Here is a 57671-nt window from a genome sequence, read left to right as displayed (position 1 = left end):
CCTGCGACGTGCCGAGGGCGCCGACCAGTGGGACGCGCGCAATGCCCGCGTCCTGCGCAGCGCCACCGCCGACGCCGACGAGGTGTACTTCTGGATCAACCGAATCCCGGACGGCCTCAACGTCTCCGCCCGGTTCACCGCCGGTCCGCAGGGCGCTGCGGTCGAGGCGTTCCTCTCGACGTTCCACGCCATACTGCGCTCGGTGATCGCCGACGGCGACTGCCCGGTCGTCCTCGCCGATACCTCCGCACTGACCGGCCGGCGCCGGTGACGGTGCGGTTCTCACCACCCGGTGAGCTCGGACCGCTTCTGCGCGAGGCGTTTCCGGGTGGGTCCGTCGTGGAGTGGACCATGCGCTCCCCGGATCGGGCCAGACTCGGCTCGTCTCCCTCGGGTGCGGGAACCTTCCTGCAGTCCGATCACCTCGCGACCGCGGTCGCCGCTCGTCTACGCGGCGAACCGCATCGGGCGATCATCGGCTCCCTCACGCGTTTCGACGAGCCGCTCGACGCCGAGGCCATGGCGCAGGCGCTCACCGACTTCGTGCGGCGCCACGAGGAACTACGTGCGCACTACGTGGTCGACGAATCGGGGATCACCCGCGTGGTCGCACCACCGGATTCGGTGGAGATGGTCACCACCGTGCCGGACCCCGACCTCGTCCTCGACGAGGCGTCGGTCGGCGAGTATGCGGCGCAACGCATCACCTCGCTGACCGACTTCGATTCGGTACCCGCCATGGCATTCGGGGCGGCGGCGGGTGAGCGGGGTTTCACGTTCTATCTGGGCGCCGACCATGTCCACGGAGACGGATACTCGGTGTGGCTCGCGCTCGCCGAGATCGTCGCGCTCTACCGGGCACGGGTGCACGGCGAGCCCGCGGATCTGCTGTCGGTCGGCAAGTACGCGGATTTCATCCGGGCCGAGGCGATGTCGGCCGCGGCGGTCGCCGCCGACGCCGACAGCGTCCACACCTGGCGGGCGGCACTGCGGGCCAAGGGCGGGGTTCCGACCTCGCCGCTCGATCTCGGGCTCGACGGTGACACCGCCGTACCGGCGGTCCGTGCCCGTCGCGATCTGATCGACGCCGATGACGCCGCCCGGATCGACGAGCGGCTCGCCGGGACCGGCTGCACCTTCACCGGGTGTCTGTACGCGGCAATGGCATCGGCGCAGTTCGCGGTGACCGGTGATCGCCTGTTCTGTACGACGACCGCCCTGGCGACGCGTCCCCCCGGGCACGAACGCACCCAGGGCTGGTTGTGCAACTTTGCGCCGATCTGTTTCGAGGTGGACCCCGACGCCGACTTCGTGTCGCTGATCGGGGCGGCCACCGACGCCGTCCGCGACGCCCGCTCCGCCGCAGCCGCGCCGGTGGGTGCGGTACTCGGGGTGTTGGCGCAGACCGGTGAGTTGCCGCCGATCACGGGTTCGCCGCAGATGGTGACCTACCTCGATCATCGTCGGCTGCCGGGGGTCGAGGACCCGACGGTGCGGACGACGGTCGGTTTCCCCGGTGTCGGAAAGACCAAGAACGCCAACCTCTGGGTGAGCCGGATGACCGACTGCGTGACGGTCGAGACCCAGATCCCCGACAACGCGACCGCCCGGCGGAACATCGGTAACTACCTCGACGCGATCGCCGATATCCTGCACGACTTCGCCGCGGGTGCCGAGCGGCCCGCACCGCACACCGGCGCGACCGGGGCAGCGGTATGAAACTGGCGAGCCTGGAACACTATTCGGTGCAACCCGGCCGCTTCGTGCAGTGGGTGCCGGAGTGCGCAGCGGCGAACTCGTCGGCTGTGACGGTCATGGCGGTCTCGGAGAACGAGCGTTTCCATCTCGACTCGGTGCAGGAGGGTCACCTGGGCTGGATGACCCTCGTCATCGATATTCCCCGATCGGTGCCCCGGGAACTGCTGCGCCGCATGGCATCGGAGCTGATGTCGCGTCATGACGCATTGCGCAGCCATTTCGTCGCCGGCGATGACTATGTGCGCCATCATCATCAGGATGTCCCGGCGATGGTCGACGACGAGATCGATGCGCGCGACTGGGACGCGCAGGCACTCACCGACGAAGTACTGCGACGAACGGCATCGGCGTGTAATCCACTCCGATCCGGTGGGCACTTCTTGTCCGCCGTCTGCCGGCCGGACTCGACGACGGTGACCTGTGCCTTCGACCACGCCTACGTCGACGCCCGGTCGTTGACGGTGATCGCCGCCGACATCACCGATGTTCTCGCCGAACGCCCGTTACGGCCCGCGGCATCGGGTCTCGACGAGGTGCGCGCCCACATCCGTCTTCCGGACGTGCCCGCCGACGACCCGCGGCTGGCCGGCTGGGAACGCTTTCTCGAACAATCCGACTGGCAGATACCGGATTTCCCCTTGGATCTCGGCGTCGGCCCGGGGGAGCGCAAGCCGATGCGCACCGCGATGCGCACACTGGTGGCCGCCGACGACGCCCCCGAACTCAGTTCCGGTATCCGACGCCACGGCGGCCGTACGCTCTCGGCATTGCTGACCGCCATCGGAGTGGCCGTCCATCGGTCCGGAGGCCCGGAGGAGATGTCGACGATCATCCCGGCCGGACCCCAGACGGACCGACGCTTCGTGGGTTGGGTGGTCGACAACATCCCGATGCGCGTCGCATGTAGTGGTGATCCGTTGGAGCTCAGCCGGATCAACGCACGACGGGTGGCCGAGGCGACACCGCTGGCCGAGATCGGATTGACCCCGGTCTATCAGACCTTCGGAGATCGGTTGCGCCGCAGCCGAGACGACGTGTTCATGCTATCCTATGTGGACTACACCCGTTGGTACACACCGGCCGACGGCGTCGAGGTCCGTCAACTCTCCGGCGATCACGACACCGACAACGCGCAGTGGTGGCTGTGGCGCGACGAGAGCGGCATCCATGTGCGGGTTCGCTATCCCGATACCGATCAGGCCGAGAAGATCATCGACGCCGTTCTGTCCGAGACGGTTTCGGTGATCGGTGAGATCGTCGATCGCGTCACGATGCCTGCTGCGCAGGCACACGGTATGGCATGAGATCTCATACCGGCGTCACTGCTCAGCGGATGTCGATCGCCTGACCCGTCGACTCCGCGAGGTCGGCTCGTCCGCCCCGATGGTCGGCGGCGTACCACGCCGAGTTCCCACGAATGCCCAGATGCCGTACACGTCGCTGAGAGGTGCGGACGATGGCACGGGGTGCGAGGGCCACCGCGGACTTCGGTGCGACCTTGCGTACACGCTGTTGCAACTCCCAGTCGTCGGAAACCTGCTCGAGAGGCAGCCGCGGATACCCGCCTGCGGTCAGGTAGACCTCGGTGTCGAACGCGCAGTTCGGGCCGACAACCCCGAAAGTCCGCTGCGCATACGGGGGTTCGTGTCGGGTTCGCCACTTCTGTTGCAGGTGTCCGACTCGCCACAGCAGGCCGAGCAGGTCGTAGGGAACCGGCGAGTACGGTTCGTCGTGGCGTGCCCGTAATCGGCCGCCGACGAGTCGCCGGCCGGCCAGCAACGGCTGGAGCAGCTCGTGTAGCCACGTCGGATCGGGGACCGAATCCGAATCCGTCCGGGCGACGAACACCGCGCCGGTGTCGATGGCGTGCCGTACGCCGGTGTCGACGGCCGATCCGATGCCCTTCTGTGTCTCGGTGATCAGCTCGAACGGCCGGCGGGTGCCCTCGGCGATGAACTTCTCGACCACCTCCGCGGTGGTGTCGGTGCTGTTGTTGTCGATGACGATGACCCGAAAACCTTTCAGCAGTTGACGTTCGAGCACCGTGTCGAAACGTTGGGCGTCGAGGGCGCGCAGCGTCGAGGTGATCAGACGCTGCTCGTTGTAGGCCGGCACGATCACCGCCACGCGGGGCTCAGCGGACATCGGCGGCGAGGTCGGTGGAACTGCGGTCACCCGAATACCATTCGAGCAGGCCCTTGATCCCGAAGGCCTGTTGGCGGCGTTGCGAGGTGTAGACCAGGGCATTCTTCTGCAAGGCGATTCCCTTGGGGCCCACCAGCGACCGCACGCGACTCTGTAACACGGTGTCGTCGTCGACGTCCTCCATGCGCGTCCGCGGGAACCCGCCGGATTCCAGGTACATCTCGACGTCGATGGCCATGTTGTTGCCCACCACCGCATAACTGCGGCGGCCGGCGGCCGGTCCGCGGGCGGTCCGCAGGTACTCCACGGCGTGGCCGACCCGCCAGAGTTTGCCGACCGCGTTGAACAGGAACGGTGAGACGTCTTCGTCGTCACGGGCTTTCACCCGGCCGCCGACGAGCCGTTTCCCGGCGAACAGCGGGGTCAGCAGGGTGGCGAGCCAGTCCGGCGCCGGATGCGAGTCGGCGTCGGTGCGCGCGATGTAGCGAGCTCCGGAAGCGATGGCGTGACGCGCGCCGGTGTCGGCCGCACAGCCCGAACCCTTTTCGGTTTCGGAGATCAATTCGGTGGGGAACCGGGTTCCGGCCTCGATGAACTCGCGGACGAGGTCCGGGGTGCGATCGGTGCTGTTGTTGTCGACCACCACCACGCGGAATCCGTGCAGGACCTCACGATGCAGTGGGGCGTCGAACTCCTGATCCTGCAAGGCCTGCAGGGTGTCGACGATCAGGCGTTCCTCGTTGTATGCGGGGATGATCACCGCGACTGCGGGCGTCGATGGGCAGAGGTGGTCGGCTGTGGAATCGGATTCGTCGGCCATGGACGAAAGTCTATGTGCCCTTTCGCGTCGTGGCCACCGAGCGTCAGGGACCAGGCACCCGGGAGAGGGTGCCGTAGTCCACCGGGAGATCCTTGACCCCGTTGAGCCAGCCCGATCGGACCCGCCGCATCGGCCCGACCCGGGAGATGTCGGGCAGCACGTCGGCGATGGCGTTGAAGATGAGGTTCAGCTCGAGGCGGGCGAGGTTGGCCCCGATGCAGAAATGTGCCCCATTCCCGCCGAACGCGAGATGGGGATTGGGGTCACGAAGAATGTCGAAGGTGAATGGGTCGGAAAAGACGTCCTCGTCGTAATTGGCCGAGCTGTAGAACAGTCCGACCCGCTGCCCAGCGGTGATCGCGACGCCACCGAGTTCGGTGTCGGCGAGGGCGGTTCGCTGGAAGGCGTTGACCGGCGTCGACCAGCGCAGGATCTCATCGACCGTCGAACCGGGTCGTTCACGGCGAAACAGCTCCCACTGGGCGGGATGATCGAGAAACGCATTCATTCCGTGCGTGGTCGCATTTCGGGTGGTTTCATTCCCGGCGGTGATCAGCAGGATGACGAAGAAACCGAACTCCATCTCGTCGAGGGCCTCACCGTCGATGTCGGCCTGCACCAGGGTGGTGACGATGTCCTCACGCGGATTACGTCGCCGATCCTCGGCCATCTGGTATGCGTAACCCAGCAATTCGGCGTTCGCCGTGGTGGGATCGATCAGCTGATCCGGATCGTCGGAATTGATGATGGCGTCGACGAGTTCGTGAATTCTCGGACGATCGGCGGTGGGTACACCGATGAGGTCGAGGATCGCCTGCAGCGGGAGGTGGACGGCGACGTCGTCGACGAAGTTCCCGCTGCCGCGCGCCGCGGCCTCGGTCACCACCCGGCGTGCCGACTCCTGCAACGTGTCGGTCAGCGCACCAACGGATTTCGGCGTGAAGATGCGCGAGACGATCTTGCGTAGACGCGTGTGCGACGGCGGATCGTGGTTGATGAGAAGCGCTTTGGTGAACTCGATCTGATCGGCCGTCACGTACTCGGGGAGGCGGATGATCGCGCCGTTGGCATTGGTCGACCACAGCGCGTGATTGCGTGAGACCTCGCGGACGTGAGCATGCTTCGAGACCACCCAGAATCCGCCATCGTGGAATCCGCCGCCCTTGCCCTCCTCCTGGGCGTTCCACCACACCGGTGCCGACCGGCGCAGATGAGCGAACTCGACAAGGGGGATACCGCGTTCGAGGAGGTCGGGATCGGTGAAGTCGATGCCCGCGTCGAACGGACGGGCCGATGTGGTCTGCATCACCACACCATACACCAGAAGAATATCCGTATGGTCAAACGTCTCGGCCTCGTTCGCCGATTAGGGTGGATTCTCATGACGCGCGAGTGCCCGGTGAGGCCGATCGACCATGGGGCACGCTGATGCGGACGCACGGATGGGCCGGTGCGGTACCCGCCACCGATGAGGAGGCGGTCGCGCGCATTCTCGCGACCACCCGAGAGGTCATCGACGAACAGGGAGAGGCCACGCGTCTGACCGACGTGGCGCGACGACTCGGCGTGACCCGCCAGACGGTGTATCGCTACTTCCCGAGCACCGAGGCGTTGCTCTCGGCGACCGCCATCGACGCCGTCGGAGCGTTCCTCGACCGCATCGCCGGCCGCTTGGCGGGACTCACCGAGCCGGATGTGGCTGTGGTCGAGGGTGTTTCAGCGGTGCTGGAGGCGCTCGCCGACGACCGCTACATGGGCATCCTGCTGCTGCCCGGACATCAGAGCCTCCCGGTGATCGGACGGATCACCTCGGAGAACGCGCGCGTATTCGCGCGCAGCATGATCGAGCGGATGGATGTCGACTGGACCGCACGCGGTTACGGCGACCAGGACATCGAGATCCTCGTCGAGATCGTCTTGCGCACCCTGCAATCACTGATCATCGACCCCGGCCACGCGCACTCGGCTCCGGATCGCCGAGAGTTCCTCGACTGCTGGTTGGGATCGGCGATCCGTGCACTTCCGAGCGGAATTCGTTGAGCCGGCCCGGCCGAGGTCCGAGGAGGCGTCAGCCGGTGGCGGGTTCGCAGATCACCACCGGGATCTCGCGCTCGGTCCAGGCGTCGTAGGTGTCGAAGTCGGCATACACGTCGACCAGTTTGGGCCACAGGCGCGCGCGTTCGGCCTCATCGGCGGTGCGGGCCCGCAACTCGTGGCGATCGCGCCCGACCTCGATGGTCACCGCCGGGTTGGCGCGCAGGTTGAGATACCACGCCGGGTGATGCGCCAGTCCGCCCTGTGAGGCCACCACGACGAAGTTCTCGCCGTCGCGCAGATAGAGCAACGGTGCGGTGCGAGGCTTACCAGACTTGCGGCCGGTCGTGGTCAACAGGCACACCGGAACCGGCTTGTGCAGTGCCGCCCCGATTCGCCACGTGTTGCCCAGGCGGCCACCGGTGGCGCGGTAGACCACCGTGTTGAGCCGCGAGCCCACCTTGATCAGCCGCGCGACAACAGGCGAATCGAGTTGGGGTGGACGGTTGTTCGCATCCACCGGCTCAGATGCGTTCCAGTATCGTGCCAGTGGCCATCGCCCCGCCCGCACACATCGTGATCAGGGCGGTCTGTTTGTCGGTGCGTTCCAGTTCGTGCAGGGCGGTGGTGATCAACCGGGAACCGGTGCTACCCACCGGATGTCCGAGTGCGATCGCGCCGCCGTTGACGTTCACCTTGTCCATGTCGGCGCCGTGGACCTGGGCCCAACTGAGTACCACCGAGGCGAACGCCTCGTTGATCTCGACGAGGTCGATGTCCGACAACGACATTCCGGCCTTGCTCAGTACTCGTTCGGTGGCCTGGACCGGACCGTCGAGATGGTAGTGCGGCTCGGCACCGACGAGCGCCTGCGCGCGCAGCCGAGCCCGGGGGGTGAGGCCCAGTTCCCGTGCACGACCCTCGTCCATCAGCAGGATCGCCGCGGCGCCATCGGAGATCTGCGACGAGGTCCCGGCGGTGTGGATGCCGCCCTCGATCACCGGCTTGAGTCCGGCCAGCGACTCCGCGGTCGTCTCGCGCAGCCCCTGATCGCGGACGACGTCGAGGATGTTGCCGGTGAGTTCACCGTCCTTGGTGCGTTCCGGTGCTTTGAGCGCGAGTACCTCGCGGTCGAAGCGTCCTTCGTCCCAGGCGATTCGCGCACGCTGTTGGCTCCGCAGTCCGAGCGCCTCGATGTCGGCGCGGGTGATGCCGCGTCGGCGCGCGATGCGCTCGGCGGCCTCGAACTGGTTGGGCAGGTCGATGTGCCACGAATCGGCATGGTAGGGACCGGCATTCGTCCCGACGTTGGCGCCCAGTGGCACCTGCGTCATGGTCTCGACGCCGCAGGCGATGCCGACCTCGATGGTGTCGGTCGCGATCAGTCCGGCGATCAAATGATTGGCCTGCTGCGCAGACCCGCACTGACAGTCGATCGTGGTCGCGCCGGTGTGTTCGGGCAGACCCGCCGACAGCCAGGCCTTGCGGGTGATGTTGCCGGCCTGGGCGCCGGCCTGGGTGACACAGCCGCCGATCGCCTGCTCGACCAAGGCCGGGTCGATGCCCGCCCGTTCGATGAGGCCGCGCTGGGTCATCCCGAGGAGCTCTTCGGCATGCAGACCCGACAACCACCCGGCCCGCTTTCCGATCGGCGTCCGCACTGCTTCCACGATCACGGGAACACCCATGGTGGTTCCTCTCCTCCGAGGTTCTCTGCCGTCTGACGACCGGCACTGTCCTGCTCAAATTAGAACATGTTCTCGTTTGCGTCCAGCCTCGGGATCGATATGGCGATGGCGATGGGCAGAGGAAAGGGTGAAAGCTCCAGTTTCCTGGACAGAAGTCCAGAAAAGTCGAAGTGGGACGGTCGCCCAACACTGCGTTGGTGGGACAGACTGGGGCGACCGTCCAGAAAAAAGTAGAACAGGTTCTCGTGCTGCCGTGGTTTCTTGTGTACCGTGGATCACACAAGTGAGACCGAAGTCCGTTCTCATCTCACTACAGGTAACGACAGGTGGTGTGACAGTGGTCAAGACCGTCAACGTTTCCGCGGGGGAGTCGCCGAGCGGGGCGACGTCGTCAACGGAAGACCCGGGCAGCAGCCCGTTCATGACGCAGGAGGGCTGGGATTTCACCAGTCCCGATCTGCTCGAGCAGGGGCTCCCGGTCCAGGAGTTCGCAGCCCTGCGTTCGACGGCCCCGGTGTGGTGGAATGCGCAGCGCGAGGGCAAGGGCGGCGGATTTCATGACGGCGGCTATTGGGTGATCTCCAAGCACGCCCATGTCCGCGAGATCTCCAAGAACAACGCCGACTGGTCGACGGCGTCCAACGGGGTCATCATGCGTTTCGACGACGAGATGACCCAGGAGCAGCTCGACGTCACCAAGGCGCTGCTGATCAACCACGATCCGCCGGACCACACGCGGTTGCGCAAGCTGGTGTCGAAGGCCTTCACGCCGCGTGCGGTGCAGGCGCTCGAGGACAAGCTCGACGACGCGGCCCGGACGATCGTGACCCACGCGGCCGAACAAGGCACCGGAGACTTCGTCCACGATGTGGCCGTCGACCTGCCGTTGCTGGCCATCGCCGATCTGCTCGGTGTGCCCGAGGAAGACCGGGTCAAGCTCTTCACCTGGTCGAACAACATGATGAACTACGACGACCCGGAGTTCGGCGAGGACCCGGAGATGGCGTCGGCGGAGATCCTCGGCTACGGCTACAACATGGCCGAGGCACGTCGCAAGAATCCCGTTGACGACATCGTCAGCGTGTTGGTCAACGCCGATATCGAGGGCCAGTCGCTCGACGAGGCCGAGTTCGGCTTCTTCTTCATCCTGCTGACCGTCGCCGGCAACGAGACGACGCGCAACGCGATCAGCCATGGCATGAACGCCTTCCTCGAACACCCCGATCAGTGGGAGCTGTTCAAGCGGGAGCGGCCGGCCACAGCGGTCGACGAGATCGTCCGCTGGGCCACGCCGGTCAACTGTTTCCAGCGCACCGCCAAGCGCGACACGCAGGTCGGCGGCGTTGACATCGCCGAGGGCGAGCGCGTCGGGTTGTTCTACGGTTCGGCGAACTACGACGACGAGGTCTTCGAGAAACCCTACGAGTTCAACATCCTGCGGGATCCCAACCCGCACGTCGGTTTCGGCGGCAACGGTGCGCACTTCTGCGTCGGGGCGAACCTGGCGCGGATGGAGATCAACCTGATGTTCAACGCGCTGGCCGACCTGGTGCCCGACATCAGCCGGCTCGAGGCACCGCGTCGGCTGCGGCACGGCTGGATCAACGGGGTCAAGGAACTCCGGGTCGACTACGGGACGAAATGACCCACTCCGGAACCGCGCCGGCGTATCTGAACATCGATCGGGAGAACCATCCGGCGGTACTCGCCGGACGGCGCTCGCGTGAGTTCGTCGAGGCCCGGGACAAGCAGGCCTGGGTGGACAATTTCGCCGCCGACGCGAAGGTCGAGGACCCGGTGGGGCCGTCGATGTTCGATGCCGAAGGCATCGGATTCACCGGGCACCAACGGATCTCGGAGTTCTGGGATCTGTCGATAGCGACCACCGAGAGCATCGAGTTCGTCTTCGACGACGAGATCATCTGCGGCAACGAGGTCGCCTACATCGGTAAGATCGTCACCCACATCGCCGGTCACGTCTCCGAAGCCCACGGTGTGTTCACCTATCGCGCCGACGAGAACGGGAAACTCGCTGCGCTGCGGGCATTCTGGGAGGTCGAGAAGACGATCAACTCGGTGCGCCCGGCTTAGCAGACCCTCTCACCCGCTCGGAGCGCTCGACCCATGAAAAGTAGGGGAAGAATCTTCTTCCCCTACTTTCTCGTTCTTCCCCGCGAAATTTCCTGCGGAGGAACGGATTTCTTGCGGAAGAATCGCCAGGATCCCGGTGGAAAGGCGATTATCCACAGCTGTGGATGAGCTTGACCACGCCTGCTCGTTCTCGGGCATGCTCATCCCCATGAATTCCGACGACCGTCTGATCCTGCGACGTGATGCGATCAAGCGAGGTGCGACCGACGCCGAGATCGCACGTGGTCTACGCGACGGGACTCTTGCGCGTGTGGGGTGGGGTGGGTACGTCCCGGTGAAAGGCGACTGCGAGCTCGATGAGTTTGCGGTTCGCGAAGAGCGGTATCGCGATTCGGTCCTCGCGGCGGTTCGGATCGGCGGGGAACGGCGTTACCCGAGCCATCAGTCGGCGGCGGCGCTGCTGGGCATTCCGTTGCTGGACAGCGATACCTCGAAGGTTCATTTCACCTCGAAAGCCTCAGGCCGTACCACGCAGAGTCTGATCGTTCACCAAGCCCACATCACTCCGACCGATCTCGTCGAGGCCAACGGAGTTCTCGTGACGTCGATCGCACGTACCGTCTGTGACGTCGCGCGGGAAGGCACTTTCCGGCAAGCGTTGTGCGCTCTCGACTCCGGGCTCTACCAGGGCCGTAAGCGTGGTATTTCCGTCGACCTTGAAGGTGTCGCAGCGGGTATGCGGCGACAGCACGGAATTGCGTTACTGCGCAGCGCCCTGCCTTTGGCGGACGATCGATCCGAGAGCATCGGCGAGTCGCTGAGCCGCAGTGTCATGATGGAGTCGAAGTCGGTGCCGCGGCCCGAGCTCCAGGCGGAGGTCGTCGTCGCCGACGGCTCGGTGAAACGCTGCGATTTCGGGTGGCGTGACTCGCAGGGAAGTTTGCTGGTCGTCGGGGAGTTCGACGGCAGGTTCAAGTATCACCGTGCCTCGGCGGCCAGCGGGCATCGGCTTGCCGAGGACGTCATCTACGCGGAGAAGCTGCGCGAGGACGCGATCCGTGAGTGCGGGATCGTCGTGGTGCGGTGGACGTGGCAGGATCTGCGCGACCCCGACGCCTTCGTCCGCAAGATCCTCGGGGCTCTCCGCCGCGCAGGAATCGTTGGCTGACCTGTTCTTCCCCAAGAAACCCATTCCTCCCCTGACAATTTCCAGGGGAACAACGAAATCCTTGGGGAAGGATCCGAGACATACGTCAGTGCTGTGGCTTGTCGGACCCCACGAGCCACATCGAGAAGTATTGCGAACCACCGCCATACGCGTGGCCGAGGGCCTTGCGGGCGTCGGGCACCTGGTGTGCTCCGGCCTTGCCCATCACCTGGATCGCAGCCTCGGCGAAGCGGATCATGCCCGACGCGCCGATCGGATTCGACGACAACACGCCGCCGGAGGCGTTGAGTGGGATGCGTCCACCGATCTCGGTTTCGCCGGCCTCGGTCAGCTTCCAGCCCTGGTTTTCCGGCGCGAAACCCAGGTTTTCCAACCACATCGGCTCGAACCAGGAGAAGGGCACGTAGATCTCGGCGGCGTCGATCTCCTCGACGGGGTTGTCGATGCCGCCGGCCTTCCACAGTGCCGCGGCGGCATCCCGACCGGCCTGTGGGCTGACGACGTTGCGGTGCGCGAAGGCCAACGGCTCGGTACGCATCGCGGTCGCGTGAATCCATGCGACCGGAGTTCCCTGTGCCACAGCGTCATCGGCGATCTGCTCGTCGCCGATGACCACGGCGCACGCCCCGTCCGACGACGGGCACGTCTCGTCGTAGCGGATCGGGTCCCAGAGCATCTGCGACGCCATGACCGACTCGGTGGTGATGTCGGGCTGATGCAGGTGTGCCAGCGGATTGAGGGCGCCGTTGCGACGGTCCTTGGCCGCGACCATCGCACCGATGTGCTCGGGGGCGCCGGACTGCCGGATGTAGGCGCGCACGTGGGGCGCGAAGAATCCGCCCGCGCCTGCGCCCACCGGCTTGGTGAACGGCACCGGAATCGACAACGCCCACATGGCGTTCGACTCCGACTGCTTCTCCCACGCGACGGCCAGCACCCGACGGTGCACCCCGGCGAATACCAGTGACGCCGCGACGTTGGCGGTGGAACCACCGACCGAACCCGCGGTGTGTACCCGGATCAGTCGTTTGCCGACGGCGCCGAGCGCCTCCGCCATCGCCAGCTCGGGCATCATGGTGCCCTCGAAGAGATCCGGGGCCTTGCCGATGACGATGGCGTCGATGTCATCGATCGAGACCTTCGCGTCGGCCAGCGCCGCGTCGATCGCCTCCCGGCACATCCCGGCCATCGTCACGTCGTGCCGTTTGGCGACATAGTGTGTCTGGCCGGTGCCCAGAACCGCCGCCCGGTTGTTGTGTGCCATCAGTTCTCGTCTCCCGCGGTGTCGGCGCCCAAGGTGACCACCATGTTCTGTTGAAGCAGTGGACCGCTCGTCGCGTGCGCGAGCGCGGTCTGCGCGTTGCCGCCGAGGATCTCGTTCGCGGCGTAACCGATCCGTTGCAATCCCGCCGAGAACAGCGAGTTCCCGGCGAGGACACCGCCGGACGGATTGATGCGCACCGACTCCGGCAGGCGTAACGCGTTGCGCACGATCAGTTCTTGATGCGTGTAGGGTGCCGCGATCTCGGCGACGTCGACGGCGCGACTCCGGTCGCCGAACGCGGTATCGCCGGCCAGGGTCGTCGACGGCGACACCGTCAGGTCCCGCGCGCCGAAATTCGGGGTGTCGATGCGATGATCCCACCCGGTGATGAACGCGGGATTGGCCACCAGCTCACGCGCCCGACGCTCGGAGGCGATGATGACCGCCGCCGCGGCATCGGTGTAGGGCGCGATGTCGTGGGCGCGCAAGGGATTCGCGACGTAGTCGGCACCCAGGAGGTCGTCCACCGAGGCGCCGGTGGTACGGGCGGCCACCGCCGCCATGTCGGCCTCGGTCCACGTTCCGGCATCGAGTCCCGCGCGGGCCTGCAGTGCGGCGAGCGACCGGGCCTGTGGCCACAGCGGTGCCACCGTGTACGGGTCGGTCTGCAGCGCCAGGGTCAGATCCATGTCGCCGGCAGTCGATTTGCCGAAGCCGTAGGCCAGGGCCAGATCGACCTCGCCGGTGGCGATCTTCACCCAGGCCTCGTAGAGCGCCCACGCCGCGTCCATTTCGACGTGCGACTCGTTGATGGGCGGCATCGCACCGATCGAGTCGATGGCCGAGATGAACGAGAAAGCGCGTCCGGCAAGGTAATCCGACGATCCACTACACCAGAAGCCGATATCGGTCCGGCTGACGCCGAGATCGGCGTAGAGCTTGGAGAAACAGGGGATCAGCATTTCCACCCCATTGGTGGTGCCGTGGGTCCCGACGACATTCGGGCTGTGGGCGAACCCGACGATCGCGATCCGGGGGAGGGTCATGACGACATGTCCTTTGTGATGGGCGAGAAAGTGTTCGGGCTCAGAGGAATTCGCGGTAGGAGGCGTAGTCGGCGTCCGGCTCACCGGTCGGCCGGAAGTGGCTGATGCTGCCCAACGAGAGTTCACGCTCGTCCTCGGGGACCCACGCCGCCTGCACGCGCATCCCCATCCGGACCTCGTCTGCCGGGCAGTCGAGGATCAGATGCAGGAACGGGATGTCGGTGCCGTCGAGCAGCACGTAGGCGGCGACGTACGGCGGCTTGATGCGTTGTCCCTGAAAGGGGACGTTGACGATGCAGAAGGTGGTGACGATCCCGGTGTCGGCCAACTCGACCCGCTCCACCGCGGGTGCACCGTCGGACGGGCTGACCTTGCGCGGCGGGAAGTACACCCGACCGGCGTCGACGCCCGACCCGATCCGGGAGCCGTAGAGTTTGCCGGCCTTGAGCCCCTCCAGGTACCAGGACTCCTCCTCGGTGGCCGAGTGGGTGATCGTGGTGGTGATCGGGGTCGTGATGACGACGCGCTCGCCGGCGTCGACCTCGGCGGTATTCGGTTCGGCCGGCGTTGCGGTCTCACCCGGGGCGAAATGGCTGATGTCGTCGATTCGGCCGGTCCGTGCGGCGCGCCAGACGGCGTGCACGCGCAGCCCCGTCGTCACGTCGTCGGCCGAATCCACCAATAGGGCGTGCAAGAGAGCGGTGTCGGCGCCGTCGAGGCGGATCAACGCCCAGGCGAACGGCACGTCGAGCGGTTGGGGAGCGGCGGGTTGGTCGACCCACGTCCACGAGACGACGGTGCCGGTGGCGGCGACGTCGATGAGATCGGTGGTCGGGGTACCCGATCCGGGATCGAACTCGACCGGCGGCACCGAGACCGTGCCATCCGCGGCGCGTGAGCCGACGATCCGGCCGTCGCGCAGACCGAGCGCGAACTGCGACAGCACCGGACCCAGCGACCGGGTGTACCCGAAGGTGTTGGTCAGCGGTGCGGTGAGGACGGGGGTCTCGGGTTCGGGAACGACCGCCACCGGGTCTGGGACTCCGGGTCGGTCACTGGTTGCGATGCTGCTCACACAATCGAGTAGAACACGTTCTAGTATTGGGCACAAGACGCACGTCGGCACGCCGAGGATCGACAACCCCGAGAGGACGGCATCGACCGTGAAACTGGCTTTGCAACTGGGATATTGGGGAGCCGGTCCCATCGCCGGCGCGGCCGAGCTCATCGCGGCCGCCGAGACGAACGGCTTCGACGCCGTGTTCACCGCCGAATCGTGGGGTTCGGACACCTACACGCCGCTGGCATGGTGGGGATCGGCCACGTCCCGTGTCCGCCTGGGCACGGCGGTCTCCCAGCTGTCGGCGCGACCGCCGACCTCCCTGGCGATGGCCGCGCTCACCCTCGACCACCTCTCCGGCGGCCGCCACATCATCGGACTCGGGGTGTCGGGCCCGCAGGTGGTGGAGGGCTGGTATGGCGCGCCATTCGCCAAACCCCTTGCCCGGACCCGCGAATACGTCGAGATCGTCCGCGCGGTGCTGGCGCGCGAGACACCGGTGCGCAGCGACGGGCCGCACTACCCGCTGCCGTACCCGACAGACGCGCCCGGATCGACCGGCCTGGGCAAGTCACTCAAGCCGATCACCCATCCGCTGCGGGCCGACATCCCCATCTGGCTCGGCGCCGAGGGTCCGCGCAACGTGGCGCAGACCGCGGAGATCGCCGATGGCTGGCTCGCCATCTTCTACAGTCTCGCCCTGGCCGATCAGTACGAGCAGTGGTTGGCCGAGGGCTTCGCCCGCCCCGGGGCGCGACGAACGCGTGAGGAGTTCGAGGTGGCGGCGACCGTGCAGGTCGTCGTCACCGACGACGTCGCCTCCGCCGTCGACCGGTATCGTCCGTCGACGGCGCTGTACGTCGGCGGAATGGGCGCCGAGCAGAAGAACTTTCACGCCGAGCTCTACACACGGATGGGCTACGGCGACGCCGTCGAGGAGATCGGACGATTGTTTCGTGCGGGCCGCAGGGAGGAGGCGATCGCGGCGGTGCCCGACGAGATGGTCCGCGAAACCCTGATCGTCGGCACCGCCGACGAGGTACGCGCGCAGATCTCCTTGTGGGAGGCCGCCGGAGTCGACATGCTGATGGTCACCGCGCGTGACGTCGAGACCATCGAGACCCTGGCCGGGCTGGTGTGAACCACGCTCAACCCGCGGTCGCCGACACCCGGCGCTCGCTCAGCGACAAGTGAAAATCCTTGGGCACCATGGTGAGACGCTCGTCGACGGTCAGCTGGTAGTCGGGGTCGGCGCGCAGGTCGTATCGGTGTAGCAGGCTCGCGAGCACCAACACCGCCTCGTGCAGGGCGAACTGGCGTCCGATGCACGAGCGCACCCCGGTGCCGAACGGCTGGTAGGTGTGCGCGGGCCGCTTCTTGATGTTCGCCGAGAGAAACCGATCCGGGTCGTAGACGTCGGGGTCGGTCCACACCTGCGGATCGCGGTGCACCAGGCCCAGCAGCACGATCGCCCAGTCCTGGGTCCGCATCCGGTGGTGACCGCCGATCACGGTGTCCTCCCGCGGGCTGCGGGCGAAGGCGGGAACGGTCGGCCAGATCCGCAGCGCCTCATCGAGGCAGCGTCGGATGTAGCGGAACTTCGGCACCTGCTCGAACTCCGGCATCGCCGACGGATCCGTACCGAGGATCTCGTCGGCCTCGGCCTGGGCGCGCGCGAGGCACTCCGGGTTCTGGGAGAGGTAGTACAGGGTGAATGACAATGCCCCGGAGGTGGTTTCATGCCCCGCGACCAGAAAGGTGAGGATCTGGTAGCGGATGTTGAGCATCGAGAGCTTCTCGCCCGTCTCGGGATGGGCGACGTTGAGCATGATGCCGAGTAGATCGTCACGGTTCGGATCGCCTGCGCGGGCCGCGATCACCCCGTCGAGGAGTGAGTCGACGTACTCCTGGTGCTCGGCGTTGCGGCGGTCGAGATAGCGCATCAGGAATCGGCCACCCGGAGCGGTACCCAAGCCGCCCTTGCGTCGGCCGGTCTCGAGTGCGCGGATCATCGCACCGATGAACGGATGCGGCTGCGCAGAGGAGAACGAGCCGAAATCCTGACTGAAAGCGGTGCGCGTCAATGTCTCGAGGGTCAACTTGGTCATGTCCCGGGTGACATCGGTGTCGCCACCGCGACGGTCCCAATAGTCGAAGAGTTCACTCGCGGTGGAGATCATCGTCGGGTGGTAGGAGCGGATCGCCGACTTGGTGAATGCAGGGATCAACAACTCATGCGCCAGTTGCCAATTGGGTTCGTCGTTGCGCGCGGTGAACAAACCGTCGCCGGCGTACTGGCGCAGCGCGGTGATCGCCGGTGGCAACGCCTTGCAGAAACGGGTCTCATCGCAGAGTTCGGCGGAGAGCTCGGCCGACGCGACGAACACGAACTTCTGCCGGAAGATCTGCATCTCGAAGATCGGGCCGAGGCCCGGGCCCCACTCGAGGATGCTCAACACCGGATTACGCGGATCGGAGACCCCGAGGTCACCGATGACCGGGCGCCGGGTGCCGGCATGCGGGAATCGTTGGCCGGACCAGTCGTTTTTCAGCGGGCGTCGCAACACATCCTCGACGATGCTCGTCGTGGGCGGTGGTGTCAACGTCGCCCGACGTCACTCGCCGGTGAAGACCGGCTTTTCCTTGGCGGCGAATGCTTTCGGGCCGACCTTGGCGTCCTTGCTCTGGAACACCGAGATGCCGATCGGCGCCTCGATGGCGAAGGCGTCGAGTTCGTGCATCCCCTCGGTCTCGCGGATGGTCCGCAGGATCGCCTGCACGGCGAGGGGACCGTTGGCGCAGATCGCATCGGCGAGCTCGAGAGCCTTGTCGAGGGCGGCGCCGTCGTCGACGACGTGGCCGATCAAACCGTATTCCTTGGCCTCGTCGGCGGTGATGTGACGGCCCGTCAAGAGCATGTCACAGGCGACGGTGTAGGGGATCTGTCGCACCAGCCGTACTGCGCTGCCGCCGAGCGGGAAGAGTCCCCAACGTGCTTCGGATACACCGAATCTGGCACTTCGGCCGGCCACCCGGATGTCGGTGCCCTGCAGGATCTCGGTACCGCCGGCGATCGCCGGGCCCTCCACGGCGGCGATGAGCGGTTTGGTCAGTCGGCGGCCTTTGAGAAGCGCAGGCAGCGACGCCGGGTCCCAGGCGCCCTGTTTGACCGTGTCGCCGGGAGCGTTGCGCGACATGGCCTTGAGGTCCATGCCGGCGCAGAACGCGCCCCCCGCGCCGGTGAGGATCGCCGCCCGGATCTCGGGATCGGAGTCGACCCGGTCCCAGGCCTCGGTCATGATCGCCATCATCTCCGAGGACAGCGCGTTGCGGGCGGCGGGGCGGTTCATGGTGACGATCAGAACGTGTCCGCGTTGCTCGACCAGACAGTGTGGCGCCTCGTCGGTGGCGGATTCGGCATGCGACATCGTGGTCATCTCGACCCCCAGATCGGTGGAAGTGGCATGTGGGAGGAACGTGCTCTTGCCGGAAACGATAACACGTTCTAGTTTTGTGTCATGGCTTTCACCATCGGGGACCTCATCGAGCATGCGGTCGACCTCATGCCGGACCGCACCGCCGTCGAATCGGGCGACCGTTCGCGCACCTATGCCGAACTCGAGGCCCGCAGCAACGCCCTCGCGCACCACCTTCGTTCGCTGGGCGTTAAACCAGGTGACAGAGTGGGTCTGTACAGCCGAAACACGATCGAATCCATCGAGGCGATGGTCGCGATCTTCAAGGCGCGGGCGGTGATGGTCAACGTCAACTACCGCTACGTCGAGGCCGAACTCGACCACATCTTCTCCGACTCCGGGATGACCGTGCTCATCCACGAACGCCAGTATTCGACGCGGGTGTGCAACGTGTTGTCGAATCGCGACGCGGCCGGCGATGTGCGGCCGGTCGTCGCCCACCGCGTCGTCATCCCCGATGGCAGTGACGTCGAGATCGGGACGCTCGTCGCCCCGGTCCTCTACGACGACGCGATCGCAGGCGAATCGATCGAGCGTGACTTCGAGGAGCGCTCCGACGACGACCTGTACATTCTCTACACCGGCGGCACGACCGGCAAACCCAAGGGTGTCGTGTGGCGGCAGGCCGACGTCTGGCGGGTTCTCGGCGGCGGCATCGACTGGTACACCGGCGAGCCGGTCACCGACGAGTGGGAGCACGCGCGCACCGGCGCCGCGGGCGGACAACTCGTCCGATTCCCGATCCCGCCGTTCATCCACGGAGGCTCGCAGTGGGCGGTGTTCCAGGCGCTCTTCGGCGGCGGAAAAGCGGTGGTGTATCCCGATTTCGACGCGCACGCCGTCTGGGAGGCGGTCGGCCGGCACGGGGTGAACGTCATGTTCATTACCGGAGATGCCATGGGGCGACCGATGATCGAGGCGCTCGGTCAGCGCGACTACGACACCTCCACACTCGTTTCCGTGGCGTCGTCCGCGTGCCTGTTCTCGCCGAGCATCAAAGAGCAGTTCCTCGAACGCTTCCCGAACGCCGTCATCATCGACGCGATCGGATCGTCGGAGACCGGATTCGGCGGGATGGCCGCCGTCGTCAAGGGTGAGTCACACGTCGGGGCGCCACGGGTCAACGCCGACAAGCAAACCCACGTGCTGCGCGAGGACGGGACCCAGGTGGAGCCCGGCACCGGTGAGGTCGGGGTGCTCGCGCGCACCGGTCACATCCCGCTGCGCTATCACAACGATCCGGAGAAATCGGCCAAGACGTTCAAGGAATTCAACGGGATTCGCTACTCGATTCCGGGGGACTTCGCGCGGGTCGAGGCCGACGGCACCATCACCATGCTGGGCCGCGGATCGGTGTCGATCAACACCGGCGGCGAGAAGGTCTATCCCGAAGAGGTCGAGGCGGCACTCAAGGCACACCCCGACGTCTTCGACACCGTTGTCGTCGGGGTCGCCGACGACCGGTTCGGGCAGCGAGTCGCCGCGGTGATCGCCGCGCGTGACTCGGCGCGGCCGACGCTCGGAGAGCTCGCCGATGTGGTGCGCAAAGAACTGGCGGGCTACAAGACGCCGCGCAGCGTGTGGTTCGTCGATGAGATCAAGCGATCACCGGCGGGCAAGCCCGACTACCGGTGGGCGGCGTCGGTCACCGAGAGCCGCCCGGCCGATGAGACAGCAGACACAGAGATCAAAGGGGCCACTCGATGAAGACAGAACTGGCAACACGATTCGGGATCGACTACCCGATCTTCGGATTCACGCCGAGCCAACACGTGGCCGCGGCGATCAGCCGGGCCGGTGGCCTCGGCGTCCTGGGGTGTGTGCGGTTCAACGATCCGGAGGAACTCGACGAGGTCCTCGAGTGGATGCACGACAACACCGACGGCAAGCCGTTCGGCGTCGACATCGTGATGCCTGCGAAGATCCCGACCGAGGGCAGCCACACCGACCTCGACGCGATGATCCCGCCCGAGCATCGCACGTTCGTCGAACGCACGCTCGACGACCTCGGTGTGCCGCCGCTGCCCGACGGCGACCGGGTCAATGCCGGAGTACTCGGCTGGCTGCATTCGGTGGCGCGTTCGCATGTCGACGTCGCGATGACCCACGCCGACAAGTACGGCCAGATCAAGCTCATCGCCAATGCCCTCGGGTCACCCCCCGCCGACGTCATCGCCACCGCCCACGACCACGGTGTGTCGGTAGCCGCCCTGGCGGGCGCGAAAGATCATGCGCTGCATCACGTCGACGCCGGAGTCGACATCGTCATCGCCCAGGGATACGAGGGTGGCGGTCACACCGGTGAGGTGACGTCGATGATCCTGTGGCCCGAACTCGTCGACGCCGTCGGCGACCGGGCACCGGTGCTTGCGGCCGGCGGCGTCGGCAGCGGTCGACAGATCGCTGCCGCGATTGCGCTAGGCGCACAGGGTGTCTGGATGGGGACCTATTGGCTCACCGCCGCTGAGTACAAACTCGGGGTGCCCGAGGGGCAGGAGGGGCCGTCGACCGTGCAGCAGGCGCTGCTCGACGCGAGCTCGCGGGACACCGTGCGCCGCCGCATCTATTCCGGCAAGCCCGCTCGACTGCTCAAGACGAAGTGGACCGACGCGTGGGATGCCCAGGGCGCACCGGAGCCGCTGCCGATGCCGCTGCAGAACATCCTCGTCTCCGAGGCGCACGCCCGAATCTCCGCGTCCAGCGACCCCGGGGTCGTGGCGATGCCCGCCGGTCAGATCGTCGGACGCCTCAACGCGATCACCCCGGTCGCCGAGCTGATCGCCGACATGGTCGCCGAATACGAGGAATCCGTCGCCCGGATGCAGAAAACATTGGAGGGGTAGCGCTTCGGTACGAAACCAGCCTTGGCGCAGGTGGTCTCGAGGCTCGCCGCACGCGGCTCGCATCTCGACCATCGATCTGTGATGCTCCACCCTACCTGCCCGACGGCCGTCCCACTCCGATGGTCGAGGTGCCGAGGAGCGCTAGCGACGAGCCTCGAGACCCCTTGTGCCGAAGTCATTCCGGGTCACGGTGGCACGCGCACCTCGACCATCGGGTGGGAATTATCGCTATGGAGTTGTCAAACAACAGATGCGGTCCCGGCCGGGCCGGGTGCAAGGAATCAGGTAGTGGGGCAGGGTAGGTCAGGCTGCGGTGTCGTCGAGTCGCATGGTGCGTCGGTGATACGACGGAACCGGCCGGCGTTTCGGATCCACGCTGGCGGGTGGGATCAACCAGGGGTGCCGGTCGAAGCCCATGATGATGTCCCACCCGTGGTGATGCACATCATCGTGGCAGCTGGTGCACAGCAGGCATCCGTTGTCGAGGTCGGTGGGACCACCATCGGCCCAGTGGTGCAAATGGTGTCCTTGGCAGCGCCCAGCGTGCGCGCCGCATTTGATGCATCCGCGGTCACGCACGAGTAGGGCTTTGCGCTGGCCGGGGGTGAAGAAGCGTTTTTCTTCGCCGACGCTGAGGGGCACCCCGTTGGGGTCGAGGATGATTTTGGTGATGGTTGTGTCGCATTATCTCAACGGATCTCGAGGCTCGCCGCACGCGGCTCGCACCTCGACCATCGATCAGGAGGGTTTGCTCGGCCATCGGGGAACGCGGTACGCGGTGTCAGCGCTCAGGCGCGGCTCGTGCAAAGGCGGAGTCTACGAGTTCGGTGCGCGTTCAGGGCTGGGGTGGATGGATGTGGCTGGGAGGCTTGTTATCTCACCGGGTCTCGAGGCTCGCCGCACGCGGCTCGCACCTCGACCAGCGGGGGAAGATGCGATCGAAGGACGTTCGGCCTTCCCGTCCCGTGGCCCGTCTCATCCGATGCTCGTCCCACCCAGGTGGTCGAGGTGCCGAGGAGCGATAGCGACGAGCCTCGAGACCTTTTGTGCCGACTGTGTTCTCGACCGTCTCGGATGTCAGGGCCGCTGATAACGGCCGTCGATGCGGACCCAGGTCGGCGGCTCGGTGGATTCCCGCAGCCGGCGCTTGAGGGTTTTGAAGGTGGCCGTCTCCGGTAGGGCATCGACGACGCGAATCCGGTGCGGCCACTGCTTCGGCCCGAGATCGGTTTGTGCAGAGAGGAAATCGGTCATCTCGGCCGGGTCGAGATCGCCGTCGGTCACCAGTACCGCCTCGATGTGGTCGCCGATCTCGACGGGCACACCGAAGACGGCGGCCTGGCGGATGCTTCGATGGCGCAGCAGAATTCGCTCGATGGGTCCGGTTCCCAGGTTCTCGCCGTCGACGCGCATCCAGTCGCCGAGACGTCCGGCGAAGTGCAGGTAACCGGCGTCGTCGACCCAGGCCAGGTCGCCGGTGTGGTAGATGCCGCCGCGCATCCGCTCGGCGGTCGCGTCCGGGTCGTTGTAGTAGCCGCTGAACAGGCCTGGTCCCGAGGTGTTCACGATCTCCCCGATCTCTCCGGTGCGCGTCGGCGTACCGGTATCCGGGTTGACCACCGCGACCGGAGGGCGCAAGGGGCCCAGTGCATCCGGGGGAGTATCGGGGGTGCGGGTGATCGCAACGCCGCCCTCCGTGGAACCGAAACCGTCGACCACCCGGCAGCCGAAACGCGCGGCGAAGCGCTCACGATCGGCTGCCGATGCCTCGTTGCCGTACATGATGCGCAGACTCGACGACGCATCGTCGGGCGACTCCGGGGTGGCGAGGATGTAGTTGAGCGGCTTACCGACATAGTTGGCGTAGGTGACCCCGTGATGTCTCACGTCGGCAACGAATCCGCTCGCCGAGAACCTGCGGCGCAACACCATCGACGCACCGCCGGCCAGTGCCACCGACCATCCGGCGATCATCGCATTGGAATGGAACATCGGCATCGAGAGTCCGACGACGTCGTCTTGGCCGATCCCGAACCGTTCGGCGAGCATCACCCCGGCCGCGGCGAAGGTGCGTTGGGTGCACCGCACGGCCTTCGGGTCGCCGGTGGTACCCGAGGTGAAGATCAGCATCAGCAACTCGTCCGGGGATGCTTCTCGGGGAATCACCGGCGCCACCACGGAATCGGGCTCGATGTAGCGGCTCACCCGGTGTACCGGGACATCGAGCGGCACGTCGGCCAACAATGGTGCGGTGTGGTCGTCGACGAGCACGAACCGACAGTCGGCGCGGGCGATATCGGCGGCCAGCGCGGCACCGCGCCGCGTGGTGTTGAGACCGACGATCACCAGGCCGTCGAGCGCGGCCGCGGCCACCAGGATGCTGAACTCCACGACGTTGTCCAGCAGCACCCCGACATGGGGAGTCGCGTTGTCGCCCAACTGATCGCGCAGACGCCGCGCACAATTCGCGGACCGCCGCAGGTGCTCCGCATACGATAAGAAGCCGCCCTCGTGCTCGATGCCACGGTCGTCGACATCGGTCAGCGCGAGCAACAGGGAGGTGATCGTCGCGGTCGACGCCCCGAGGGCGACTGCGGCCGACGGCTCGGTCATCGGCCTGGTTCGGTCATCACGCCGGTGCCGCTGCCAACGCGTCCCCGATGGCGGCGAGCGTGACCGGTGCGGATCCGAGGGTGTACTCGTTCTGCTTGGCGCGCAGGAAGTACCGGTGGACCGGATGTGTGGTGTCCAGGCCGACTCCACCATGGACATGGACCGCGGTGTGTGCCACGCGATGTCCGGCGTCACATGCCCAGAACTTGGCGGTCTGTACCGCGACGTGCAGTCCACCGTCGTCGTTGTCCTCATCGGCGTCGGCGATCCGGGTGAACTGCCACGCCGCGGCGAGCGTGGTCAGCGACAGTCCCTGGGTGTCGATGTAGCCGTCGGCGAGTCGCTGGGCGACCGCCTGGAACGTTCCGATCGGCTTACCGAACTGCTCCCGCTCGACGGCATAGGCGGCGGTGAGTTCCAGTGCACGGGAGAGAGCTCCGGATTGATCGGCACACACCGCCAGGGTTGCGCGGTCAACGATGTCGGCGACGGTGTCCGCGCCACCATCCAACACGTGGTCGTCGTCGACGACCACGCCGTCGAAATCCACGACGAAGGTCGGCGTCTTCCCGGTGGCCGGAGTGGGGGTGAGTCCGATCCCCGCGGCGTCGGCGTCGACGACCACCGCGCGAACCCCGTCCGGTGACATCGCGTTGACCACGATCGCCGTGGCGGCACCGGCATAGGCGACGTTGACCTTGGATCCGGTCAGGGCCCAACCGTGTTCGGTGCGGCTCAGCAGGGTCTGCGGATGATCGGAGCCGGTTCCGAGGTCCTCCTCGAGGGCGACGGTGAGCACGGCCGTGCCGGTCGCGGCGTCGCCGACGAGGCGCCCCCGGAGGGCCACCGAACCGTGTGTGGCGATCGCGGGAAGTGCGGCGATGGCGTGCACTCCGTACGGCACCCGAGCGAGCCCGCGGCCCAATTGCTCGGCGACGGTGATCGATTCGAGGATCGACTGGCCGGCACCGGCGTCGCCCGCGACCTCCGGCCCCACCTCGAGGCCGAGGAGTCCGGCCGCACCGAGTTCGCGCCACAGCACATCGTCGAGTGCGGCGTCGTCGGCCTCGAGCCGCGCCACGCGGTCGTCGGTGCTCACCTTCTCGGTGATGTCACGGGCGAGTCCGCGCAGGTCCTCGGTCACTTCGGGGAGTGTGAAATCCATTGTGTTGCTCTCGCTTCAATGTGGGTGGGCGGCGATCAGCGTCGCTGATGGGGCAGGCCGAGGGCGGTCATCGCGATGATGTCGCGCTGGACCTCGTTGGTACCGCCACCGAAGGTGAGGATCAGCGAGGTGCGCTGGAAGCGTTCGAGGCGACCAAGGAGATGTGCTCGCGGGCTGCCCGCCCGAATGGTTGCGGCGGGACCGACGACCTCCATCAACAATCGGTAGGCCTCGGTGGCGAATTCGGTCCCGAAGACCTTGGTGGCCGAGGCGTCGGCGGGGCTCGGCGCGCCACCGGAGCTGGCCGCCGAGGCGATCTTCCAGTTGAGCAGTTTGAGGAACTCGACCTTGGCGTGCACCCGCGCCAGGTTCTGACGAACCCACTCGGTGTCGATGAGGCGTTGTCCGTCACCGGTTTTCGTCTGCTGCGCCCAGGCCAGCGTTTCCCGCAGCGCGGTCTGGATCGGGGCGGCGCTGCACAGTGCCACCCGTTCGTTGTTGAGCTGATTGGTGACCAGCGACCAGCCCCGGCCCTCCTCGCCGACCCGCGAACTCACCGGCACCCGGACGTCGGAGTAGTAGGTGGCGCTGGTGTCGACACCGGCCATGGTGTGCACCGGGGTGTAGGAGAACCCATCGGCGTCGGCGGGCACGATCAGCACCGAGATGCCGTGGTGGCGTTTGAGTCCACGGGCTCGCCCCTCGTCGGTGAGCGTCGCCGGGTCGGTGCGACACGCGAGCCAAATGTAGTCGGCGTAGGCGATCAACGACGTCCACATCTTCTGCCCGTTGATGACGTAGTCGTCACCGTCGCGCACTGCGGTGGTCCGCAGCCCGGCGAGGTCGGTGCCGGCGCCGGGCTCGGAATAGCCGATGGAGAAATGCAATTCGCCCGCGGCGATGCGCGGTAGGAAGAACGCCTTCTGCTCGTCGGTGCCATAGTGCATGATCGTCGGTGCCACCGAGTTGATCGTCAGGAAGGGCACCGGCGCGCCGGCGATCGCTGCCTCGTCGGTGAAGATCAGCTGATCCATCATCGAGCGGTTCTGGCCGCCGAACTCGGTCGGCCACCCCAGTGCCAGCCAGCCGTCGGCACCCATCTGACGCACCACGTCGCGGTAGGCGTCGCCCTCGCCGAGTTCACCGTCGCCGCCGGTGAGTGCCGCCCGCCGGTCCTCGGTCATCAGATCGGTGAAGTAGGCGCGCAACTCGCGCCGCAGCGCCGATTGCTCGTCGGTGTACGCAATGCGCATGGGTGGACTCCGTCGTGGATCGATCGGTGGGGGACTCGCCAATATCTGAAACACGTTCTAACCTGTTTGGCACAGCCCGTCAACCAGCGGGCACGCTGAGGAGGAGCGAGTCGATGCATATCAAGGCAGATTTCGACCTGTGCGAATCGAACGCGATCTGTGTCGGGATGGCACCCGACATCTTCGATCTCGATGACGACGACTACCTGGTCATTCTGAAAGACGAGGTACCCGAGGGTCGCGAGGAGGAACTGCGTCAGGTCGTCGCCAACTGCCCCAAGTCGGCGCTGTCGATCGAGGAGTGAATTTCGCCGAAACCGCCCCGGCTTGACGCCCCGACCGGGTAGCGTGTTAGAACAGGTTCTAGTTTTCGTTCACACCGCGTTCGGCTGGAGGGGTTGGCAGTGGCTGCTGGATCGTTGGAGGGGCGCGTCGCGGTGGTCACCGGCGCGGGTGCCGGATTGGGTCGCGCCGAGGCTCTCGGGCTCGCCGGACACGGTGCGACGGTCGTCGTCAACGACCTCGCGAACGCGCTCGACGCGAGCGATGTGATCGACGAGATCACCGCGTCCGGGGGCACCGCGGTACCGGTGCCCGGTGACATCTCGGACTCGGCCACCGCCGCCGAGATCATGCGCACGGCAACCGCCGAGCTCGGCGGGCTGCACATCGTGGTGAACAATGCCGGGGTCGTTCGCGACAAGATGCTCTTCAACCTCACCGACGACGACTGGGATCTGGTCATCCGGGTCCACCTGCGCGGCCACTTCTTGCTCACCCGCAACGCCGCCGCCCACTGGCGAGCCGAATCCAAGGCCGCCGGCGGTCCCGTCTATGGGCGCATCGTCAACACCTCCAGCGAGGCCGGATTGCTCGGACCGGAGGGCCAGGCGAACTACGGCGCGGCCAAGGCCGGCATCACCGCGCTGACCATGTCGGCGTCACGGGCGTTGGGCCGCTACGGGGTTCGCGCCAATGCGATCTGCCCGCGGGCGCGCACCGCGATGACCGCGGGGGTCTTCGGTGACGCACCCGGCGACGGTGTCGATCCGCTCTCGCCCGATCACGTCGTCCGGCTCGTCACCTACCTCGCCGGCCCGGACGCCGATTCGGTCACGGGGCAGGTATTCGTCGTGTACGGTCCCCGAGTCATCGTGATGGCCGCGCCCACTGTGGATGAGGTCTTCACCGCGGAGGGGGATGCATGGGACGACGGGGATCTCGCCAAGACGCTGAGCAGCTATTTCGCCGACCGCGACCCGCGTCGGACGTTCTCGGCCCGCGACCTGATGTCCTGACCGGTTGTTGTGGGTCAAGTGTCCTAGTATTGACCGAACCCAGTGATATGTTGCGCGTGAGTTCCAAGGCTTGAGGAGTGCTGTGCTGAGCAGGCTGGCGGGACCCCTCGATGGGGTGGGCGACTTCGTCGCACTCGGGGTCGACTCGGTCCGGGAACTGTTCCGCCGGCCATTCCAATGGCGGGAAACGGTCGAACAGTCCTGGGCCATCGCCCGTGTGTCGATGGTGCCGACGCTGCTCGTCGCGATCCCCTTCACCGTGCTGGTGAGCTTCACCCTCAACATCCTGCTGCGCGAGATCGGTGCCCAGGATCTCTCCGGCGCGGGCGCCGCCCTGGGCACGATCACCCAGATCGGCCCCATCGTCACGGTGCTCATCGTCGCCGGTGCCGGGGCGACGGCGATCTGCGCCGACCTCGGTGCCCGCACCATCCGCGAGGAGATCGACGCGATGAAGGTGCTCGGCATCAACCCGGTGCACCGCCTCGTCGTGCCCCGCATCATCGCCTCGACCGGTGTCGCCATCCTGCTCAACAGCCTGGTGTGCACCATCGGCATCGGCGGCGGGTTCGTCTTCTCGGTGTACCTGCAGGACGTCAATCCCGGTGCGTTCATCGCGAATCTGACGCTGCTCACCGGATTCGGCGAGCTGATGATCTCGATGGTCAAGGCGGCGCTGTTCGGCCTGTTCGCCGGCATGGTCGGGTGTTATCAGGGACTCAACGTCAAGGGCGGCGCGAAAGGTGTCGGCGACGCGGTCAACGAGACCGTCGTCTACTCCTTCATGGCGCTGTTCGTGGTGAACGTCGTGGTCACCGCGGTCGGGCTGAAGGCGACGGCGGGGTAGAGCGATGGTACTTCCGTTCACCACCCGGCTGCGCACCGCGCGCGTTGCGGTCAAGCGCGCAGGCGAGGACTGGAACCATATCGGCGATCAGGCGCTGTTCTACTGGGACAGCGTCGTGTCGATCCCGCGTGCGGTCCGCCTCTACAAGAAGGAGACGCTGCGGCTGATCGCCGAGATCTCCATGGGTACGGGCGCTCTCGCGATGATCGGCGGCACCGTCGTGGTCGTCGGCTTCCTCACCCTGTTCACCGGCGGCACCATCGCCGTGCAGGGCTACAGCTCGCTGGCCAACATCGGTGTCGAGGCGCTCACCGGCTTCTTCTCCGCGTTCATCAATGTGCGCATCGCGGTCCCGGTGATCTCCGGCATCGCCCTGGCCGCGACGATCGGGGCCGGTGCCACAGCACAATTGGGCGCGATGCGGGTCAGTGAGGAGATCGACGCCCTCGAGACCATGGCCATCGCCTCGATCCCGTACCTGGTGAGCACCCGCATCGTCGCCGGGATGATCGCGATCATCCCGCTGTACTCGCTGGCCTCGTTGGCCTCCTTCCTCGCCAGCCGGTTTGCGACGGTGTTCATCTACGGACAGTCACCCGGCGTCTACGACCACTACTTCGACACCTTCCTCATCCCGTCGGACATCCTGTGGTCGTTCGTGCAGGCCATCTGCATGGCGATCGCGGTCATGCTCATCCACACCTACTACGGCTACAACGCGACCGGCGGTCCCGTCGGCGTGGGCGTGGCGGTCGGCAACGCGGTGCGCGCGTCGCTGGTCGTGGTCGTCGTCATCACCCTGCTCACCTCGTTGGCCATCTACGGGTCCGACGGCAAGTTCAATCTGGCGGGCTGAGGGATGGCGAGTCGACAGGGACGCAGTAACTGGGTACGCAAGCTGGCCGCGGTCATCATGGTGGGCGGGCTGATCGCGATCATCGCCGCCGCCTCCGGGTCGTTCCTCGGTTGGTTCGCCTCCACCGAGCGGGTGACCCTGCAGGCGCCGCGTGCCGGCCTGGTGATGAGTCCCGACGCCAAGGTGCGCCTACGCGGGGTGCAGGTGGGCACGGTCAAATCGATCACCGAGACCGGTGACCACGCGGTGCTCGCCCTCGACATCAACTCCGATCAGATGTCGCAGATCCCCGGCAACGTGACCGCACAGATCAAGTCCAACACCGTGTTCGGGGCCAAGTCGGTGTACTTCGAGGTGCCGACGACGGGACCGAGCGGACAATTGCAGCCCGGCCAGAACATCGACGCCCAACACGTCGTCGTCGAACTCAACACTGTCTATCAGCAGTTGGTCGCGGTACTCGCCGACATCCAGCCCGACAAACTCAACGCCACCGTCGGCGTGGTCAACACGGCATTGTCCGGCCGTGGCGCCGACATCGGCAATTCGCTGGGCACGCTGTCGGGGCTGCTCGGCAAGACCAATCCGCATCTGCCCGAACTCGACGAGCTGATCCGCCAGACGGCCACGGTGACCAATGTCTACGGCGATGTGATGGGTGATCTCATGCGCACCATCGACAACGCGGTGTACACGGGGAACACGTTGCGCGACAACGCCTCCAACTTCGATGCGCTGTTGATCAACGTGACCGGCATGGCCAACACGATCAACAACGACGTCCTGGCCCCGTCGAAGGCCGACCTGATGGCGACGCTGTCCCAATTCGACCCGGTGTCACAGCTTCTCGGATACCAGTCACCGGGTATCTCGTGCTTCCTGCGCACCACGGCGATCGGTGCCGACATGGCCAAGCCCTACGAGGGCGGTGAGAACGGCATGTTGAAGCTCTACGCCGGATTGCTGCCGGGCAAGGAGCCCTACACCTATCCGAACAGTCTGCCGCGGGTCGACGCCCAGGGCTCTCCGACCTGCGCGGGCGGGCTGAGTAATCCCAACACGACCGAGCACTCGAAGTTCTACGTGACCGACAACGCGCCGGTGCCCTACCAGCCGCGGATGACGCCGAAGGTCAACCGGGAGAAGCTCTTCCAGCTCTTGTTCGGGGAGCCCGACCTTGGATAACCGCGCACGCGCGTTCCGCGCGACCGTCATCAAACTCGGCGCCTTCGCCATCGTGATGGTGCTGGTGTTCATCGGACTCGTCGTCGTGTTCAGCAACTACCGGTCCGGCAGCTCCGACGACTACCGGGCGCTGTTCACCAGCGCCTCGCAGATCAAGTCGGGCAGCAAGGTCAAGATCGCCGGCGTCGAGGTGGGCTCGGTCGACAACGTCTCGTTGACCCCTGACAACGAGGCGCTGGTGAAGTTCTCCGTCGACGACCAGTACAAGCTGCCCAAGTCGGTGCGCGCGCTGATCCGTTACGAAAACCTCACCGGCGACCGGTATCTCGAGTTGCAGCAGGGACCCGGCGACCCCGACGACACCCTCGCGCCATCGGATGAGATCCCGGCCTCGCAGACCGAACCCGCACTCGACCTCGACAAGCTCCTCGGCGGGTTCAAACCGTTGTTCCGCACCCTCGACGCCAACGAGGTCAACGAACTGTCGACCTCGCTGGTGGCCGTCTTCCAGGGGCAGGGTCCGGCGCTGAACAAACTGCTCGCCGACACCGCCTCGTTCACCAACGCCCTCGGTGACCGGGATCAGTTGATCGACAGCGTCATCGACAACCTGAATCAGATGCTCGGCACCCTCGACGGCGACCGCGGTGGCCTCGACACCAGCCTCGACCAGATGCAGATGCTCATCACCGGACTGTCGGCGCAGCGCGGCACCATCGGCAACTCGCTGACCCAGACCGCGCAGGTGACCGACGGACTCGCCGACCTGTTGTCGTCGACCCGCCCCGGACTCAAGTCCACCCTGACCAGCATCGGCGTCGCCTCGGACAATGTGCTTGCGGCCGAACCGTTCCTGCGGTCGCTGCTGCCGCGCCTGCCCAACGACTACAAGATGCTCTCGAATCTCGGTAGCTATGGCGCCTGGTTGCAGATCTACTTCTGCCGGATTCGCCTGCTGCTCAGTGGTCCGGACGGCAAACAGTATTTCTTCACCTCCAACGACGTCATGGGGGACACCACCAAGGCCGGGGGGAGGTGTTCGTCGCAATCATGAGTACGTCGGGAACGAGTAGGGGTCCGTTCGGGAATCTGTTCCGCAGCAATCGGTCCGGGTCGGATGAGGCCGATGTCGCCCGTGAGAACAAGCGTGGCGGGCGGACCCGCAGGCAGATCGGTCTGATCGGCATCGTGGTGACCGCGATGGTGGTCGTGGTGGCCCTTCAGATGGACAAGCTGCCGCTGATCTCGCCGATCAGCACCTACACCGCCTACTTCGACGACGCGGGCGGTCTGGTCACCGGCGACATCGTGACCGTCGCCGGGGTCGACGTGGGCACCGTGGAGGGTATCCGCCTGGCGTCGACCGACGCCGGAACCAAGGCCGCCGTCAGTTTCCGGATGAACGACACGGTCTCGATGGGTTCCGACACCCAGGCCGCGATCAAGACCGAAACCGTGCTGGGCCGACGGAATCTGACGATCCTGCCGCACGGGACCGGGCGGATCGAGCCGGGTGGGGAGATCCCCAACCGCAACACCGTCGCCCCGTACTCGCTGACCGACGCCCTCGACAATGCGACCGACACCCTCTCGCAGACCAACACCGCCGAACTCAACAAGGCGCTCGACACTCTGTCGGTGACGTTCTCGGCCACCCCGGACCAGGTCCAGGGCGCCGTCGACGGTGTCGCGAAGCTGTCCAAGGCGGTCGCCGACCGCGACAACGCGCTGCGTGAGCTGCTGGCCAAGGCCTCCGGTGTCACCCAGGTCATCGGTGACCGCAGCAAGCAGCTCAACCAACTGCTCCTCGACGCCAACATGTTGCTCGGCGAGCTTCAGTTCCGGCGTGCGGCGATCGCCCAGCTCATCAGCGGCACACGCGATGTCGCCGCGCAGATCAGCGGATTCATCAACGACAACAACGCCCAGCTGACGCCGGTGCTCGACAAGTTCAACAAGGTGCTCGACATCCTCAACGACAACGAGAACAACCTCAAGGAGACCGTCGACCGGCTCGGCCCGTTCGCCAACGCCCTCGGCGAATCGGTCGCCAACGGACCCAACTTCGACTCGCTGGTCGGCGTCAGCACCTTCGGTGACTACACCGCCACGTTCATGAAGGTGCTGCAGCAGAAGTACCCCGAAGTCGCGCAAGCCTTCTCGTATTCGGGATTCCCGTTGCTGCCCAACGCGTGGAGCCAGGCACCGGGCGCCAACCCCCCGCCCCGCACGCCGGTGCCCTCGCCGACGATTCCCACCCCGCCGCCCTCGACCCCGACGACCAGGCCAGGTGGTTGAGATGACCGGACGTCTCGGAATCGGCAAGCGCGCATGGCAGATCATCGCGTTGCTGGTGTTGCTCGTACTGCTCGTGGTGGCCGGGTACATCGGCTACAACCGGGTCACCAACACCCGGCTGACCGCCTACTTCGCCACGACCACCGGCCTCTACAACGGCGACCCGGTGCGGGTGCTCGGCGTCAACGTCGGTCACGTCACCTCGATCACCCCGCGCAGCGGTGACGTCAAGGTCGAGATGGATGTCGATCGCAGCGTCAAGATCCCCGCCGACGCACGTGCGGTCGTCGTCGCCCAGAGCCTGGTGTCGGGCCGCTTCATCCAGCTGACCCCGGTGTACTCGTCGGGCCCGCAGATGACCGACGGCACCGACATCCCGATGGAGCGGACCGCCGTCCCGATGGAGTGGGATCAGGTCAAACAGCAACTGCAGCGACTGACCGATGCGGTCGGCCCCAACGGCGCCGACCCGGGTGCCGCGGCGCGCGCCATCGACGTCGGCGCGCAAAACCTCGACGGCGCAGGGCAATCCATCAACAGCTCGATCACCCAGCTCTCCGACGTGATGGGAACGTTGGCGTCGGGGCGTGATGATCTGTTCACCACCATCCGCAACCTGCAGAAGTTGACCGATGCGCTTTCGTCGAGCCACGAGCAGATGGTGCAGTTCAACGGACGTATCGCATCGGTGACGAGCGTGCTCGCCGACAACACCGATCAACTCAACGGCGCTCTGCACAATCTGGATTCGGCGATGACCGACGTCCAGAACTTCATCAACACCAACCAGAACTCGTTGACCGGCGCGGTGTCGCGGCTGGCGCAGACCACCGGCATCCTGGCCGCCAAGGACGAACAGATGCGTGGGCTGCTGCATTCGGCGCCCAACCAGCTCGCCAACTTCTACAACATCTACAACCCGCTGACCGGATCGTTGTCCGGGGTGTTCGGACTCGGTATGGGCAACAACCTGATCACGCTGCTGTGCGGCACGATGGAGGCCAACAACCGGCCCGGCCAGAGCCAGGTCGACATCGACAAGTGCGTCGACACCCTGGCACCCGTACTGCAGTCCATCGTCGTCGCCTACCCACCGTTCATGTCCAACCCGGTCAACGGCATCAACGCGACACCCGGCCAGGTGACCTACCAGAACGCCGACGTGGCCGCGCGCGCCCAGCAGGGCATCCGAAACCAGGACGCGGCGACCCGGCGCGCCGACGGTGGCGGGCCGCTCGCCGACCTGCTCGTCCCGTGGGGCGGTGCGGGCTGATGCGCCGACTGCGGTGGCGTGACCTACGCCTGACCCTGCTCGTCGCCACGGTGACGGTGCTGGCCACGGCGTGCGGCTTCAACGGCGTCAACAGCCTGCCGGTACCCGGCGCGCAGGGCACCGGCGACGGTTCGTACAAGATCAGCGCCGTCATCCCGAGCGCTGCGGGCCTGACCAACAACGCGCCCGTGCTCATCGACGACGCCACCGTCGGCAGCATCGGGTCGATCAGCGTCGCACCCGGCTGGAACGCCAAGGTCGACATCCGGCTCAACCCGGGCGTGAAGGTGGCCGACGGATCGCACGTGATGGTCGGGATGACAAGCGTGCTCGGGTCGACCCACCTCGAGATCGTGGAGCCGACGGGTACCGCCACGGGCTACATGCAGCCCGGTGATCAGATCCCGCTGCCGAAATGCCCGAAGGTCGACAACATCGCCCAGCCGACCGAAACCGCTGTCGCCGATATCAATTCGGCCCAACAGGTGGCCGGCTGCAACTATCCGACCACCGAGCAGGTCCTCAGCGCGTTGTCGGTGGTGCTCAACGGTGGTGGGCTGTCGCAGTTCGGCGACATCGTCCACGAGATGAGCCAGATCTTCGACGGCCACGACCAGCAGATCCGGGCCCTGATCCCGCAGCTGACCACGCTCGTCGGCGACCTGAACAACCAGACCGACAACATCATTCGCGCCGGCGAGGGTCTCGACCGGCTCACCGTCGCGGTCAATCAGCAGACGCCGACGCTGCAGAAGGCGTTGCGCGACGGCCCGCAGATCCTCAAGCTCCTCAACGATCAACGCCAGCAGTTCGTCAACGCGCTCGACGCGGTCGGGCGTCTGTCGTCGACGACCAACGACGTCCTCGATGCGAATTCGCAGGACATCAAGACGATCGTGGCCAACATGGCCAAGGCCTTCCAGGGTCTGGCCGCCGCCGGTCCGGCGCTGCCGGGCTCGCTGCGCCTGCTTCTCACCTTCCCGTTCCTGGAGGAGGAGATCCCGACGATGGTCAAGGGCGACTACATCAACTCCGACCTCGTCCTCGACCTCACGATCCCCAAGCTGCAACGCAGCATCCTGCGGTCGGTCGGCGTCGTCGGCCCCGAGGGCGTCACCGGCCAGCCCGCCGGCGCAGCCGGACGCGGTCTCAACCCGTTCACCTCGCCGCTGCAGCCGGGTGACGAAACCCGCTCGGAGAACGCCCCTCCCATTCCGGCCACCCAGAACACCCCGGGATCGAACGGAGGCGGCAACTGATGAAGATCACACGTTTCGTCCGCATCCAGCTGATCATCTTCGCGATCGTCACCGTCATCGCGATCGTCGCGATGGCCCTGTTCTACGTGCGCATTCCGGCGATGTTCGGGGTCGGGCGGTATGCGGTGACCCTCCAGTTGCCCAACACCGGTGGGCTGTATGAGAACGCCAACGTGGCCTTCCGCGGCGTCAACGTCGGCAAGGTCAAGTCGGTGCGGCTCACCGAGAACGGGGTGGCGGCGACCCTGTCCATCGACAGTGGCACCAAGATCCCCACGAATTCCGCGGCGTCGGTGCACAGTGTGTCCGCGGTCGGTGAGCAGTATGTCGAATTCACCCCGCCCACCGGCGATTCCAGCTCCGACTACCTCGCCGACGGTGCAACGGTGTCGACAACCGATGTGCCGGTGGAGATCTCGTCGGTCCTCGACCAGGCGACCGCCCTGCTCAACCGCGTCGGCGACGCCAATCTGCGCTCACTCATCGACGAGGCCTTCGACGCGTTCAACGGCACCGCCGAGGATCTGCGGCGGCTGATGGACTCGATGATCCTGCTCGTCGACGACGCCGACAAGAACTCGGACGTGACCATCGATCTCGTCAAACAGGCGGGACCGTTGATGGCGACCCAGTCGGCCACCGCCGATCAGATCCGGGCGTGGACCGCCGACGCGGTCAAGGTGACAGATCAGTTGCGCGCCAACAACCCCGAGATCACCGACCTGCTTCAGAAGGGGCCCTCGGTGGCGTCGTCGGCGCAGAAGCTGTTCGCCTCGATGGACCAGTCGCTGCCCCTGTTGTTGGCCAATCTCAACACGGTGTCGAAGACGACGGCGGTGTATCTGCCGAACCTGCAACAGGTCCTGGTGATCTATCCGCGTCTGATCGACACCCTGCTGACCGCGTTGAACGCCGGCGACCCGCGGTACGGCCCGAGCGTCGAATTCTCGCTGGGTTTCCAGGATCCGCCGCCGTGCACCATCGGCTACCTGCCGCCGTCGCAGTGGCGCAGCCCCGCCGTGCAGACCGCGCGCGACCTTCCGCCGGGCATGTTGTGCCGAGTACCGCAGAACTCTCAGATCGCCGTGCGCGGCGCACGCAACTTTCCGTGTGCGGAGTTCCCCGGCCGGCGGGCCCCGACCCCCGAGGAATGCCGTACCGGGTACAAGCCGATCAGCAATCGGGTGGTGCCGTTCCCCAACGGCATTCCGGGCATCCTGCCCGCGCCCGCCGGATATGTCACCCAGGGGACGCCGACCGAGCAAGAGGACGGCCCCGCGGTCTACGGCGCCACGTACGATCCGGAGTCGGGTGACTTCATCGGACCCGACGGACGGACATACAACGCCGGCACCGGCACCGACAACAATCAGCAAGGACAAGGCAACACATGGCAGAGCCTGATCACCGGAGCGGTGGACGCCCAGTGACGCCGGCTTCGCAAGCCCGGACACCGGTCCGGTCGGCGCCGCTGCGCCGACGTCGTACGCCGACCAAGCCCGACGAGGCGCCACAGGTCGAGGCACCGCAAGTCGAGACACCACCGGTCGACACCGCGCCGGCCGAGGCCGCGCCGACTTCGCCCGCGACGCCCGAGCAGCCGTCGCCGGCGGTGAACCTGACCAAATCCGAGCGCACCGGCCCGGTGGCCGACCCGGACGAGTTGGTCTCCTCCCTGAGCTATCGCGAGCGGCGTCAACGCCGGATGGCTGCCGCCCCGGGTGGCGACGATGCCGCACCGGTCACCAAGGTCTCCGCGCTGCGGGCGCGATCGGATCGCTCGATCCTGGCGTGGGTCGCGACGGGACTCGCGGTGATCGTCATCGTCGGGTGCCTCGTCGCCTCGTCGGTGTTCGCGATCGCACTCGGACGCATCGACCATCAGCGGAATCTGCGCGCCGAGTACTCCTCGTTCGCCCAGTTGATGACGGTCACGATGACCAGTCTCAATCCGGGCAACGTCGACTCCGCGATGAAGACCATGGCGGACAAGACCAGCGGCACCGCCCAGCAACGACTCAACGAGTCCATGGGGCAAGCGGTCTCGCTCATCCGGGACCAGAAACTCGACGTGCAGTCCACCGTCATCAGCGACGCCGTCACCAAGGCCGACGATGACGAGGGCACGGTGATCGTCGTCTACGGCTGGCAGATGAAGCCGACGGATCCCAAGGAGCAGACCATCGTCCAGACCTTCCGGTGGCGGGTCGACATCACCCGGATCAACGGCGAGCTGAAGATGACCGATTTCGAGTGGGTGACGTGATGCGGCTCTCGGTTGCACAGGTTCTCGCGGGCGTCCTCGCGTTGCTGGTCGTGGCATCGGTGGCGCTCGCCGGGGTACTCGGCTACCGCTACCTCGACGCCCGATGGACCGAACAGGCCCGGGACTCGTCGCTGGATGCGGCCAAGTCGTACGCCACCACGATGTTCGGCTACGACCCGGGCAACGTCGAAGCCCACGTCAACAGTTCGAAGTCGGTGGTCACCGGCGCCGCGAAGTCCCAGTACGACAAGCTGATCACCAATCCCGTTCAGGGACAGAACATCGACTTCGTCGAGGGTGTGAAGAAGCAGCAGGTGGTCTCGCAGGCCGTCATCCAGGACGCCGGGGTGGTCACCAACACCCGCGACTCCTCGACGGTCCTGATCTTCATGAACCAGTCGGTCAGCCGTGGCGGCAAGGATCTGGTGCGCGTCGACCCGAGCCGGTTGACGTTTGCGATGGTCAAGCAGGACGGTCGCTGGATGATCCAGAACATCGACGTCATCACCGACGACTCGTTCCGCAGCCGGATTCAGCAGGTGTCGACCCCGCCGCCCGGAGCGGTACCGTTGCCTGGACCGAGTGATACGTCCACCCCGGAGTCCCCGGGCCCGGAATCCTCGGCTCCGGCATCCCCGGCACCCCCATCGAGTGCGCCCGCGCCATCGGTGGTGCCGACCCCGTAAACCCAGGGAGGCGACGCGATGAGCGATCACATTCTGACCGATGACCAGATCGCCGCCCTGATCTCTGAGGACCGCCGCGATCTGATCGTCCGTCTGGCCCGCCCGCTCGACGACGTGTTGCCGGATCCGGTCAAACGTAATCGGATTCGACGTGCCCGCATCGGGCTCATGGCCGGTGGTGCGATCGGCCTGATCCCGTGGATCGTCTTCCTCGGGTTGAGCCTTCCGGTCGACTACGTCGCCCACAACTGGTCGATCACCTGGGTCGGTTTCGACGTCCTGCTCGTCGCGATGATGGCCACCACCGCCGTCCTGGCGTGGCAGCGCCGGCAGATGCTGGTGCTCGCCGGCTTCGCCACCGGACTCCTGCTGATCTGCGATGCATGGTTCGACATCATGACCGCCGCACCGGCCGACCGCTGGATCTCGTTGCTGACCGCGGCCTTCGCGGAACTCCCGCTGGCGGCCCTGCTGATCGTCGGCACCATGCGATTGATCCGCCTGACCGGGGTGCGGCTCTGGCTCATCGAGCCGCACTCCCGGCTGTGGCATCTGCCGATGCTGTTCACCTGAGTTGCGCGCGGGCAACCCGGGCGTCACCGGCTACTGCGCGGGTTCGTACCCCATCGGCAGCATCGTCGACTTGTGCTCGACGAAGGACTCGAGTCCCTCCGGCCCGCATTCGCGACCGATACCGGAGTTCTTGTAGCCGCCGAACGGTGATCCGGGATCGATGGCGTAGAAGTTGATGCCGAAGGTTCCGGTGCGGATCCTGCCGGAGATCTCGATGCCGCGTTCGACGTTGGAGGTCCACACCGACCCGGCCAATCCGTAGTCGGAGTCGTTGGCGATCGCGATGGCCTCGTCGACGTCGTCGTAGTCGATCACCGAGAGCACCGGGCCGAAGATCTCCTCCTGGGCGATCGTCATGTCGTTGGTGACGCCGGTGAAGATGGTCGGTGTGATGAAGTGGCCGCCGTCCAGATCGGCGGGGCGGGTGCTCTCCAATGCCGGTGTGGCCCCGGCCTTCTTGCCGGCCGCGATGTATCCCTCGATGCGTTGCAGTTGGCGCTCGCTGATCACCGGGCCGAGCTGGACCTCCGGATCGGTCGGCAACCCGACCTTCATCGCCTTGGCCGCCTCGACCATCGCCGAGACGATCTCGTCGTGGCGACTGCGTGGCACCAGGACGCGAGTCTGCGCGACGCATGCCTGTCCGGTGTTGAACAGCCCCAGGAACACCAACATGCCGATGTTGGCGAGGTCGACGTCGTCGAGGACGATGGCCGCGGACTTGCCGCCGAGCTCGAGGGAGCAGCGCTTGAGGCTCTGCGCGCAGGCCGCTCCGATCGCCTTGCCCGCCGCGGTCGAACCGGTGAAGGTGATCTTGTCGACGTCGGGGTGATTCACCAGGGCTTCGCCGGTGGCGATCGCGCCGGGCACCACCGAGATGACGCCCTCGGGTATGCCGGCCTCGGTGAAGATCTCCGCGAGCAGGTTGGCCGTCATAGGTGTCTCCGGTGCCGGTTTGAGCACCACTGAGCAGCCGGCGGCCAGTGCTGCCCCGAACTTGTTGCACACCAAGAACAATGGGACGTTCCACGCGGTGATCGCACCGACCACGCCGACGGCTTCACGGGTGACCAGCGTGGTGCCGAACAATCCGGTGCGGTACTCCTGCCACGGGTACTTGCGCGCGGCGTCGGCGTAGGCCCGCAGCACACCGGTTCCGGGCAGCTTCTGCAGCATGTCGATGGCGCTCGGCGGGGCGCCCATCTCGGCGGAGACCACGGCGCCGATCTCGTCGAAGCGGGCGTCGATCAGGTCGGCGACGCGCTCGAGGACCTCGGCGCGCTCGGCGGCCGGTCGCGCCGACCACACACCCGAGTCGAATGCGGCGCGCGCCGTGCGTACGGCGGTGTCCACATCGGTCTCGTCGGCCAGCGGTACCGATCCGACGCGTTCGCCGGTGGCCGGGGAGTAGACCTCGAGAGTCTCGGTGGAATGCGGTGCGACCCAGGTGCCTCCCAGGTACAGGCTGGTCTGGTCGCCCCCGACGCGGGTGCCGGCCTCGACGGTCTCGGTCATGACAGATGCTCCCTCGGTCCTGCGGGCACTTCGCCGGACATGGCGAGGCGCGCGTGTGAAATGCCTTCACCACCGATACTAGAACACGTTCTAATTGTCTACGTTCTGATTGCCGCCGATGGTTTCGACGGACCAGCTCAGGCGCCGAAGCGGATCCGGGCTTCCATGGTCGCCACGGCCTCGTCGAACACGTGGCACCGGGTGGGATAGTCGGCAGCCTCGAGCAGTTCCTGGCGGTCGGCCGGCCCGATGGGTAGCCGCGCCGCCCAGCCGAAGACGCCGACGGTGGCCAGGTCGGCGGCGTCGAAGAGCGGGACGTCGTCGTCGAGGGGAACCCCGCGCGCGGCGAACGACTCCTCGACCAGTTGGCGCACGCGCGCGCCGATTCCGGTGAGTCGCCGCACCGACGCGTCGTCGAGCGACGGTTCGGACAGCGGGCGGATGACGGCTCGCGGATACGGGTCGTCGGAGAGCCAGTCGACGACCCGGAACCGCCAGGTCCCGGTACACGAGATCAGGGCCTGACCGTCGGGTTCGGTGACGGCGGTGTCGATGTCGGCGAAGGTGCCGACGTCATGCCGGACGTCGCCGCCACCGACCTCACGGCCGCGTGCGATCAGCACGACACCGAAACCGGACAGCGATGCGTCGCCGCCGAGACAGTCGTGCAGCATCTGCCGGTAGCGCGGCTCGAAGATGCGCAGCGGCAGGCTTTCTCCCGGGAGCAGCGCGGCCCCGAGCGGGAACATCGGCGCCGGGCGCGGTTGCGCGCCGGCGAAGTGTTCAGGTCCGGTGGGCGTCAGGAGCTCGGCTTGGCGTCGAGGACCACCTCGAACTCGAGGAGGTCGGCTCCGGAGGCGACGGGCTTGGCACGCTCCCCGGCGTGTGCCTCGCGAGCCGGCCCGGCCGCCCACGCCTGGAAGTCCTCCTCGGATTCCCACTGGGTGACCACGAAGTACCGGTCGTCACCCTTGACCGGGCGTAGCAACTGGAATCCGAGGAAGCCTTTCGAGCCGTCGACCGCGTGGGCTCGGTGGGCGAAACGCTTCTCGAGTTCGGGCCCGGCGCCCTCGGGGACGTGGATTGCATTGATCTTCACAACAGCCATGGCACAAAGCCTAGTCCCCGCAGCGAGTCCGAATCGCACGGCGAGCGCAGATCTTCGGCGCATCGGGCGCCGGAGGTAATCTCGTCGGTTGTGACGCGAGGTGTGGCCGGCCGGGGGCTGCTCGATCGGGGGTTGCTCGACTACGGGGGACTCGGCGCCGACGACCCGGCCCAGGGAGTGGGTCCGATCGTGCTCGTCCACGGTCTGATGGGCCGGGGCCGCACGTGGCGTCGGCAGGTGCCGTGGCTACGGCGCTACGGTCGGGTCTTCACCTTCGACGCGGCGTTTCACACCGGTGCCCCCGATGCCGTTCTCACCGATCCGGGCCAGGTGTCGACCGAGCGGTTTGCCGCCGACCTCGCCGAGATACTCACCTGGATCGACCTGGGTCCTGCTGTGCTGGTTGGTCATTCGATGGGCGCGCTGCACTCGTGGTGTGTGGCCGCCCGGTACCCGGAGTTGGTGTCGGCGCTCGTGGTGGAAGACATGGCCCCGGATTTCCGCGGCCGCACAACCGAGAACTGGACCCCGTGGTTCTCGTCCTGGCCGGAGCGGTTCGCCTCACCTGCCGAGGCGGTCGCGATGTTCGGTCCGGTCGCGGGTCGCTACTTCTATGAGGCCTTCGACGACGGACGGCTGCACGGCGACCTGGATACCTGGACCGCGATCGCCGACGAGTGGGGTCGGCGGGACTTCTGGGCGCAGTGGTGGAAAGTCGGCGTACCGAGTCTGGTGATGGAGGCCCAAGCCGGCGTCACCCCGCCCGGTCAGATGCGAAAGATGGCGTCGGGCAACGACTTCGCGACGTACCTACTCGCCACCGGGGCTGGTCATCTGATCCACGACGATGCACCCGACTTCTATCGTGGGGCGGTCGAGGCGTTCCTCTCGGGTTTGTCGTCGCGGTTGCAGTAGAGGGCCGCGCAACGCCGACGCCCGCCGCCACCGTGAGGTGACGACGGGCGTCGGTGCTTTATTGAGAGGGCGGTGCGGAGAGGGGCTTTCGCCTACACCGGCGCCGGAGCGACATAACCACCGGTCAGTCGGCGGTAGCAGTGCGCGTAGAACAGCTGCCCGAGCGGCCACGTCACGATCAGGCCGATGTAGCAGAGGATGGTGCCGATGTAGGAGAGCACGTAGGCAACCACGAGCGTCAACAGCGAGTTCGACACCGATGAGCGCGACAGGTTGGTCGATGCGCTCATCGCGGCACCGAGGCCGAGCTTCTTGTCGATGACGAAGAAGATCGAGAACTGCAGCAGGAAGATCGCGATCAGACCGGGGATGATGCAGAGCACCAGGCCGACCGCGGTGATCAGGCCGACGACGATGGCGGTGCCGACAACGGGGCCGAAGCGATCCGGCTTCAGGAAGGTCGCGACGGAAACCGGCTGACCGTCGGCCACGCGGAGCGCGCCGGTGATCATCGACGCCGACAGATACATGATTGCGACGAAAACGACCACATACAGCACGATTGCGAGGAGCAGGCCACCGGCCCCGAGGCTGCTGGTCGTCACCTGGTAGGTGCCACCGTAGCCATTGTCGTAGGTGGTGGTCGTTGAGGACACCGCGAGGATCACGAAATAGACCGCGGCGATGACGCCGCCAATGAGGAACATGATCAGTCCCGGCACGATCATCGGTCCGGGGTTGGCCTTGAACTGGGCCCACGCCCAGCTCAGCGCCTCACCGATGTTGACCTGCTGCGGAGCGCCCGTCGGTGCCCCGGGGGCTCCGGGTACCCCGGCACCGGGTGCACCGTACGGCGGGGGCGTGGCGCCCGGCGGCACCGCACCGTATCCGCCTGCCGGGGCACCGGATTCGGGTGCACCATAACCCGGCTGCTGTCCGTAGGGCGGAGGCTGCTGACCGTATCCGGGAGGCTGCTGTCCGTACGACGGGGGCTGCTGGCCGTAGCCCGGCGGCTGCTGCGGGGGTGGTGTCTGCCCGTACTGGGTGGAGCCGTAGGGATCGGGGGTTCCCGGGCCCTGCGGATTCGGCGGACCGTATCCGGGCTGTTGCGGCTTGCTGAAGTCAGGACCCTCGTTGGGCGGCTCTGTCATGGGGGACAAGTTAGCAGGTGAAAGCCGCAATCAGGTGAAGTTGCGCCCACGGTGTCATCCGGTCTGTAGAGATCTGTCCTCCGATGGGCGGAGATGGTTGCCGGCGTCGGAATCGGCCTCTCACGAGCCCTCACCCGCCAGGCAGTACCGACCGTCGGCGGTGAGTTCGACGAGGCCGTCGGTGAGCAATGAGTCCAGCGCGCGATCGCGCTGCGGGGTGTCGGTGGTCCACACCGCGTCGAGACGCGTCCGATCGACCGGAAAATCATTGTCGCGCAACACGTCCAGGAGCAGTCCGCGCACCTGGCGGTCGGTACCGGCGAACTTCTGCACCCGACGACGCGGTCCCACATGGGCGGGCCGGCCCAGCGTCACCCAGGCACAACCGGTGATGGGGCAGTCGTCGCAGCGCGGGTTGCGCGCGGTGCACACCAGCGCGCCCAACTCCATCAGCGCCGCCGAGTAACGGGGCGCGGTGCGGGCGAACGATCCACGCGGGGTCCGCGGGAGCAGTGCCTCCGCATCGGCGAGATCCGAGCGGGACGGATTACCCGGTTCGGCCCGGCCGTGCACCGCCCGCGCGATGACCCGTCGCACATTGGTGTCGACGACGGGCACCGCCTGTCCGTAGGCGAAGCAGGCGACCGCGCGTGCCGTGTAGTCGCCGATGCCCGGCAGGCTCAGCATGGTCGCGACGTCCTCGGGGACGCGGTCAGCGTGGTCGGCGGCCAGCACCTTGGCGCATTCGTGCAGACGCAGCGCACGGCGGGGATAGCCGAGCTTGCCCCAGGCGCGCAGCACGTCGGCCGGACTCGACGCCGCCATCGCCGACGGCTTGGGCCAGCGCTGTACCCATTCGGTCCACGGGCCGATCACCCGGGACACCGGGGTCTGCTGCAACATGATCTCGCTGATGAGGATCTGCCAGGCCGGAAGCCCGGGCGCACGCCAGGGCAGATCGCGTTCATGGCGATCGAACCATGCGAGAACGGTGGTAGGTGGCAGACTGGTTCCCATGATCGGACTCACCCCGAAACGTGCATGGCAGGTACTCCTGGAGGGCAACCGGCGTTTCGTCGCCGGAGAATCGCAACATCCCAGCCAGGGTATCGAGGACCGCCACCGCCTCGCCGCCGGGCAGAACCCGCACGTCGTGCTGTTCGGATGTGCGGATTCACGCCTGGCTGCCGAGATCATCTTCGATCAGGGCCTCGGCGACATGTTCGTCGTTCGCACCGCCGGTCACGTCCTCGACTCCGCGGTCCTCGGCTCGCTCGAGTACGCAGCGGAGGTCCTCGAGGTGCCGCTGATCGTGATCCTCGGTCACGACAGCTGCGGTGCGGTCAAGGCGACCCTCGACGCGCTCGACGACCTGCAGATCCCCGGCGGGTACATCCGCGACGTCGTCGAGCGGGTGACGCCCAGCATCCTGGCCGGCCGCAGCGAGGGCCTGACGCGTGTCGATGAGTTCGAGGCCCGGCACGTCGTGGAGACCGGTCAACTGCTGATGCAGCGCAGCCGGATCATCGCCGACCGTGTCGCCGCGGGAAAACTGGCCATCGTCGGGCTGACGTACGCCCTCAGCGAGGGCGCTGTTCAGCTGCGCGGGGTCTACGGCGACATCGGTGTGAGCGGTCAGGCCGTCCTGCCGGTGCAGCACACCGAACTCCCTGAAGCAGAATCGGCCTAGGCGCCCGCGGGCCGTGGTGCGCGCGTGATGCCCGTTACCTCACCGGCCCCGTTACCTCACCGGCCCCGCAAGTTTCATGCGACACGCCGACCGACCTCGCCGAGGGCGGTCGGCGGGGCCGTTAGCGTTGGGGCGTGATCGAACCGCAAGGGCCACTCCCACCCGAGATCTATTGGCGACGCCGCATCGTCGCCGGTGGTGTGCTGGTGGCTGTCCTCGCCCTGGTGGTCGGGTTGGTCGTGTGGGCGCAATCGGGTGGCGGTGACGACACGTCGAATACCGCATCCAAGGCGACTCCCTCATCGACGACACCGTCGACCGCGACGACCAATGCCTCGGTCGATCCGTCGCAGGCGCCGTCCGGTGGCGGCACCGGCGGTGGTGGCGGCGGTGCACCCGCCGACAGCAGTGCCAACCCGAGCGCGTCGCCGTCGGGCTCGGCGGCCCCACCGGCGCCGGGAGGCAATCCTGCGGCTGCCGACGCGAACATGCCGCTGTGCCCGGACAACTCGATCGCCGTCGTGCTCTACACCGACAAGCCGACCTACACCACCGGTAGCCAGCCGGTGTTCACCATCGTCGTGACCAATGCGGGACTCTCCGCATGTGCACGCGATGTCGGCAAGGCCGCCCAGAACGTGATCGTGCGCACCCTCGACGGCACCCGCACGCTGTGGACCGCGAGCGACTGCTCGCAGATCAACACCGTCAACAACCAGGTGTTGCAGCCGCAGCAGCAGGTCAAGGACACCATCACGTGGTCCGGCACCACCAGCAACCCGGGCTGCGACAAGCCGCGCACCCCGGTGCCCGCCGGCTCGTATCAGGCCATCGGAAAGCTCGGCGAGAAGGAGTCGGCGCCGATCACGTTCAATTTCGTGGCGCCGGCCCAGCCCTAACCGGTCCCGCGCACCATCAATTCGACGGGTAGGAGCACCGATTCGACGTCGCGCCCCTCGATGAGATCGAGCAGGCCACGAGCCGCGGTCTCACCGATCCGGCGCGCCGGGGACGCGACGGTCGTCAGTGGCACCGGCAGCTGGGCCGCGATGGGGATGTCGTTGTAGCCGACGAGCGCGAGGTCGGCCGGGATCTGCAGGCCGAGGTCGCGGGCCACGCCGAGCACACCGATGGCGATGGTGTCGGAGACGGTGAAGATCGCGCGTGGCCGATCGGGACCGTCGAGCAGTTGACGACCGGCCGCGATACCGCCGTCGACGTCGAAGGTCGACGTCACGATTCTGTTGGGCGGCAACTCGATTCTCACCTCACCGAGACCGTCGAGGAATCCGGCGAGCCGGTCGGTGGCGGTGGTCGCGTGTGCGGGTCCGCCGATGACGGCGAGGTCGGTGTACCCGCGATCGATGAGATGTCGTGCCGCGAGCCGGCCACCGCCCCGGTCGTCCCCGCCGACGAAGGGCAGGCCGGCGTCGGCATGCCGGGTGACCGTCAGCATCGGGACGTTCACCGTCAGTGACTCGATGAATTCGGCTGCCGGAGCGTGTAATCCGCCCAGGAGTAGGCCGTCGACCCGGCGGCCGACGAGCAACTCGATTGCGTCACGTTGGGCGTCGGCGTCATCAGGTGGGCTCGCCAACAGCACCGAATAGCCTGCGCGCGTGGCGGCTTCGTCGATGCCCTGATAGGTGGTGGCGACGACGCCATCGGTCAGGCGGGTCATCACGACCCCGAGAGTCGTCGTCTTGCGGGTTCGCAGGCTGGCCGCCCAGACGTTGCGCCGGTAGCCGAGTTCCTCAGCGGCGCGACGCACCCGCTGGGCCGAGGGCGACCAACCGTCGACCGGCTCGGGCTGCCGCAATACCCGCGACGCCGTCGACACGTGGACCCCGGCGTGCTCGGCGATCTCTTTGAGCGTCGGTGCCCGCAGGCCACGCGTCGGCCGGCCGTCTGACGACTGTCCTGGCATCGGCGGTGGTGGTCCTTCCTCGGGTCGGCGCGCGCTTGTTGACGGATGCGGCGATGCGCCATAGCCTACGTGATGCAAACGATCGTGCAAACGTTCTCCCAAACGATTGCACACGGTTCTCGCACTCGCCAGGAGGATGCCCATGCCCGCTCAGGACCTCACGCAACTGTTCGCCCTCGACTCGCTGCTCGACGCCGACGAGATCGCCATCCGCGACACCGTCCGCAAGTTCGGTCAGGAGCGGCTGCGGCCGCACATCGGCGACTGGTTCGAGAAGGGGGCGCTACCGGCCCGTGAGCTGGCGAAGGAACTCGGAGCGCTCGGCGCCCTCGGCATGCACCTGGAGGGATACGGCTGCCCGGGGACGAGTGCGACCGCCTACGGCCTGGCCTGCCTCGAACTCGAGGCCGTCGACTCGGGTATCCGCAGTCTGGTGTCGGTTCAGGGATCGCTGGCGATGTTCTCGATCCACCACTGGGGCAGCGAGGAACAGAAGCAGGAGTGGTTGCCGCGCATGGCCGCCGGCGAGGCCATCGGATGCTTCGGGCTGACTGAGCCGGACTTCGGGTCGAATCCCGCGGGGATGCGCACCAACGCCAAACGTGACGGCGACGACTGGGTACTGAACGGCACCAAGATGTGGATCACCAACGGGTCGATCGCCGATGTCGCGGTGGTGTGGGCGCAGACCGATCTCGAGGAATCCCCGCGCGGCATCCGGGGATTCGTCGTCCCGACCGACACCCCGGGGTTCTCGGCACCGGAGATCACGAAGAAGATGTCACTGCGGGCCTCGGTCACCTCCGAGTTGGTGCTCGACGACGTGCGGTTGCCGGCGTCGGCGATGCTGCCGGAGGCCGCCGGACTCCGCGGGCCGCTCACGAGCCTGGGCGAGGCGCGCTTCGGCATCATCTTCGGTGCGATCGGTGCCGCCCGCGACTGCCTGGAAACGGCCGTCGAATACGCGCAGTCACGCGCCGTGTTCGACAAACCGCTTGCGGCATATCAGATCACGCAGACCAAGATCGCCGACATGGCGCTCGAGGTCGGCAAGGGGCATCTGCTCGCCTATCACCTCGGCCGGCTCAAGGACCGTGGCGAACTGCGCCCCGAACAGGTCAGCACCGGCAAGCTCAACAATGTGCGTGAGGCGATCGCGATCGCTCGTGAGTGCCGAACCATTCTGGGCGCCAACGGGATCACCCTGGAATACCCGGTGATCCGGCACGCCAACAACCTCGAATCGGTACTCACCTACGAGGGCACCTCGGAGGTGCATCAACTGACCATCGGCAAAGCACTGACCGGGGAGGGCGCGTTCCGGTGACGGGCGCCCTGGACGGGCTGGTCATCGCCGACTTCGGTCGGGTCCTGGCCGGTCCGTACGCCACGATGCTGCTCGCCGACCTCGGTGCCGAGGTCATCAAGGTCGAGCGACCCGGCACCGGCGACGACACGCGCAGTTGGGGTCCGCCGTGGGTCGGTGAGGACTCGTCGTACTTCTTGTCGGTCAACCGCAACAAGGAGTCGGTGGCCCTCGACCTCGCCGATCCCGCCGGGCTGGCCGCCGCCCGCGAGCTGACCGATCGGGCCGACGTCGTCGTCGAGAACTTCCTGCCCGGCACCCTGGATCGCTTGGGTCTCGGATACGACGCTGTTGCGCAACGTAATCCGGATATCGTGTACTGCTCGGTCACCGGCTTCGGCGGCAACAATCAGTTGCCGGGCTATGATCTGCTGATTCAGGCGGTCGGAGGCCTGATGAGCATCACCGGACCCGACGCCGACACCCCGACCAAGGTCGGTGTCGCGATGGTCGACGTCATCACCGGTCTGCACGCCGCGGTGGGTATCCTTGCTGCGCTGCGTCATCGGGATGTGACCGGCCAGGGCCAGCGCATCGAGGTGAACCTGCTCTCGTCATTGCTTTCGGCCCTGGTCAACCAGTCGTCGGCGTATGTGGCCGCGGGTGTGGTGCCGCACGCCATGGGGAACAGGCACCCGAGCATCACGCCGTACGAGGTGTTCTCGACGGCCGACCGGCCACTGGTGCTCGCCGTCGGCAACGACCGGCAGTTCGCCGCGCTCGCCGATGTGCTGGGGCAGCCCGATCTGGCTGCCGACAAACGCTTTTCGACCAACAAGGCTCGGGTGGCACACCGCGATGACCTGGTCGGGCTGCTCAATGAGGCACTGTCACATGACACCGCCGACGCCTGGTTCACCGTGCTCACCAAGCGCGGGGTGCCATGCGGACCGCTCAACGACGTCGCCGATGCGATCGCACTCGCCGAGCGACTCGGGCTCGCGCCGGTCGTCGAGATCGATGATCCCCGGCGCGACGGCCCGATCACGCAGATCGCCAACCCCATTCGAATGAGCGCGACGCCACCCACCTACCGAACGGCGCCGCCGCGGTTGGGCGAGGACGACCGGTAGGCGAAGACCGGCGCCGGTTAGTCGTAGCGCTCGATGCTCGACTCGGCCAGCCGCGACAGGCCCTCGCGGATGTGTCGGGCCCAGATACTGCCGATGCCCTCGACGGCCTGCAGGTCGGCAGCCGAGGAGGCCAGCAGCGCCTGCAAGGTGCCGAAGCTGCGGACCAGCCGGTCGACGTGGGCGAACTGCAGCCGTGAGATCCGGGCCAGCATGCGGTAGCCGCGTGGGCTCATCGCGGTGTCCTGGGCCTCGATGGTGGTCGGGTAGCCGAAGGCACCGGCCAGCAGTGTGAGATCCAGGAGGTCGGCGTCGGAGAGCGCCTCGACCGTCTCCAGGGTGTGGTGCACCTCCTCGGTGGTCGCCGGCTCGGGGCTGGCGTAGTAGTCGCGGACCAGCAACTCGCGGACGGTGTCGTTCTCGGAGATCAACTCCTCGAGTTGCAGACTCACCTGTCGTCCGTTGGTGCCCAGTTCCAGGACGTATTCCTCGATCTCGACACCCACCCGGCGGACCATCTCCATCCGCTGTGCCGTCGACATCGCGTCACGCAGCAGGACGTAGTCCTCGATCTCGGCGCGGCCGAGCGCCGAGATCACCTCGTCGAGGCGAGCCTTGTAGCGCTCGAGTGTCGACAGCGCCACGTTGGCGCGCGAGAGGATCGGGTCGGGGCTCTCGACGACGCGTCGCACCCCTTCGGCGTAGACGCTGACGATCGACATCGACGCGCTCACCGAGATCACCGGATACCCGGTCTGGATGGCGGTGCGTTCGGCGGCGCGGTGGCGCGTTCCGGACTCCTCGGTGGGAATCGACGGATCGGGCACCAGTTGTACATTCGCGCGGACGATGCGTTTGCCGTCGGTGGAGAGCACCACCGCACCGTCCATCTTGGCGAGCTCCCGCAGACGCGTCGGGGCGAATTCGACGTCGAGCTGGAAGCCGCCGTCACAGATCTTCTCGACGTCGGAGTCGTGGCCGAGCACGATCAACGCTCCGGTACCGCCGCGCAGGATGCGTTCGAGACCGTCGCGCAGACCGGTGCCGGGTGCCACGCGGGCCAGCGTTTCCTTGATCAGTTCCGAGCGCCCGGCGTCGGTGCGCCCGTACTGGTCGGTTCTGGCTCCCTCGACCATCGTTGTCCCTTCCTGCGTCATCGCGTCCGATCACCTGACACGTGCGGGAATCGGCATGACTAGGGTAACGGGACGTGAGCACCCATTCTCGTCCCGATCGGCCCGGTGGATTCGTCGTGCCCGCCGACATCGAGGCCATGACGCGTCATCCGAAGGCCGCCGGACCGGGTGAGCCCATCCGAATGCACAACCCGATGTGCCTGGGATGTGGCGAGGACGCGCCCCGCGGGCTGCATCTGGTGGTCCGGGCGGGCGAAGGTTTCACCGTGGAGACCGAGATGGACGTCGAACCGTGGATGGAAGGTGGTCCCGGAGTGATCCACGGCGGTGTGCTCTCGACCGCGTTCGACGAGGTGATGGGTACCGCTCCGCTACTCGTCGGGCCGTCGGCGGTGACCGTGCACCTCGAGGTGGACTTCCTTGCGCCCGTCCCGGTCGGCTCGCGGCTGCAACTGAGCGCCCGGTTGCTCGGCCGTCAGCGACGCAAGATCTACGTCGAGGCGCTCGGTCACATCGGCGATCCGGAAAGGCCGGTCGCCGTTGGCCATTCGATCTTCGTGTCGATCAACGCGCGTGAGCACTTCGCCGACCACGTCGAGCGCAGTCAGATGCCCGACGAGTACAAGCAGCGGCTCTCGAGGCCGTGACGGGGCGCCCCGCTCAGCCGTTCTTGAACCAGCCCGCGTTGTAGATGTTCCAGATCGCCTGCTGCCAGTAGCCCCAGGCGTGGGTGCCGGTCAGCGGGAAGTCGGTGCGCAGCTTGACGCCGAAGGCCGGGGCGGCGAGGGCGAAGGTGCGGCTCTGTTCACCGGCAACCGATTCGATCGCCGTCGAGTTGAGGCCGGTGATGAAGAAGTCGGTGTTGTTGGCGCCCGGGGGCTGGTGGTCGCCCCACACGCCCGTACCCGCATACATCCACAGGTGCAGGCCGTTCATCGACGGCAGGTTCTCGGTCGGGGAATGCTGGAATGCCTGCAGATTCGGGAACCAGCCCCACATGTCGTTGAGGTCGTAGTGCCCGGCATCCCAGGCGGCGCCGCGCATCATCGTCTGCATGCCGGTGGCGACGATGTTCATGAACCCCGACATCGAGACCACCCGCGAGTACAGGTCGCGGCGCTCGTTGCCGATCATCACGGCCTGGCTCGCCGACATCGACAGCCCGACGAGGGTGCGGTTGTGGAAGCCGTGGGCGTCGAGGAATTGCGGCAGGCTGTTCTTGAGCACCGTCTCCCAGCGGTACGGGTGCACCTGGCCGGCCGTGGGGCTCGGGGCATTCCAGTCGGCGTAGAACGAGGACTGGCCACCGATCGGCATGACCACGTTGTAGCCACGCTGCGACAGGTAGGCGACGTTGGTTTCGCGTTCCCACCCGTTGTAGTCATTGGTGGCGCGCAGGCCGTCGAGGAAGATGATGGTCGGCGCCTTCGACGGCGCGGTGGTCTGGGACGGCCACGCCCGCACCCACACCGGGTGATCCATGCCGTAGTTGTTGATCGTCGCGTTGATGAAACCGCGGACCTGCGAGGCGGGCGGCCCCCATGCCGACGCGGTGGACGTGCCCGCGAGCAGGGCGCAGGCGGTGAGCAGGGCGGTCAGCAGAACCGACGCGATTCGCCTCGAGGACATTCACAACTCACTTCGACGAAGAGGGATGGAGCGTCACGAAATCACAGGTGTGACGATCCGACACGCTACCTGCACTGTTATGATCTTGTTACTCGTCCATATCCGGCAAAACACCCAAAACGCGGGACATGACCTGGTGATCAGGCATTTTCGGTGTCAATTCTCAGACAATTCTCAATGTGCATTTCGGTGCATTTGTCAAAAAGGTGCGTCGACGACACGCAGCGTCGCCGTGAATGCCGCCGCCGACGCATCGGCGAGTGTGGCGACGCGGGTGACCTTGATGCCGCCGGGGATCTTCTCGGTGGTGCCGGTGGGGATCAGTACGTGCTTGAATCCCAGTCTCTTGGCCTCCCCGACGCGGCGGGCCACGGCGGAGACGCGTCGTACCTCACCGGCCAGCCCGACCTCGCCGATGACGGCGGTGGTCCGGGGGATCGGTCGCTTGGTCATCGACGAGAACACCGCCAGCGCGATGGCGAGGTCGGCGGCGGGTTCGGTCACGCGCATCCCGCCGACGGTCGCCGCGTACACCTCACGTTCGTGGACGGGCACCTCGAGTGTGCTCTGCAGGACCGCGAGGATCATCGCGACGCGAGGCGAGTCTAGCCCGGAGACGGCGCGGCGTGGGGTGGCCATGTTCGTCGTCGTGGTCAGTGCCTGGATCTCGCCCGCGAGCGCCCGCTTGCCGTCCATGGTGACCAGGGTCGCCGACCCATTGACATCGGAATCGTGTTGGTGGACAAAGATTCCCGAGGGATCGCTGACCTGATGGATGCCGTCGTCACGTTGTTCGAAGCATCCGACCTCGTCGGAGGCGCCGAAGCGGTTCTTGATGCCGCGCACCATCCGCAGCGACGAGTGCCGGTCGCCCTCGAACGACAGGACCACGTCGACGAGGTGCTCGAGCGACCGCGGGCCCGCGACGGCGCCGTCCTTGGTGACGTGGCCGACCAGGATGATCGCCACACCGCGATTCTTGGCCAGCGACACCAGGGCCGTGGTGACCGCGCGGATCTGGGTGACACCACCGGTCACGCCGTCGGTGCCGGTGGCCACCACGGTCTGTACCGAGTCGATGATGACCAGGGACGGGGCGACGTCGTCGACGTGGCCGAGGATGGTGGCGAGGTCGGATTCGGCGGCGAGGTAGATGTTCTCGTGCACCGCGTCGGTCCGTTCGGCGCGCATGCGCACCTGTCCGGCGGATTCCTCGCCGGTGATGTAGAGCGCGCGCCGGCCACTGGCCGCCCAGTGTTTGACGGTCTCGAGCAGCAGCGTGGATTTGCCGACACCCGGCTCACCGGCGAGCAGGATCACCGAGCCGGGCACCACCCCGCGCCCGAGGACGCGGTCGAACTCGTCGATCCCGGTGGGGATCGCCGTTGACGTGGCGGCATCGACGGCGGTGATGGGTACGGCCGGGCTGGTCGGGGTGACCGTCGTGGTGGCCCCGCCGGGTGTACTGATGGTGGTGACCTCGTCGAAGGTGCCCCAGGCGTTGCATTCGGCGCAGCGTCCCACCCATTTGGGGACCTGATGACCGCACTCGCTGCAGCGGAAGCTCGACTTCGGTTTTGCCACGGAGGTCAGCCTACGGGCGGGGTCCGACAGAACCGGGGTCCGACAGAATCGGCGCGCCTCGCGGTCGTTGCGGACCGGTCGCAGGTCACCGGATCACCTCACGGTGGCCGGCGTCGAGACGACGGGTCCAGCCGCGCGCGTCGAGGTGTTCGAGCAGCGGTATCACCACGCGGCGGGTGGTGTGCAGCGCCTGACGGGCCTCGCTGGTGGTGAACGGCTGCGGCAGTCGTGCCAGGCTGCGCATGGCCAGGGCGGGTGCGGACGGCGCCAGCACCACACCCGATCCGAGGCGCAGAAGGCGGCCCGTACGATCCGCGGCGGCCAGCTCGCGGTCGCCGAGGGCGAGCGCGGCGAGGTCGTCGGCCTCAGGTGCGGCGAACGGATCGTCGGCGAGACGTCGTTCGACGGCCGAGATCGCCGGCTCGGCAGGGCCGAGATCGGTGCTCCGGTCGGGCATCGCCAGATAGCCGTGTGTCGTCTCGACGCCCGCCGCGGAGATCACCGCGTCGAGGAGTGCGGCGTCGTCGGGCAGGCCGAGCAGATCCGGCGCCGCGGCGCGGGAGACCCCCGCAGCCAGCGGGTCCTCGCGGTGCAGCGCCTGCACCGCCGTCCGTAGTCGGCGTGCGCGGGCGGCGAGGTCGTCGGCATCGACCCAGCGGTCACCGACGACGAGCACGCCCTCGGGTGGTGTGCCCGGTTCCGCGACCGGATCGAGCAGGCCGAGTCGGCGCAGGTGGGCGACGGTGACCGAGCCGCGTCGGGTGACCTCGGAGCGCAGGTCGTCGGTCGGTCGTCGGGCCGCGAGGCTCGCGGCGCGCCGGGCGGCGTCACCGCGGCGGCTCAGCGGTGGCGGCTCGGCGTCGACGACCTGTCCGCCGCCGACGATGCGGGTTCCGGGGTCGCGTAACACGATCCGGTCGCCGACGATCAACGGGAGTGGCCGGTCGAGGGTGAGTCGCCCGTGGTCGGTGCCGAGCGGGCGCAACCGTACCGGCAATGCGGCGCTGCCGATGTGGGCGGTGAGATGTGTTGGTGCATCGGTGAACTCGTCACCGCTGACGCGTCGGATGTCGACGACGTCGGTGCGCCGCCAGGTGTCGGTGGAGAGCAGCACGTCGCCGCGGGCGATCTCGTCGGAGTCGATGCCGCGGAGATTCAGTGCGACCCGGCTGACCGGCCCGATGGAGGGAAGGGTTCGCTCTTCGCTCTGGATGGTACGAACGGCGACGCGTCGGATGCGTTGCGCGGTCGGGAGATCGAGGGTGTCGCCGACCGTCACGGTCCCCGCAGAGAGCGTCCCGGTGACCACGGTGCCTGCGCCGGAGACGGTGAACGACCGGTCGATCCACAACCGGATCGGGGCATCGGTAGGTGCTGCCGGTGATCCGGCGAGAATCTCGTCGAGTGCGGCGCGCAGCTCGGTCAGCCCGGTGCCCCGCACGGCCGAGACGGTCACCGCGGGCGCGTCGGCGAGTCCGGTGTCGGCGAGTCCGGCGCGCGTCTCGGTCAGGGTTTTCGTGATCTGTTCGGGCGCAGCGAGATCCGACCTGGTGAGCACGACCAGACCTCGGGTGATGCCGAGTGCGGTGATCGCATCGCGATGGTCGTCGGATTGTGCCTGCCAGCCCGCGTCGGCGGCCACGACGAACAGCACGACCGGCGCGGGCCCGAGGCCGGCGAGCATGTTGCCCAGGAAACGCTCGTGGCCGGGGACGTCGACGAATGCGACGTCGCGACCGGAAGGCAGTGTGGTCCAGGCAAATCCGAGGTCGATGGTCAGGCCTCGGCGGCGTTCCTCGGCCCATCGGTCGGGTTCGATCCCGGTGAGCGCCCGGACCAGTGTGCTCTTGCCGTGGTCGACATGACCGGCGGTGGCGACGACGAACACCTGTGTGGCCTAAATGTTTCCGTCGGCATCGGCTGCACGGGTGGTGGCGGCATGCACGGCCGAGCGTACGGCGGTGAGGATGGCGTCGTCGTCAGCCTCGGGGATACACCGCAGGTCGATCAGGCAGGCGCCGTCGTGCACACGGGGCAGCACCGCCGGGTCGCCGGTCCGCAGGTGGAATGCGAGGTGTTCGGGTAGCCGGATCGCCCAACCTGGTAGCGCGACACCGGGGGCGCCACCCCCGCCAACCCGGCCGTCGTGGGCGACGACGGGTGCGTCGAGTTGTGCCGCAAGGTGTTCGGCGCGGCGGCGGAGGTCTTCCGGGTCGGCGTGCAGCGCGGTGGTGACGGGCGGGGTTGGCCCGTCGAGGGTGGCCTCGAGGGCGGCGAGGGTGAGCTTGTCGGTTCGGACCGCCCGCGCCAGCGGATGTCTGGAGAGTCGGGTGATGAGGTCGGCGTCACCGAGCATGATGCCGGCTTGCGGGCCGCCGAGAAGTTTGTCGCCGCTGGCGATCACGAGATCGGCGCCGGCCCGTAGCGCCGAGGTCGCGTCGGGTTCGTCGGGTAGCAGGGGATCGGGGTGCAGGAGTCCGGAGCCGAGGTCGGCGACCAGCGGCACGCCGCGCTCGGCGCAGATCTCGTGCAGCTGCGGCAGGCTCACCTCGCTGGTGAATCCCTCGACTCGGAAGTTGCTCGGATGCACCTTGAGCACGCAGCCGGTGTCGGGGCCGATGGCGTCGAGGTAGTCGCGCACATGGGTGCGATTGGTGGTGCCGATCTCGTGTAGACGCGCGCCGGTGGACGCCATCAGGTCGGTGAGCCGGAAGCCCGCGCCGATCTCGATCATCTCGCCGCGGCTCATCACCACCTCACGTCCGATCGCGAGCGCGGTGGTCGTCAGCACCAGTGCGGCGGCCCCGTTGTTGACGACGAGGGCGTCGCCGGCCGCCGGGCAGGCGCGGAGCAGGGCCTCGCGGGTGGCGGTGCCGCGTCGTGATCTGGCGCCGGTGGCCAGATCGAGTTCGACGTCGACGTACCCGGCGGATGCCGCCACCGCTTCTCGGGCCGCGGCCGATAGCGGCGCGCGCCCGAGGTTGGTGTGCACGATGACGCCGGTGGCGTTGAGGACCGGCCGTGCGCTCGACGGGCGACGTCGACGTAGGGACTCGATGAGTGAACCGGCAACATCTGTGGGTGCGATCTCGCCGCGGCGTGCAGCGTCCTGTGCTTCACGAATGGCCTCGCGAACAACTTTGTCGCCCAGACGAGTTCGGTCCTGCGCGATGTCCGGATCGGCGAGTAGGTGGTCGGTACGAGGGATGTGTCGACGAGGATCGGGTGCACCCATTGGACACCTCCTCGAGTCCGGTCGTTCGGTCGGCACGGTCGTTCGGTCGGCACGGTCGTTCGGTCGGCACGGCGGAGGCGGACGGGAATCGAACCCGCCAGACCGAGATACTCGATCTCACCGGTTTTGAAGACCGGGGGGCCCACCAGGAACCCATACGCCTCCGTGCCGTTCCGGCAGCCGCCGATCCGGATGCCGGTGTAACCAACCTAGAGCACCGTGGTCGCGCTGGGCGGGAAGGGCGGGCATCGCCACGGCGAACCGGGAGTCACCGCGGGTGGGTGACGATGATCTGCCCTGTGTGCCGGTTGCGCCATTCCACCCTCCGATCGGTGTAGAGCGTCGGCACCCACTCGGCGAGGTGTTTGCGTTGGTGATCG

The 57671-nt window shown here is 66.9% G+C and carries 53 protein-coding genes, 1 tRNA gene and 1 pseudogene (1 of these 55 running past the window's edge); 29 read left to right on the top strand and 26 right to left on the bottom strand.

Features of this window, described 5'->3' with window-relative positions; all coding sequences use genetic code 11:
- The 3 genes from P3L18_RS21225 to P3L18_RS21215 all read left to right on the top strand — a co-directional run.
- Positions 1-271, top strand: the 3' end of a protein-coding gene (locus P3L18_RS21225) for a condensation domain-containing protein (protein ID WP_276115156.1). It extends 1208 nt beyond the left edge of the window; 271 of the gene's 1479 nt are visible here — the last part of the coding sequence; the start codon falls outside the window, past its left edge; the stop codon is at positions 269-271.
- Between the two features lie 80 nt (positions 272-351).
- A complete protein-coding gene (locus P3L18_RS21220; protein WP_276115155.1) occupies positions 352-1719 on the top strand; it encodes a condensation domain-containing protein in 1368 nt (455 codons plus the stop codon).
- On the top strand, positions 1716-3062 hold the full coding sequence (locus P3L18_RS21215) for a condensation domain-containing protein (RefSeq protein WP_276115154.1): 1347 nt from the start codon (positions 1716-1718) through the stop codon (positions 3060-3062). Before P3L18_RS21220 ends, P3L18_RS21215 begins: the two co-directional genes overlap by 4 nt.
- Positions 3063-3084: 22 nt before the next feature.
- Here P3L18_RS21215 and P3L18_RS21210 read toward each other — a convergent pair whose 3' ends face one another.
- Genes P3L18_RS21210 through P3L18_RS21200 form a run of 3 tightly spaced genes read right to left on the bottom strand, consistent with a single transcriptional unit; the run spans position 3085 to position 6029 of the window.
- Positions 3085-3933, bottom strand: a complete 849-nt coding sequence (locus tag P3L18_RS21210; RefSeq protein ID WP_276115153.1) for a glycosyltransferase family 2 protein — start codon at positions 3931-3933, stop codon at positions 3085-3087.
- Positions 3893-4723 (bottom strand): glycosyltransferase family 2 protein, encoded by an 831-nt coding sequence (locus P3L18_RS21205; RefSeq protein WP_276115152.1) that lies wholly within the window; start codon positions 4721-4723, stop codon positions 3893-3895. The genes P3L18_RS21210 and P3L18_RS21205 overlap by 41 nt, the downstream gene beginning before the upstream one ends.
- A gap of 43 nt (positions 4724-4766) precedes the next feature.
- On the bottom strand, positions 4767-6029 hold the full coding sequence (locus P3L18_RS21200) for a cytochrome P450 (RefSeq protein ID WP_276115151.1): 1263 nt from the start codon (positions 6027-6029) through the stop codon (positions 4767-4769).
- A gap of 122 nt (positions 6030-6151) precedes the next feature.
- Between P3L18_RS21200 and P3L18_RS21195 the strand changes: the two genes are divergently transcribed.
- Positions 6152-6763, top strand: a complete 612-nt coding sequence (locus tag P3L18_RS21195; protein WP_276115150.1) for a TetR/AcrR family transcriptional regulator — start codon at positions 6152-6154, stop codon at positions 6761-6763.
- A gap of 28 nt (positions 6764-6791) precedes the next feature.
- Here P3L18_RS21195 and P3L18_RS21190 read toward each other — a convergent pair whose 3' ends face one another.
- Complete coding sequence (locus tag P3L18_RS21190) at positions 6792-7277, bottom strand: nitroreductase family deazaflavin-dependent oxidoreductase (protein ID WP_020170018.1); 486 nt, start codon at positions 7275-7277, stop codon at positions 6792-6794.
- 4 nt (positions 7278-7281) lie between these two features.
- On the bottom strand, positions 7282-8445 hold the full coding sequence (locus tag P3L18_RS21185) for a steroid 3-ketoacyl-CoA thiolase (RefSeq protein WP_006371977.1): 1164 nt from the start codon (positions 8443-8445) through the stop codon (positions 7282-7284).
- A 337-nt stretch (positions 8446-8782) separates the two neighbouring features.
- Here P3L18_RS21185 and P3L18_RS21180 point away from each other — a divergent pair, with 337 nt between their 5' ends.
- The 3 genes from P3L18_RS21180 (at position 8783) to P3L18_RS21170 (ending at position 11704) form a co-directional block, all read left to right on the top strand.
- A complete protein-coding gene (locus P3L18_RS21180; protein WP_079930809.1) occupies positions 8783-10090 on the top strand; it encodes a cytochrome P450 in 1308 nt (435 codons plus the stop codon).
- Positions 10087-10536 (top strand): nuclear transport factor 2 family protein, encoded by a 450-nt coding sequence (locus tag P3L18_RS21175; RefSeq protein ID WP_276115149.1) that lies wholly within the window; start codon positions 10087-10089, stop codon positions 10534-10536. Before P3L18_RS21180 ends, P3L18_RS21175 begins: the two co-directional genes overlap by 4 nt.
- 208 nt (positions 10537-10744) lie before the next feature.
- Entirely contained in the window at positions 10745-11704 is a 960-nt protein-coding gene (locus P3L18_RS21170; RefSeq protein WP_276115148.1) for a hypothetical protein, read from the top strand.
- Positions 11705-11789: 85 nt separating this feature from the next.
- Here the strand turns inward: P3L18_RS21170 and P3L18_RS21165 are convergent, their stop codons facing one another.
- From P3L18_RS21165 to P3L18_RS21155, 3 genes are read right to left on the bottom strand one after another with little or no spacing between them, the layout of a single operon-like run.
- Positions 11790-12968 (bottom strand): thiolase domain-containing protein, encoded by a 1179-nt coding sequence (locus tag P3L18_RS21165; RefSeq protein WP_006371981.1) that lies wholly within the window; start codon positions 12966-12968, stop codon positions 11790-11792.
- Positions 12968-14014, bottom strand: coding sequence for a thiolase domain-containing protein (locus P3L18_RS21160; RefSeq protein ID WP_276115147.1), 1047 nt, complete (start codon positions 14012-14014; stop codon positions 12968-12970). The genes P3L18_RS21165 and P3L18_RS21160 overlap by 1 nt, the downstream gene beginning before the upstream one ends.
- A 40-nt stretch (positions 14015-14054) precedes the next feature.
- Positions 14055-15044 (bottom strand): OB-fold nucleic acid binding domain-containing protein, encoded by a 990-nt coding sequence (locus tag P3L18_RS21155; protein WP_276115179.1) that lies wholly within the window; start codon positions 15042-15044, stop codon positions 14055-14057.
- Positions 15045-15177: 133 nt separating this feature from the next.
- Between P3L18_RS21155 and P3L18_RS21150 the strand changes: the two genes are divergently transcribed.
- Entirely contained in the window at positions 15178-16215 is a 1038-nt protein-coding gene (locus tag P3L18_RS21150) for an LLM class F420-dependent oxidoreductase (protein ID WP_276115146.1), read from the top strand.
- Between the two features lie 7 nt (positions 16216-16222).
- On the opposite strand, the gene P3L18_RS21145 is transcribed toward P3L18_RS21150, so the two are convergent.
- Positions 16223-17677, bottom strand: a complete 1455-nt coding sequence (locus P3L18_RS21145; RefSeq protein ID WP_094601087.1) for a cytochrome P450 — start codon at positions 17675-17677, stop codon at positions 16223-16225.
- Positions 17678-17689: 12 nt separating this feature from the next.
- The gene (locus P3L18_RS21140; protein ID WP_276115145.1) at positions 17690-18511 is read right to left on the bottom strand and encodes a crotonase/enoyl-CoA hydratase family protein; all 822 of its coding nucleotides are present in this window, start codon (positions 18509-18511) and stop codon (positions 17690-17692) included.
- 81 nt (positions 18512-18592) lie between these two features.
- On the opposite strand from P3L18_RS21140, the gene P3L18_RS21135 reads away from it, so the two are divergent.
- Positions 18593-20257, top strand: a complete 1665-nt coding sequence (locus tag P3L18_RS21135; protein ID WP_276115144.1) for an acyl-CoA synthetase — start codon at positions 18593-18595, stop codon at positions 20255-20257.
- Complete coding sequence (locus P3L18_RS21130; protein ID WP_276115143.1) at positions 20254-21393, top strand: nitronate monooxygenase family protein; 1140 nt, start codon at positions 20254-20256, stop codon at positions 21391-21393. The genes P3L18_RS21135 and P3L18_RS21130 overlap by 4 nt, the downstream gene beginning before the upstream one ends.
- Before the next feature lie 303 nt (positions 21394-21696).
- On the opposite strand, the pseudogene P3L18_RS21125 reads toward P3L18_RS21130, so the two are convergent.
- The 4 genes and pseudogenes from P3L18_RS21125 to P3L18_RS21110 form a co-directional block, all read right to left on the bottom strand.
- A pseudogene (locus P3L18_RS21125) lies at positions 21697-22077 on the bottom strand (HNH endonuclease signature motif containing protein); the annotation flags it as partial.
- Positions 22078-22470: 393 nt separating this feature from the next.
- Complete coding sequence (locus P3L18_RS21120; RefSeq protein WP_276115142.1) at positions 22471-24006, bottom strand: AMP-binding protein; 1536 nt, start codon at positions 24004-24006, stop codon at positions 22471-22473.
- Between the two features lie 16 nt (positions 24007-24022).
- A complete protein-coding gene (locus P3L18_RS21115; RefSeq protein WP_276115141.1) occupies positions 24023-25171 on the bottom strand; it encodes an acyl-CoA dehydrogenase family protein in 1149 nt (382 codons plus the stop codon).
- Positions 25172-25206: 35 nt separating this feature from the next.
- Complete coding sequence (locus P3L18_RS21110; RefSeq protein ID WP_276115140.1) at positions 25207-26424, bottom strand: acyl-CoA dehydrogenase family protein; 1218 nt, start codon at positions 26422-26424, stop codon at positions 25207-25209.
- Positions 26425-26537: 113 nt separating this feature from the next.
- On the opposite strand from P3L18_RS21110, the gene P3L18_RS21105 reads away from it, so the two are divergent.
- From P3L18_RS21105 to P3L18_RS21045, 13 genes are all read left to right on the top strand, one after another.
- The gene (locus P3L18_RS21105; protein WP_006371993.1) at positions 26538-26729 is read left to right on the top strand and encodes a ferredoxin; all 192 of its coding nucleotides are present in this window, start codon (positions 26538-26540) and stop codon (positions 26727-26729) included.
- A 99-nt stretch (positions 26730-26828) separates the two neighbouring features.
- A complete protein-coding gene (locus P3L18_RS21100; protein ID WP_276115139.1) occupies positions 26829-27722 on the top strand; it encodes a 3-oxoacyl-ACP reductase in 894 nt (297 codons plus the stop codon).
- Positions 27723-27804: 82 nt separating this feature from the next.
- The gene (locus P3L18_RS21095) at positions 27805-28569 is read left to right on the top strand and encodes an ABC transporter permease (RefSeq protein WP_006371995.1); all 765 of its coding nucleotides are present in this window, start codon (positions 27805-27807) and stop codon (positions 28567-28569) included.
- Between the two features lie 4 nt (positions 28570-28573).
- On the top strand, positions 28574-29425 hold the full coding sequence (locus P3L18_RS21090; protein WP_276115138.1) for an ABC transporter permease: 852 nt from the start codon (positions 28574-28576) through the stop codon (positions 29423-29425).
- A gap of 3 nt (positions 29426-29428) precedes the next feature.
- Positions 29429-30610: an MCE family protein gene (locus tag P3L18_RS21085; protein ID WP_079930795.1), complete on the top strand. Its 1182-nt coding sequence runs from the start codon at positions 29429-29431 to the stop codon at positions 30608-30610.
- Entirely contained in the window at positions 30603-31664 is a 1062-nt protein-coding gene (locus P3L18_RS21080; protein WP_006371998.1) for an MlaD family protein, read from the top strand. Before P3L18_RS21085 ends, P3L18_RS21080 begins: the two co-directional genes overlap by 8 nt.
- The gene (locus P3L18_RS21075) at positions 31661-32908 is read left to right on the top strand and encodes an MCE family protein (protein WP_172398890.1); all 1248 of its coding nucleotides are present in this window, start codon (positions 31661-31663) and stop codon (positions 32906-32908) included. Before P3L18_RS21080 ends, P3L18_RS21075 begins: the two co-directional genes overlap by 4 nt.
- A gap of 1 nt (position 32909) precedes the next feature.
- The gene (locus P3L18_RS21070; RefSeq protein ID WP_014361498.1) at positions 32910-34181 is read left to right on the top strand and encodes an MCE family protein; all 1272 of its coding nucleotides are present in this window, start codon (positions 32910-32912) and stop codon (positions 34179-34181) included.
- Complete coding sequence (locus tag P3L18_RS21065) at positions 34181-35440, top strand: MCE family protein (RefSeq protein ID WP_006372001.1); 1260 nt, start codon at positions 34181-34183, stop codon at positions 35438-35440. Before P3L18_RS21070 ends, P3L18_RS21065 begins: the two co-directional genes overlap by 1 nt.
- Positions 35440-36870, top strand: coding sequence for an MlaD family protein (locus P3L18_RS21060; RefSeq protein WP_271354156.1), 1431 nt, complete (start codon positions 35440-35442; stop codon positions 36868-36870). Before P3L18_RS21065 ends, P3L18_RS21060 begins: the two co-directional genes overlap by 1 nt.
- On the top strand, positions 36867-37706 hold the full coding sequence (locus P3L18_RS21055; protein ID WP_276115137.1) for a hypothetical protein: 840 nt from the start codon (positions 36867-36869) through the stop codon (positions 37704-37706). The genes P3L18_RS21060 and P3L18_RS21055 overlap by 4 nt, the downstream gene beginning before the upstream one ends.
- Positions 37706-38392, top strand: a complete 687-nt coding sequence (locus P3L18_RS21050; RefSeq protein WP_172398889.1) for a hypothetical protein — start codon at positions 37706-37708, stop codon at positions 38390-38392. The genes P3L18_RS21055 and P3L18_RS21050 overlap by 1 nt, the downstream gene beginning before the upstream one ends.
- 18 nt (positions 38393-38410) lie before the next feature.
- The gene (locus tag P3L18_RS21045) at positions 38411-38965 is read left to right on the top strand and encodes a hypothetical protein (protein ID WP_276115136.1); all 555 of its coding nucleotides are present in this window, start codon (positions 38411-38413) and stop codon (positions 38963-38965) included.
- Between the two features lie 30 nt (positions 38966-38995).
- Here P3L18_RS21045 and P3L18_RS21040 read toward each other — a convergent pair whose 3' ends face one another.
- From P3L18_RS21040 to mhuD, 3 genes are all read right to left on the bottom strand, one after another.
- Positions 38996-40480 (bottom strand): aldehyde dehydrogenase, encoded by a 1485-nt coding sequence (locus tag P3L18_RS21040; protein ID WP_276115135.1) that lies wholly within the window; start codon positions 40478-40480, stop codon positions 38996-38998.
- Between the two features lie 137 nt (positions 40481-40617).
- Entirely contained in the window at positions 40618-41229 is a 612-nt protein-coding gene (locus P3L18_RS21035) for an LON peptidase substrate-binding domain-containing protein (RefSeq protein ID WP_079930787.1), read from the bottom strand.
- A 50-nt stretch (positions 41230-41279) separates the two neighbouring features.
- On the bottom strand, positions 41280-41588 hold the full coding sequence (mhuD, locus tag P3L18_RS21030; protein WP_006372008.1) for a mycobilin-forming heme oxygenase MhuD: 309 nt from the start codon (positions 41586-41588) through the stop codon (positions 41280-41282).
- Positions 41589-41690: 102 nt separating this feature from the next.
- Here mhuD and P3L18_RS21025 point away from each other — a divergent pair, with 102 nt between their 5' ends.
- Positions 41691-42503, top strand: a complete 813-nt coding sequence (locus P3L18_RS21025) for an alpha/beta hydrolase (RefSeq protein WP_276115178.1) — start codon at positions 41691-41693, stop codon at positions 42501-42503.
- Between the two features lie 92 nt (positions 42504-42595).
- On the opposite strand, the gene P3L18_RS21020 is transcribed toward P3L18_RS21025, so the two are convergent.
- Together P3L18_RS21020 and P3L18_RS21015 are read right to left on the bottom strand one after the other, a co-directional pair.
- Positions 42596-43654, bottom strand: a complete 1059-nt coding sequence (locus P3L18_RS21020) for a hypothetical protein (RefSeq protein WP_276115134.1) — start codon at positions 43652-43654, stop codon at positions 42596-42598.
- A gap of 120 nt (positions 43655-43774) precedes the next feature.
- Entirely contained in the window at positions 43775-44671 is an 897-nt protein-coding gene (locus P3L18_RS21015) for an A/G-specific adenine glycosylase (protein ID WP_276115133.1), read from the bottom strand.
- On the opposite strand from P3L18_RS21015, the gene P3L18_RS21010 reads away from it, so the two are divergent.
- Both P3L18_RS21010 and P3L18_RS21005 read left to right on the top strand, forming a co-directional pair.
- Positions 44670-45344 carry a carbonic anhydrase gene (locus P3L18_RS21010; RefSeq protein ID WP_276115132.1) on the top strand — a complete coding sequence of 225 codons (675 nt, stop codon included), beginning with the start codon at positions 44670-44672 and terminating at the stop codon, positions 45342-45344. The two genes, P3L18_RS21015 and P3L18_RS21010, sit on opposite strands and share 2 nt — an antisense overlap.
- 134 nt (positions 45345-45478) lie before the next feature.
- Positions 45479-46243, top strand: a complete 765-nt coding sequence (locus P3L18_RS21005) for a hypothetical protein (protein WP_006372014.1) — start codon at positions 45479-45481, stop codon at positions 46241-46243.
- Here P3L18_RS21005 and P3L18_RS21000 read toward each other — a convergent pair.
- Positions 46240-47271 (bottom strand): LacI family DNA-binding transcriptional regulator, encoded by a 1032-nt coding sequence (locus tag P3L18_RS21000; RefSeq protein ID WP_276115131.1) that lies wholly within the window; start codon positions 47269-47271, stop codon positions 46240-46242. The genes P3L18_RS21005 and P3L18_RS21000 overlap by 4 nt on opposite strands.
- Before the next feature lie 136 nt (positions 47272-47407).
- Here P3L18_RS21000 and P3L18_RS20995 point away from each other — a divergent pair, with 136 nt between their 5' ends.
- Together P3L18_RS20995 and P3L18_RS20990 are read left to right on the top strand one after the other, a co-directional pair.
- Positions 47408-48598, top strand: coding sequence for an acyl-CoA dehydrogenase family protein (locus P3L18_RS20995; RefSeq protein WP_211543674.1), 1191 nt, complete (start codon positions 47408-47410; stop codon positions 48596-48598).
- On the top strand, positions 48595-49710 hold the full coding sequence (locus P3L18_RS20990; RefSeq protein ID WP_276115130.1) for a CoA transferase: 1116 nt from the start codon (positions 48595-48597) through the stop codon (positions 49708-49710). Before P3L18_RS20995 ends, P3L18_RS20990 begins: the two co-directional genes overlap by 4 nt.
- A gap of 17 nt (positions 49711-49727) precedes the next feature.
- On the opposite strand, the gene disA is transcribed toward P3L18_RS20990, so the two are convergent.
- Positions 49728-50843 (bottom strand): DNA integrity scanning diadenylate cyclase DisA, encoded by a 1116-nt coding sequence (disA, locus tag P3L18_RS20985; protein ID WP_006372018.1) that lies wholly within the window; start codon positions 50841-50843, stop codon positions 49728-49730.
- A gap of 74 nt (positions 50844-50917) precedes the next feature.
- Between disA and P3L18_RS20980 the strand changes: the two genes are divergently transcribed.
- Positions 50918-51490 carry a PaaI family thioesterase gene (locus P3L18_RS20980; protein WP_276115129.1) on the top strand — a complete coding sequence of 191 codons (573 nt, stop codon included), beginning with the start codon at positions 50918-50920 and terminating at the stop codon, positions 51488-51490.
- A 13-nt stretch (positions 51491-51503) separates the two neighbouring features.
- On the opposite strand, the gene P3L18_RS20975 is transcribed toward P3L18_RS20980, so the two are convergent.
- From P3L18_RS20975 to P3L18_RS20955, 5 genes are all read right to left on the bottom strand, one after another.
- On the bottom strand, positions 51504-52472 hold the full coding sequence (locus P3L18_RS20975; RefSeq protein WP_079928787.1) for an alpha/beta hydrolase family protein: 969 nt from the start codon (positions 52470-52472) through the stop codon (positions 51504-51506).
- Positions 52473-52670: 198 nt separating this feature from the next.
- Positions 52671-54056 carry a DNA repair protein RadA gene (gene radA, locus P3L18_RS20970; RefSeq protein WP_276115128.1) on the bottom strand — a complete coding sequence of 462 codons (1386 nt, stop codon included), beginning with the start codon at positions 54054-54056 and terminating at the stop codon, positions 52671-52673.
- A gap of 85 nt (positions 54057-54141) precedes the next feature.
- Positions 54142-55944 carry a selenocysteine-specific translation elongation factor gene (gene selB, locus P3L18_RS20965; protein ID WP_276115127.1) on the bottom strand — a complete coding sequence of 601 codons (1803 nt, stop codon included), beginning with the start codon at positions 55942-55944 and terminating at the stop codon, positions 54142-54144.
- Between the two features lie 9 nt (positions 55945-55953).
- On the bottom strand, positions 55954-57291 hold the full coding sequence (gene selA, locus P3L18_RS20960) for an L-seryl-tRNA(Sec) selenium transferase (protein ID WP_276115126.1): 1338 nt from the start codon (positions 57289-57291) through the stop codon (positions 55954-55956).
- A 72-nt stretch (positions 57292-57363) separates the two neighbouring features.
- Positions 57364-57456: transfer RNA gene (locus P3L18_RS20955), tRNA-Sec, on the bottom strand.
- Positions 57457-57671: the final 215 nt, after the last annotated feature.

The organism is Gordonia sp. N1V, from assembly GCF_029269935.1.
Taxonomy (GTDB): Bacteria; Actinomycetota; Actinomycetes; order Mycobacteriales; family Mycobacteriaceae; genus Gordonia; species Gordonia polyisoprenivorans.
This window is presented reverse-complemented; position numbering and strand designations above follow the sequence as displayed.

Excerpts from the sequence above, each read along its gene's own strand:
- P3L18_RS21220 (WP_276115155.1), top strand. The coding sequence starts at position 352 with ATGCGCTCCCCGGATCGGGCCAGACTCGGCTCGTCTCCCTCGGGTGCG.
- P3L18_RS21215 (WP_276115154.1), top strand. The coding sequence starts at position 1,716 with ATGAAACTGGCGAGCCTGGAACACTATTCGGTGCAACCCGGCCGCTTC.
- P3L18_RS21205 (WP_276115152.1), bottom strand. The coding sequence starts at position 4,723 with ATGGCCGACGAATCCGATTCCACAGCCGACCACCTCTGCCCATCGACG.
- P3L18_RS21200 (WP_276115151.1), bottom strand. The coding sequence starts at position 6,029 with ATGCAGACCACATCGGCCCGTCCGTTCGACGCGGGCATCGACTTCACC.
- P3L18_RS21195 (WP_276115150.1), top strand. The coding sequence starts at position 6,152 with ATGCGGACGCACGGATGGGCCGGTGCGGTACCCGCCACCGATGAGGAG.
- P3L18_RS21185 (WP_006371977.1), bottom strand. The coding sequence starts at position 8,445 with ATGGGTGTTCCCGTGATCGTGGAAGCAGTGCGGACGCCGATCGGAAAG.
- P3L18_RS21175 (WP_276115149.1), top strand. The coding sequence starts at position 10,087 with ATGACCCACTCCGGAACCGCGCCGGCGTATCTGAACATCGATCGGGAG.
- P3L18_RS21170 (WP_276115148.1), top strand. The coding sequence starts at position 10,745 with ATGAATTCCGACGACCGTCTGATCCTGCGACGTGATGCGATCAAGCGA.
- P3L18_RS21165 (WP_006371981.1), bottom strand. The coding sequence starts at position 12,968 with ATGGCACACAACAACCGGGCGGCGGTTCTGGGCACCGGCCAGACACAC.
- P3L18_RS21160 (WP_276115147.1), bottom strand. The coding sequence starts at position 14,014 with ATGACCCTCCCCCGGATCGCGATCGTCGGGTTCGCCCACAGCCCGAAT.
- P3L18_RS21140 (WP_276115145.1), bottom strand. The coding sequence starts at position 18,511 with ATGACCACGATGTCGCATGCCGAATCCGCCACCGACGAGGCGCCACAC.
- P3L18_RS21135 (WP_276115144.1), top strand. The coding sequence starts at position 18,593 with ATGGCTTTCACCATCGGGGACCTCATCGAGCATGCGGTCGACCTCATG.
- P3L18_RS21130 (WP_276115143.1), top strand. The coding sequence starts at position 20,254 with ATGAAGACAGAACTGGCAACACGATTCGGGATCGACTACCCGATCTTC.
- P3L18_RS21120 (WP_276115142.1), bottom strand. The coding sequence starts at position 24,006 with ATGACCGAGCCGTCGGCCGCAGTCGCCCTCGGGGCGTCGACCGCGACG.
- P3L18_RS21115 (WP_276115141.1), bottom strand. The coding sequence starts at position 25,171 with ATGGATTTCACACTCCCCGAAGTGACCGAGGACCTGCGCGGACTCGCC.
- P3L18_RS21110 (WP_276115140.1), bottom strand. The coding sequence starts at position 26,424 with ATGCGCATTGCGTACACCGACGAGCAATCGGCGCTGCGGCGCGAGTTG.
- P3L18_RS21105 (WP_006371993.1), top strand. The coding sequence starts at position 26,538 with ATGCATATCAAGGCAGATTTCGACCTGTGCGAATCGAACGCGATCTGT.
- P3L18_RS21090 (WP_276115138.1), top strand. The coding sequence starts at position 28,574 with ATGGTACTTCCGTTCACCACCCGGCTGCGCACCGCGCGCGTTGCGGTC.
- P3L18_RS21085 (WP_079930795.1), top strand. The coding sequence starts at position 29,429 with ATGGCGAGTCGACAGGGACGCAGTAACTGGGTACGCAAGCTGGCCGCG.
- P3L18_RS21075 (WP_172398890.1), top strand. The coding sequence starts at position 31,661 with ATGAGTACGTCGGGAACGAGTAGGGGTCCGTTCGGGAATCTGTTCCGC.
- P3L18_RS21070 (WP_014361498.1), top strand. The coding sequence starts at position 32,910 with ATGACCGGACGTCTCGGAATCGGCAAGCGCGCATGGCAGATCATCGCG.
- P3L18_RS21065 (WP_006372001.1), top strand. The coding sequence starts at position 34,181 with ATGCGCCGACTGCGGTGGCGTGACCTACGCCTGACCCTGCTCGTCGCC.
- P3L18_RS21060 (WP_271354156.1), top strand. The coding sequence starts at position 35,440 with ATGAAGATCACACGTTTCGTCCGCATCCAGCTGATCATCTTCGCGATC.
- P3L18_RS21050 (WP_172398889.1), top strand. The coding sequence starts at position 37,706 with ATGCGGCTCTCGGTTGCACAGGTTCTCGCGGGCGTCCTCGCGTTGCTG.
- P3L18_RS21045 (WP_276115136.1), top strand. The coding sequence starts at position 38,411 with ATGAGCGATCACATTCTGACCGATGACCAGATCGCCGCCCTGATCTCT.
- P3L18_RS21040 (WP_276115135.1), bottom strand. The coding sequence starts at position 40,480 with ATGACCGAGACCGTCGAGGCCGGCACCCGCGTCGGGGGCGACCAGACC.
- P3L18_RS21035 (WP_079930787.1), bottom strand. The coding sequence starts at position 41,229 with ATGTTCCCGCTCGGGGCCGCGCTGCTCCCGGGAGAAAGCCTGCCGCTG.
- mhuD (WP_006372008.1), bottom strand. The coding sequence starts at position 41,588 with ATGGCTGTTGTGAAGATCAATGCAATCCACGTCCCCGAGGGCGCCGGG.
- P3L18_RS21020 (WP_276115134.1), bottom strand. The coding sequence starts at position 43,654 with ATGACAGAGCCGCCCAACGAGGGTCCTGACTTCAGCAAGCCGCAACAG.
- P3L18_RS21010 (WP_276115132.1), top strand. The coding sequence starts at position 44,670 with ATGATCGGACTCACCCCGAAACGTGCATGGCAGGTACTCCTGGAGGGC.
- P3L18_RS21015 (WP_276115133.1), bottom strand. The coding sequence starts at position 44,671 with ATGGGAACCAGTCTGCCACCTACCACCGTTCTCGCATGGTTCGATCGC.
- P3L18_RS21000 (WP_276115131.1), bottom strand. The coding sequence starts at position 47,271 with ATGCCAGGACAGTCGTCAGACGGCCGGCCGACGCGTGGCCTGCGGGCA.
- P3L18_RS20995 (WP_211543674.1), top strand. The coding sequence starts at position 47,408 with ATGCCCATGCCCGCTCAGGACCTCACGCAACTGTTCGCCCTCGACTCG.
- disA (WP_006372018.1), bottom strand. The coding sequence starts at position 50,843 with ATGGTCGAGGGAGCCAGAACCGACCAGTACGGGCGCACCGACGCCGGG.
- P3L18_RS20975 (WP_079928787.1), bottom strand. The coding sequence starts at position 52,472 with ATGTCCTCGAGGCGAATCGCGTCGGTTCTGCTGACCGCCCTGCTCACC.
- selA (WP_276115126.1), bottom strand. The coding sequence starts at position 57,291 with ATGGGTGCACCCGATCCTCGTCGACACATCCCTCGTACCGACCACCTA.